Annotated in this window: 52 protein-coding genes and 1 tRNA gene (1 of these 53 running past the window's edge); 33 read left to right on the top strand and 20 right to left on the bottom strand. The window is 63.6% G+C overall.

Annotation, left to right across the window (positions count from 1 at the left end; translation table 11 throughout):
- Positions 1-289, top strand: the 3' portion of a protein-coding gene (ptsN, locus tag BFN67_RS08060; RefSeq protein WP_080919111.1) for a PTS IIA-like nitrogen regulatory protein PtsN. 176 nt of this gene lie to the left of the window's left edge; only the last 289 of its 465 coding nucleotides appear in the window; the start codon falls outside the window, past its left edge; its stop codon occupies positions 287-289.
- A 98-nt stretch (positions 290-387) separates the two neighbouring features.
- Here ptsN and BFN67_RS08055 read toward each other — a convergent pair whose 3' ends face one another.
- Positions 388-657: a BQ00720 family protein gene (locus BFN67_RS08055; protein ID WP_080919110.1), complete on the bottom strand. Its 270-nt coding sequence runs from the start codon at positions 655-657 to the stop codon at positions 388-390.
- Between the two features lie 62 nt (positions 658-719).
- Positions 720-1145 (bottom strand): Hsp20 family protein, encoded by a 426-nt coding sequence (locus BFN67_RS08050; protein WP_080919109.1) that lies wholly within the window; start codon positions 1143-1145, stop codon positions 720-722.
- Positions 1146-1272: 127 nt separating this feature from the next.
- On the opposite strand from BFN67_RS08050, the gene BFN67_RS08045 reads away from it, so the two are divergent.
- Complete coding sequence (locus BFN67_RS08045) at positions 1273-2220, top strand: nucleoside hydrolase (protein WP_080919108.1); 948 nt, start codon at positions 1273-1275, stop codon at positions 2218-2220.
- On the opposite strand, the gene BFN67_RS08040 is transcribed toward BFN67_RS08045, so the two are convergent.
- Positions 2217-3674 carry an amidase gene (locus BFN67_RS08040; protein WP_080919107.1) on the bottom strand — a complete coding sequence of 486 codons (1458 nt, stop codon included), beginning with the start codon at positions 3672-3674 and terminating at the stop codon, positions 2217-2219. The genes BFN67_RS08045 and BFN67_RS08040 overlap by 4 nt on opposite strands.
- 20 nt (positions 3675-3694) lie before the next feature.
- On the bottom strand, positions 3695-4603 hold the full coding sequence (locus BFN67_RS08035) for a ribokinase (protein WP_080919106.1): 909 nt from the start codon (positions 4601-4603) through the stop codon (positions 3695-3697).
- Between the two features lie 654 nt (positions 4604-5257).
- Here BFN67_RS08035 and BFN67_RS08020 point away from each other — a divergent pair.
- Positions 5258-9301 carry an autotransporter domain-containing protein gene (locus BFN67_RS08020; protein WP_192856782.1) on the top strand — a complete coding sequence of 1348 codons (4044 nt, stop codon included), beginning with the start codon at positions 5258-5260 and terminating at the stop codon, positions 9299-9301.
- Positions 9302-9315: 14 nt separating this feature from the next.
- Here BFN67_RS08020 and BFN67_RS08015 read toward each other — a convergent pair whose 3' ends face one another.
- Positions 9316-10233, bottom strand: a complete 918-nt coding sequence (locus BFN67_RS08015) for a methylated-DNA--[protein]-cysteine S-methyltransferase (RefSeq protein ID WP_245295186.1) — start codon at positions 10231-10233, stop codon at positions 9316-9318.
- A gap of 97 nt (positions 10234-10330) precedes the next feature.
- Complete coding sequence (locus tag BFN67_RS08010) at positions 10331-10825, bottom strand: DUF2244 domain-containing protein (RefSeq protein WP_080919103.1); 495 nt, start codon at positions 10823-10825, stop codon at positions 10331-10333.
- A 22-nt stretch (positions 10826-10847) separates the two neighbouring features.
- Here BFN67_RS08010 and nth point away from each other — a divergent pair, with 22 nt between their 5' ends.
- Positions 10848-11615, top strand: a complete 768-nt coding sequence (gene nth, locus BFN67_RS08005; protein ID WP_080919102.1) for an endonuclease III — start codon at positions 10848-10850, stop codon at positions 11613-11615.
- Here nth and BFN67_RS08000 read toward each other — a convergent pair whose 3' ends face one another.
- Positions 11616-12071: a DUF2214 family protein gene (locus BFN67_RS08000; RefSeq protein ID WP_080919167.1), complete on the bottom strand. Its 456-nt coding sequence runs from the start codon at positions 12069-12071 to the stop codon at positions 11616-11618. It abuts the gene before it with no gap.
- Positions 12072-12129: 58 nt separating this feature from the next.
- Positions 12130-12219 (bottom strand) — tRNA-Ser (locus BFN67_RS07995).
- A 229-nt stretch (positions 12220-12448) separates the two neighbouring features.
- Here BFN67_RS07995 and BFN67_RS07990 point away from each other — a divergent pair.
- From BFN67_RS07990 to BFN67_RS07980, 3 genes are all read left to right on the top strand, one after another.
- On the top strand, positions 12449-12772 hold the full coding sequence (locus tag BFN67_RS07990; RefSeq protein WP_080919101.1) for a hypothetical protein: 324 nt from the start codon (positions 12449-12451) through the stop codon (positions 12770-12772).
- A 39-nt stretch (positions 12773-12811) separates the two neighbouring features.
- The gene (gene msrA / locus BFN67_RS07985; protein WP_080919100.1) at positions 12812-13492 is read left to right on the top strand and encodes a peptide-methionine (S)-S-oxide reductase MsrA; all 681 of its coding nucleotides are present in this window, start codon (positions 12812-12814) and stop codon (positions 13490-13492) included.
- 221 nt (positions 13493-13713) lie between these two features.
- Complete coding sequence (locus BFN67_RS07980) at positions 13714-14703, top strand: BMP family lipoprotein (protein ID WP_080919099.1); 990 nt, start codon at positions 13714-13716, stop codon at positions 14701-14703.
- A 54-nt stretch (positions 14704-14757) separates the two neighbouring features.
- Here the strand turns inward: BFN67_RS07980 and BFN67_RS07975 are convergent, their stop codons facing one another.
- Positions 14758-14967, bottom strand: coding sequence for a SlyX family protein (locus tag BFN67_RS07975; RefSeq protein WP_080919098.1), 210 nt, complete (start codon positions 14965-14967; stop codon positions 14758-14760).
- A gap of 165 nt (positions 14968-15132) precedes the next feature.
- Here BFN67_RS07975 and BFN67_RS07970 point away from each other — a divergent pair, with 165 nt between their 5' ends.
- The 6 genes from BFN67_RS07970 (at position 15133) to deoA (ending at position 21424) form a co-directional block, all read left to right on the top strand.
- Positions 15133-16665, top strand: a complete 1533-nt coding sequence (locus tag BFN67_RS07970) for an ABC transporter ATP-binding protein (RefSeq protein WP_080919097.1) — start codon at positions 15133-15135, stop codon at positions 16663-16665.
- A complete protein-coding gene (locus BFN67_RS07965; protein WP_080919096.1) occupies positions 16662-17798 on the top strand; it encodes an ABC transporter permease in 1137 nt (378 codons plus the stop codon). The genes BFN67_RS07970 and BFN67_RS07965 overlap by 4 nt, the downstream gene beginning before the upstream one ends.
- Positions 17798-18769: an ABC transporter permease gene (locus tag BFN67_RS07960; protein WP_080919095.1), complete on the top strand. Its 972-nt coding sequence runs from the start codon at positions 17798-17800 to the stop codon at positions 18767-18769. Before BFN67_RS07965 ends, BFN67_RS07960 begins: the two co-directional genes overlap by 1 nt.
- A gap of 125 nt (positions 18770-18894) precedes the next feature.
- Positions 18895-19287: a cytidine deaminase gene (gene cdd / locus BFN67_RS07955; RefSeq protein ID WP_080919094.1), complete on the top strand. Its 393-nt coding sequence runs from the start codon at positions 18895-18897 to the stop codon at positions 19285-19287.
- Complete coding sequence (locus BFN67_RS07950) at positions 19284-20090, top strand: purine-nucleoside phosphorylase (RefSeq protein WP_080919093.1); 807 nt, start codon at positions 19284-19286, stop codon at positions 20088-20090. Before cdd ends, BFN67_RS07950 begins: the two co-directional genes overlap by 4 nt.
- Before the next feature lie 17 nt (positions 20091-20107).
- Positions 20108-21424, top strand: a complete 1317-nt coding sequence (gene deoA / locus BFN67_RS07945; protein WP_080919092.1) for a thymidine phosphorylase — start codon at positions 20108-20110, stop codon at positions 21422-21424.
- Between the two features lie 70 nt (positions 21425-21494).
- Here deoA and BFN67_RS07940 read toward each other — a convergent pair whose 3' ends face one another.
- A complete protein-coding gene (locus BFN67_RS07940; protein ID WP_080919091.1) occupies positions 21495-22733 on the bottom strand; it encodes an MFS transporter in 1239 nt (412 codons plus the stop codon).
- Between the two features lie 72 nt (positions 22734-22805).
- Here BFN67_RS07940 and BFN67_RS07935 point away from each other — a divergent pair, with 72 nt between their 5' ends.
- Positions 22806-23774, top strand: coding sequence for an AraC family transcriptional regulator (locus tag BFN67_RS07935; protein WP_080919090.1), 969 nt, complete (start codon positions 22806-22808; stop codon positions 23772-23774).
- A 1-nt stretch (position 23775) separates the two neighbouring features.
- Here the strand turns inward: BFN67_RS07935 and upp are convergent, their stop codons facing one another.
- Positions 23776-24405 (bottom strand): uracil phosphoribosyltransferase, encoded by a 630-nt coding sequence (gene upp, locus BFN67_RS07930; RefSeq protein WP_080919089.1) that lies wholly within the window; start codon positions 24403-24405, stop codon positions 23776-23778.
- Between the two features lie 231 nt (positions 24406-24636).
- On the opposite strand from upp, the gene ubiE reads away from it, so the two are divergent.
- The 5 genes from ubiE (at position 24637) to coaBC (ending at position 28992) form a co-directional block, all read left to right on the top strand.
- Positions 24637-25413: a bifunctional demethylmenaquinone methyltransferase/2-methoxy-6-polyprenyl-1,4-benzoquinol methylase UbiE gene (gene ubiE / locus BFN67_RS07925; protein WP_080919088.1), complete on the top strand. Its 777-nt coding sequence runs from the start codon at positions 24637-24639 to the stop codon at positions 25411-25413.
- A gap of 13 nt (positions 25414-25426) precedes the next feature.
- Positions 25427-27001: a 2-polyprenylphenol 6-hydroxylase gene (ubiB, locus tag BFN67_RS07920; protein WP_080919087.1), complete on the top strand. Its 1575-nt coding sequence runs from the start codon at positions 25427-25429 to the stop codon at positions 26999-27001.
- An 84-nt stretch (positions 27002-27085) separates the two neighbouring features.
- Positions 27086-27346: a FitA-like ribbon-helix-helix domain-containing protein gene (locus BFN67_RS07915; RefSeq protein WP_080919086.1), complete on the top strand. Its 261-nt coding sequence runs from the start codon at positions 27086-27088 to the stop codon at positions 27344-27346.
- A complete protein-coding gene (locus BFN67_RS07910; RefSeq protein ID WP_245295185.1) occupies positions 27343-27744 on the top strand; it encodes a type II toxin-antitoxin system VapC family toxin in 402 nt (133 codons plus the stop codon). Before BFN67_RS07915 ends, BFN67_RS07910 begins: the two co-directional genes overlap by 4 nt.
- Before the next feature lie 24 nt (positions 27745-27768).
- Complete coding sequence (gene coaBC, locus BFN67_RS07905; protein ID WP_080919085.1) at positions 27769-28992, top strand: bifunctional phosphopantothenoylcysteine decarboxylase/phosphopantothenate--cysteine ligase CoaBC; 1224 nt, start codon at positions 27769-27771, stop codon at positions 28990-28992.
- Between the two features lie 59 nt (positions 28993-29051).
- On the opposite strand, the gene BFN67_RS07900 is transcribed toward coaBC, so the two are convergent.
- From BFN67_RS07900 to BFN67_RS07880, 5 genes are all read right to left on the bottom strand, one after another.
- Positions 29052-29531 (bottom strand): DUF992 domain-containing protein, encoded by a 480-nt coding sequence (locus tag BFN67_RS07900; RefSeq protein ID WP_080919084.1) that lies wholly within the window; start codon positions 29529-29531, stop codon positions 29052-29054.
- Between the two features lie 158 nt (positions 29532-29689).
- Entirely contained in the window at positions 29690-30535 is an 846-nt protein-coding gene (locus tag BFN67_RS07895; protein ID WP_080919083.1) for a tetratricopeptide repeat protein, read from the bottom strand.
- A gap of 210 nt (positions 30536-30745) precedes the next feature.
- Positions 30746-31003: a 30S ribosomal protein S21 gene (rpsU, locus tag BFN67_RS07890; RefSeq protein WP_080919082.1), complete on the bottom strand. Its 258-nt coding sequence runs from the start codon at positions 31001-31003 to the stop codon at positions 30746-30748.
- 146 nt (positions 31004-31149) lie between these two features.
- Positions 31150-32655, bottom strand: coding sequence for a helicase HerA domain-containing protein (locus BFN67_RS07885; RefSeq protein WP_080919081.1), 1506 nt, complete (start codon positions 32653-32655; stop codon positions 31150-31152).
- A gap of 87 nt (positions 32656-32742) precedes the next feature.
- The gene (locus tag BFN67_RS07880) at positions 32743-33516 is read right to left on the bottom strand and encodes an SDR family oxidoreductase (protein ID WP_080919080.1); all 774 of its coding nucleotides are present in this window, start codon (positions 33514-33516) and stop codon (positions 32743-32745) included.
- A 244-nt stretch (positions 33517-33760) separates the two neighbouring features.
- On the opposite strand from BFN67_RS07880, the gene BFN67_RS07875 reads away from it, so the two are divergent.
- From BFN67_RS07875 to BFN67_RS07855, 5 genes are all read left to right on the top strand, one after another.
- Positions 33761-35014, top strand: a complete 1254-nt coding sequence (locus tag BFN67_RS07875; protein WP_080919165.1) for a sarcosine oxidase subunit beta — start codon at positions 33761-33763, stop codon at positions 35012-35014.
- 10 nt (positions 35015-35024) lie between these two features.
- Positions 35025-35321, top strand: coding sequence for a sarcosine oxidase subunit delta (locus BFN67_RS07870; RefSeq protein ID WP_080919079.1), 297 nt, complete (start codon positions 35025-35027; stop codon positions 35319-35321).
- Positions 35321-38317 (top strand): sarcosine oxidase subunit alpha, encoded by a 2997-nt coding sequence (locus tag BFN67_RS07865; protein WP_080919078.1) that lies wholly within the window; start codon positions 35321-35323, stop codon positions 38315-38317. The genes BFN67_RS07870 and BFN67_RS07865 overlap by 1 nt, the downstream gene beginning before the upstream one ends.
- Positions 38310-38957 (top strand): sarcosine oxidase subunit gamma, encoded by a 648-nt coding sequence (locus BFN67_RS07860; protein ID WP_080919077.1) that lies wholly within the window; start codon positions 38310-38312, stop codon positions 38955-38957. The genes BFN67_RS07865 and BFN67_RS07860 overlap by 8 nt, the downstream gene beginning before the upstream one ends.
- A gap of 65 nt (positions 38958-39022) precedes the next feature.
- On the top strand, positions 39023-39256 hold the full coding sequence (locus BFN67_RS07855) for a hypothetical protein (RefSeq protein ID WP_080919076.1): 234 nt from the start codon (positions 39023-39025) through the stop codon (positions 39254-39256).
- A 120-nt stretch (positions 39257-39376) separates the two neighbouring features.
- On the opposite strand, the gene BFN67_RS07850 is transcribed toward BFN67_RS07855, so the two are convergent.
- The 4 genes from BFN67_RS07850 to BFN67_RS07835 all read right to left on the bottom strand — a co-directional run bounded on the left by BFN67_RS07850 (position 39377) and on the right by BFN67_RS07835 (position 45303).
- Positions 39377-39856 carry a MaoC family dehydratase gene (locus BFN67_RS07850; RefSeq protein ID WP_080919164.1) on the bottom strand — a complete coding sequence of 160 codons (480 nt, stop codon included), beginning with the start codon at positions 39854-39856 and terminating at the stop codon, positions 39377-39379.
- Positions 39857-40019: 163 nt separating this feature from the next.
- Positions 40020-43148, bottom strand: a complete 3129-nt coding sequence (locus tag BFN67_RS07845) for an efflux RND transporter permease subunit (protein ID WP_080919075.1) — start codon at positions 43146-43148, stop codon at positions 40020-40022.
- A gap of 17 nt (positions 43149-43165) precedes the next feature.
- Positions 43166-44317 carry an efflux RND transporter periplasmic adaptor subunit gene (locus BFN67_RS07840; RefSeq protein WP_080919074.1) on the bottom strand — a complete coding sequence of 384 codons (1152 nt, stop codon included), beginning with the start codon at positions 44315-44317 and terminating at the stop codon, positions 43166-43168.
- Between the two features lie 158 nt (positions 44318-44475).
- Positions 44476-45303, bottom strand: coding sequence for a MurR/RpiR family transcriptional regulator (locus BFN67_RS07835; protein ID WP_080919163.1), 828 nt, complete (start codon positions 45301-45303; stop codon positions 44476-44478).
- Between the two features lie 151 nt (positions 45304-45454).
- Between BFN67_RS07835 and BFN67_RS07830 the strand changes: the two genes are divergently transcribed.
- The 9 genes from BFN67_RS07830 (at position 45455) to BFN67_RS07790 (ending at position 56264) form a co-directional block, all read left to right on the top strand.
- A complete protein-coding gene (locus BFN67_RS07830) occupies positions 45455-46243 on the top strand; it encodes an N-formylglutamate amidohydrolase (protein WP_080919073.1) in 789 nt (262 codons plus the stop codon).
- Positions 46244-46304: 61 nt separating this feature from the next.
- Positions 46305-47858: an amino acid permease gene (locus tag BFN67_RS07825; RefSeq protein WP_080919072.1), complete on the top strand. Its 1554-nt coding sequence runs from the start codon at positions 46305-46307 to the stop codon at positions 47856-47858.
- An 88-nt stretch (positions 47859-47946) separates the two neighbouring features.
- Positions 47947-49317, top strand: a complete 1371-nt coding sequence (locus BFN67_RS07820) for a glutamine synthetase family protein (RefSeq protein WP_080919162.1) — start codon at positions 47947-47949, stop codon at positions 49315-49317.
- 186 nt (positions 49318-49503) lie between these two features.
- Positions 49504-50889 (top strand): aldehyde dehydrogenase family protein, encoded by a 1386-nt coding sequence (locus BFN67_RS07815; RefSeq protein ID WP_080919071.1) that lies wholly within the window; start codon positions 49504-49506, stop codon positions 50887-50889.
- Positions 50890-50907: 18 nt separating this feature from the next.
- Positions 50908-52080: an iron-containing alcohol dehydrogenase gene (locus BFN67_RS07810; protein ID WP_080919070.1), complete on the top strand. Its 1173-nt coding sequence runs from the start codon at positions 50908-50910 to the stop codon at positions 52078-52080.
- 242 nt (positions 52081-52322) lie between these two features.
- On the top strand, positions 52323-53456 hold the full coding sequence (locus BFN67_RS07805) for an ABC transporter substrate-binding protein (RefSeq protein WP_080919161.1): 1134 nt from the start codon (positions 52323-52325) through the stop codon (positions 53454-53456).
- Entirely contained in the window at positions 53446-54396 is a 951-nt protein-coding gene (locus tag BFN67_RS07800; RefSeq protein ID WP_139789082.1) for an ABC transporter permease, read from the top strand. Before BFN67_RS07805 ends, BFN67_RS07800 begins: the two co-directional genes overlap by 11 nt.
- Entirely contained in the window at positions 54393-55184 is a 792-nt protein-coding gene (locus tag BFN67_RS07795; RefSeq protein ID WP_080919069.1) for an ABC transporter permease, read from the top strand. The genes BFN67_RS07800 and BFN67_RS07795 overlap by 4 nt, the downstream gene beginning before the upstream one ends.
- A 15-nt stretch (positions 55185-55199) precedes the next feature.
- Positions 55200-56264 (top strand): ABC transporter ATP-binding protein, encoded by a 1065-nt coding sequence (locus BFN67_RS07790; protein ID WP_080919068.1) that lies wholly within the window; start codon positions 55200-55202, stop codon positions 56262-56264.
- Positions 56265-56411 lie beyond the last annotated feature (147 nt).

Raw genomic sequence — 56411 nt, 5'->3', positions numbered from 1 at the left:
CAATGGTATTGCCATTCCGCATGGCAAACTGGTTGGCGTGAACCATATCAGCGGCGTTTTCGCGCGGCTGGAGACGCCGGTCGATTTCGAAGCTCTGGACGACCAACCGGTCGATCTCGTATTTCTGCTTCTGGCGCCGGAAGGGGCTGGCGCCGATCACCTCAAGGCGCTGTCGCGCATTGCACGCGTACTGCGCGACAGCGATACGGTGGCCAAAATCCGGGGTACGCGTGACGCTGCCGCGATCCATGCGCTCTTGTCGGACACACAGGCCTCACACGCTGCCTGACCGCCTGATTTTGGGTTGGAACTTGGAAGGGCCGCCGCGAGCGGCCCTGTTTGTTCGGTTTTGCCGTCGGCCGGAATTCCGGCCGACGCACTCGCCGCTTAATGAATGGCGACGGTTACCAGGTCGTTTTCCATCGCGCCGGCCAAGGCACGGTCGCGGGCATCCGACAGAAGAATCGGCTCACCATTGGCGCCGAACAGCGCCCAAAGCTCCAGTCCGGGGCCAATCTCGGTCAATCCGGGGAAACGGCCACGCAGGTCGTCGCTGGAGACTTTCCTCAGATAGGCAACCGACCCCTCCCCAAGATGAGCGAATTCTCCATTGGACATGGGCGGGGTTTGCAATGATTTCTGTTCAGTACTGGTCATTTCAGCCTCCTTTCGGCGAGGCGCCGCTCGGGCCGTCCTCGCGTGAGAGCCACCGGCAAAGATCAGTCTTTCACCGATATGTTTATTTTCCGTACCAGCCTTTGAGTCTCCGGCCGATCGAGGTCGATCGACAGAAGACCGTTTTGCAGGTCTGCCGCGATAACACGCATGCCGTCAGCCAGAACAAAGCAGCGCTGGAACTGGCGCGAAGCAATGCCGCGATGAAGGAATTCCCGCTCCGTGTCATCGTTCTGGCGGCCGCGCACGACGAGTTGGTTTTCCTCGACCGTTATGTCAAGATCGCTTTCGGCAAAGCCGGCCACGGCCAGTGTTATCCTTAAGCACTCGGCGACGTCATCGGTTCCGGGCAGACGTTCGATATTGTAAGGTGGATAGCCGTCGCCGTTCTTGGCAAGGCGTTCAAGCGTCTTTTCCATTGCGTCGAAGCCCAGAAGCAGCGGGCTGGAAAAGGGCGTCATACGTGACATTCGCGTTGTCCTCTCAAGAGCGACATTTACGGAGAAACCCTATTGGCATTTTTCCGTGTGCCCCTGATATGGTTTGTCGCGCGGCCGAGTTCAAGCCGCCCAAATATCCTGCACACAGGGAATGACAATGACGGCAGCGCGCAAGATCATCATCGATACCGATCCCGGTCAGGACGATGCCGTTGCCATATTGCTGGCGCTGGGCAGCCATGAACTGGATGTGCTCGGCCTGACCGCAGTGGCCGGAAACGTGCCGTTAAGGCTGACGGAGAAGAATGCGCGCAAGATCTGCGAACTGGCGGGGCGGCCGGATATCAAGGTCTTTGCCGGCGCCATCCATCCGCTGATGCGGCCCTTGGTGACCGCCGAGGAGGTGCATGGCGAGAGCGGCCTCAACGGCCCGCGACTGCCGGAACCGACGATGCCGTTGCAGGCTCAACATGCCGTCGATTTCATCGTCGAGACGCTCATGCGCGATGACGGCGTCTCGGTCACGCTGTGCGCGCTCGGTCCGCTCACCAATATCGCGCTGGCGCTGATCCGCGAGCCGCGCATCGCTCCACGTATCAGAGAGATCGTTTTGATGGGTGGCGGGTTCTTCGAGGGTGGTAATGTCACGCCAGCGGCCGAGTTCAACATTCACGTCGATCCGCATGCCGCCGATATCGTTTTCAAGGCCGGCATCCCGATTGTCATGATGCCGCTCGACGTGACTCACAAGGTGCTGACCAGCGCCAGCCGGATCGAAGCTATACGCAAGCTTGACAGCAAGGTCGGCCATGCTGTCGCGGCCATGCTGGAATTCTTCGAGCGTTTCGACGAGGAGAAATACGGCACCGACGGCGGGCCGCTGCACGACCCGTGCGTGATCGCCTATCTGCTGAAACCGGAGTTGTTCGAGGGCCGCAATTGTAATGTCGTCGTGGAAACGACTTCGGAACTCACCATGGGCATGACCGTGGTCGATTGGTGGGGCGTCACCAAGCGGCCGAAGAACGCGCTGGTCATGCGCGATATCGACGCCGAAGGTTTTTTCGCGCTGCTGGTGGAGCGGCTGGCGCGGTTGCCGTCTTAACGCGGCGAGGCGCCGATGGGCCAGGGTAGCACCGCTTCGTAAGCCGCAGCGGCCCTCAGCACAGCCAGATCGCCGCGTGGCGGGCCGATCAATTGCATGCCCATCGGCCGGCCTTTCTCATCGAAGCCCACCGGTACATTGAGCGCCGGGCAGCCGCCCAGCGTGGCCGGTGCGGAGACCTGCATCCAGCGGTGGTAACTGTCCATGGTGCGGCCGGCGACCTCTTGCGGCCAATGGGTTTCGATGCCGAAAGGAAACGCCTGCGCGGTGGGCAAAACCAGAAGGTCGAAGCGCTCGAACAGGGTCAGCAGCAGGCGGTGCCAAGCGGAGCGAACGGTCGCGGCGGCATGGATTCGCGAGGCGGTGAGCGCGGCCGCACCTTCGGCCTCCCACGCGGCTTCCGGCTTCAACAGATCACGCTTTTGCGGGTCGTCGGCATGTTGCTTCAGGGCGCAGCCGCTGGTTGCCTGCCGCAGCGTCACGAAGGCTTGCCACAGAGCTTCGAAATCGAAATCCGGCAGCAGCGACTCGACGGTAAAGCCTGCTTCGGCAAACCGCGCAAGGCCCGCTTCGCAAAGCGAAAGGATGCCGTCTTCAACCGGCAGATGGCCGCCGAGATCGCCGAGCCAGCCGATGCGGCCGCTCCTGGCCGGCTCGTCGAGACCGGCGAGGAAACCGCCTTCGCCGGCATAGGAAAGCGGAGCGGCGGGATGATGGCCGGCCTGCACGTCGAGGAGCAGCGCCATGTCGCGCACCGTGCGGCTCATCGGGCCATCGACGCCCATCTGCGCGTGGAAAATTTCCGGCGCCGGCCCGCCGGGGACCAATCCCTGCGAAGGGCGGAAGCCGAAAATATTGTTATAGGCCGCGGGGTTACGCAGTGAGCCGCCGAAATCGCTGCCATCGGCGATCGGCACCATGTCGAGCGCGAGCGCCACCGCCGCGCCGCCGCTGGAGCCGCCCGCAACCAGCTTTGGATCGAAGGCATTGCAGGTGGCGCCGAAGACCGGATTGTAGGTGTTGGAGCCGAGGCCGAATTCCGGCGTATTGGTCTTGCCGATGATGATGGCGCCCGCTTTTCGGATGCGCTCGACGAAGAATTCTTCCTCTTTCGGCACGAAATCGGCGAAAATCGGTGAGCCGAAGGTCGTGCGCAGCCCGATCGTCAGAGCCAGATCCTTGATGGCGATGGGCAGGCCGCAGAGCGGGCCTGCATTGTTGGATGCCAATGTTGCATCGGCGGCGTCCGCATCGCGCAAAATATCGGCGCGCTCGCGCAGCGAGACGATGGCGTTGACCAGCGGGTTGACCGCCTCGATACGGTCCAAAAAGGCGGAAACGAGCTCTTTCGCGGAGATTTCACGGCGGCGCAGCATGCCGGCCAACTCGACCGCCGGACGCCCGCAAATGTCCCCGGCGGGCGATATGCAATGTTGGGTTTCAGGGCGCTGCATTGTTGCCTCGTATTGCTGATTTAACCGACCATGCCGGCCAATGCCGCATCGACGTCCTTGCCGTGCGGGATCGCCGGTTGCGCGCCGGGTTTCAGGCAGGCCAGCGAGCCGGCAGCGGCGGCGCGCGCCAGCGCCCGGTCCAGCGTTTCACCGGCCGCCAGCGCGGCGGCGAAATAGCCGCAGAACGTGTCGCCGGCGCCGACCGTATCGACCGGCACGATCCTGAGCGCCGGCACCGTCACGAATTTCTCCGGCGTCGCCGCCAGCACGCCTTCCGCCCCGAGCGTGACGACGACGGTGCGGCCGGTTCTGGCGGCATAGGCTTTCATGCGCTGCGGCCGATCCGCGCCTGAAAGCGCCAGGGCTTCGCAATAGAGGTCGAATTCGGTATCATTGGCGACGATGTAATCGGCCCTGGGCAAAAGCCGCGCGGCGTCGGCGATGAAGGGCGCGGTGTTGAGCACGGTGATCGCGCCCACCTTGCCGGCGGCATCGAGCGCCGCCTCGACCGTCTCCAGCCGGATTTCGTGCTGGAGAAGCACGACGTCGCCCTTTTTCAGCACGGCCTGGGAAATATCGCCCGGCAACACCGAATCATTGGCGCCCGGTGCGATCGCGATGATGTTTTCGCCACGCTCGTCGACGAGGATCAGCGCGGTGCCGGTGGTGGCGTGGGTCTCGCGGATGCCGGACAGGTCGATACCGGCGTCCTTCAGGCAGACCAGCGCGTCCGCGGCGAAGCTGTCCTTGCCGACGCTGCCGATCATGCGCACTTTTGCGCCGGCGCGTGCGGCGGCCAGCGCCTGATTGGCGCCCTTGCCGCCGGGGGCGGTAGAAAAGCCGGTGCCGCGCACGGTCTCGCCCGGCGCGGGCAGCCGCCCGACCGTGGTGATCATGTCGAGATTGATCGAGCCGATAACGACGATCAAGATACCCTCCCGATGATTTGCCGGGAGAGGCTAAAGCATCGGACCGAAAAGTGGAAACCGGTTTTCGGATAAATCCGATGCGAGAGGAAAGTCATCGGACCGAAAAGTGGAAACCGGTTTTCGGGCAAATCCATGCGTGCTTCGAGACGGCGGCTATCGCCGCCTCCTCAGCATGAGGGAAGTTGTGCAAACGGTCCTCATGCCGAGGTGTGAGCGACCTGTCCGCCGAAGCTCGCAGGGCGAAGGTGGAAGCGAGCCTCGAAGCACGCACTCCGATCATGGCGAGCATGGCTCCACCACCTCCTCGGCATGAGGGAAGTTGTGCAAACGGTCCTCATGCTGAGGTGTGAGCGACCTGTCCGCCGAAGCCCGCAGGGCGAAGGTGGAAGCGAGCCTCGAAGCACACACCCCGATCAGGGCGCGCATGGCAACCAGTCAGCCGCCGGTGCGTGCAGGGAGCCTGCCGGGCAAGGCCAGCGCCACACCACAAAATTATTGCCGCTGCACTGCTTTTGCGCTTATCTGACATGCGGGAGTTGTGTCGCGGCGCGGGTTTGCGCCCGAAGGCGCAGTGGGGAGGCGGGCCTTTCAGATGCCCTCGGCTGCTTCGGGGCGGCTGTGCGATGCGTTTACGCGCAAGCTGGAGGGGCATCGATGATGACTGCAAGCGAAACGGGGCCGGGCACCGGCGCGGGTTCATCGGGCGTGGGCTGCGCGCAGATGGTGAGTTTGAAGCGCGCGCCACTGCACCTTCATGCGCGCGTCCTGCGTGGGTCTGCATCGCTTTCCGTGCTGGCCTTGTCGCTGGCGCTGGGCGGGCCGCTGCTGGCCAGTACGATTCCCGCCGACGCGGCAGGCTCTATCGCGACCGGCGGCCAAGGAGGGGCTGGATCTGACGGTGCCAGCGATGGCGGCAACGGCGGTGTTGCCGGAGGGGGCGGTGCTGGCGGTGCAGGTGGTTCTGTCGATGTAGGCGGTGCAGGAGGCGCGCCCGGGACGTTGTTAACGCCTTACGGCGGCGACGGAGGCAACGGCGGCGGCGCCCACCGCGTCGGCGATGGTGGCGGCGGTGGTGGCGGTGGCGGTTACAGTCCAACCGTCAGTGGCGATATCACAACATCCAGCCAAGGCGGCGATGGCGGCGACGGCGGCGACGGCGGCATTGCCGCCATTGGCGGCGACATCGGCGACGGCGGTGGCGGCGGCGGCGGCGGCAACGGCGCGAATGTCTCGTCGGGAGCACCCGTGACCGTGTCCGCGACTGTCACGGGCGGTAACGGCGGCGCAGGCGGTGCAAGCGGCTTCGGCGGCGGCGCCACCGGCGGCGGCGGCGGCGGCGGTGGCGGCGGCATCGACGTGCTGACGGGGAACGGCCTCACTGTGAACGCGGCCGTTTCGGGCGGCGCAGGCGGTGCAGGCGGCCTCATCGGCGGCGGCGGCGGCGGTGGTGGCGGAGCAGGCGTCATCCTGGAACTGGGCGGGAGCGCCACGATCAACGCTGCCGTTGCGGGCGGCGATGGCGGCATCGGCGGCGACGGCGGTGGCGGCGTGGTCGCTAAAGCCTCGGCAGATGTCAGCGTCTCGACGGCCGGCAATGTCACCGGGGGTAACGGTAACGGTGCCGGCGCAGCCCTGTCGTTGTTGTTCGGGGGAACGGTGACCAACGCCGGAACCATCACTGGCGGGACTGGTATTGATGCAGGAAGTGCGTTCACTGGCGGCGGCGGCGGCGGTGACGGAGCGGGCGGCGCGTCTGGTCGTGATCCAATCCGGTCTCTGAGGGGCGATGGCGGGGCTGGCATCGTCGGTGCAAATCTGGCCGTCATCAACAGCGGTACGATCACGGGCGGCAACGGAGCCAACGGTCAGGCCAACGCCATCACCTTCACCGGCGGCAGCAACGTGCTCGAACTTCAGGCCGGCTCCATGATCAGCGGCAATGTGGTCGGCACCGGCAGCGACACGTTCCGGCTCGGCGGCGACGTGACCGACCCGACAACGACCTTCGACGCCTCGCAGATCGGGGCGTCGGCGCAGTATCAAGGCTTCTCTACCTTCGAGAAAACCGGAAACAGCACATGGACGCTGACGGGTACCACCACGGCCGTCACGCCATGGACACTGAAACAGGGCACATTGTCGGTGTCCACTGACGCCAATCTTGGTGCGGCTTCGGGTGACCTGACTTTCGATGGAGGGGCGTTGGAGAACACAGCGGCATTCACGTCCTCACGAAACGTCACGCTTAATGCGGGCGGCGGCACCTTCCAGACCGATGCCGATCTGATTTTAGGCGGCGTAATTTCCGGTGGTGGCTCGCTGACCAAGACCGGAATCGGGACACTGACGCTGACTTCAAATAACAGCTATGGCGGCGGCACGACGATTTCGCGAGGCACCCTGGAGGCCTCGGTTACGGGTGCGCTCGGAGCTGGCCCCGTCGCGATCAATGGTACGGCGGCGGGCGGAGCGGAGTTGATCTTCACCAACTCTGCAAACGCGGGAACGCTGCATATCGGTGTCACCGATATAAACAGCGCGCTTAGTTTTTACGATTCCGCGTCGGCTGGTTCGGCCACTATTGAGAGCCACATCGGCCGCGTCAATTTTTACGATTCTGCCTCGGCAGGAGCGGCGACGATAACCGCCGACGGCGGATTGTCTTTCAATGGAGATTCGACTGCTGCCGATGCCAGGATCACCAATACCGGAGCGCTGGATTTCTACAATACAGCGAAGGCGGGCAATGCCGTCATTGCCAATGAAACGGGCGGCGTTACCAGTTTCCATGGCAACAACACGGCGGACGGCGCAACGATCACCAACAACGCAGGCGGCACGGTCGATATCTCGGGCCTCACCTCCGGCGGCATCGGTATCGGATCGTTGTCCGGTGACGGTGGTGTCGTTCTCGGATCGAAGGCTCTGACCCTCGGTGGCCTTGGAACGAACGACACCATCGGCGGCGCGATTTCCGGCACGAACGGCTCGCTGGTCAAGACCGGCCTCGGTACGCTGACGCTGAACGGCGTCAACACCTATACGGGGCTGACGACGGTCAACGCCGGCAAGCTGGTTGTCGGGGGCGTCGGCTATGCGTCGGCCAGCCTTGCCGGCCCTGTTGTGGTCAGCGGCGGCACGCTGGGTGGCATCGGCAGCATCGGCCCGACCACCATCATGGCCGGCGGCATTCACGCACCCGGCAACTCACCGGGAACGCAGACAATCAATGGCCCTTATGCCAATCACGGCACGCTACAGGTCGACGTGACGCCGACCGTCTCCGACAAGCTGGTGGTCAACGGCGCCGTCGATATCAGCGGGGCGACCCTCGAACTGCTCATGTCGCCGACCTCGGCAGCCGACTGGAACATCACCAACGGCCCCTACACCATCATCGCCAATGACGGCGCGGATGCCGTGACGGGTACGTTCTCGCCAGTGACGAAGAACCTGCTGTTCCTTGACGAGAGCCTCGACTACGCGGGCGGAGACGGCAACGACGTGACGCTGGAACTGGTTCGCAACGACGTCGACTTCACCGACGTTGGCAGGACGCCCAACCAGAAAGCCACCGCAGGCGGCATCAATAGCCTGGGCTCCGGCAACCCCTTGTGGAACGCCATCGCCTTGCAGAGCGACGAAGACACGACCCGCGCCGCCTTCGACCAGCTTTCTGGTGAAATTCACGCCTCGGCCAAAACCATGCTGATCGAGGATAGCCATTTCCTGCGCGATGCCGTCAACGACCGTATCCGTTCCGCCTTCGCCGGCGTCGGCGCCTCTGCCATGCCGGTTCTGGCCTATGGCGAGGCGGGTACCGGCAAGGGGGCGACAGCGGCCATCGACCATGCGCTGGCCCCGGCCGATATGGCGCGCCTCGCCGCCTGGGGCTCAGTGTTCGGCTCATGGGGATCGACGGATAGCGACGGCAACGCCGCCGGGCTCGACCGCTCCATCGGCGGCTTCTTTACCGGTATCGACGGCATGGTCGCGGAGAACGTGCGGCTCGGCATCATGACCGGCTACAGCCATTCAAGCTTCGATGTCGACGGCCGCGCCTCGTCGGGATCGAGCGACAACTATCATCTCGGCCTTTATGGCGGCACCGCGTGGAATGCGCTGCGGCTGAGCGGCGGGTTGGCCTATAGCTGGCACGACATTTCGACCAGCCGGTTGGTGGCCTTTCCCGGTTTCAGCGACAGTCTGAAAGGCGACTACAACGCCGGCACCTTCCAGATGTTCGGCGAGGCTGGCTACAAGATCGACACGGCGGCGGCCTCGTTCGAGCCGTTTGCCAATCTGGCTTACGTCAACCTGCACACGGACAGCTTCACCGAGAAGGGCGGGACGGCGGCGCTGACCAGCCCGTCGCAGACCACCGACGCCACCTTCACCACGCTCGGTATCCGCGCCTCGACGGCGTTCGAGCTTGGTGGCATGAAGACGACGGCGCGCGGCATGGTCGGCTGGCGGCACGCCTTCGGCGACACCACGCCGCTGGCCACGCTCGCCTTTGCCGGCGGCGATGCCTTCACTGTGGCCGGCGTGCCGATCGCACGCGATGCCGCCGTGCTGGAAGCCGGGCTCGACTTCGCCATCTCCGACCGCGCCACGCTCGGCATTTCCTATAGCGGGCAGTTCGGCGGCGGCGCCCACGACAATGGCGCAAAGGCCAATCTGAGCGTGAGGTTCTAGGCCGAGGCGGCGGCTTAACGGTCCGCCGCCACTTGCCCTGCTTCCCAGCCCAGAATCGCGCGCTTGCGGGTCAGGCCCCAGTGATAGCCGGTGAGCGCGCCGGATTTGCCGAGCGCGCGGTGGCAGGGCACCACGAAGGAGATCGGGTTGGCGCCGCAGGCCGCGCCCACCGCGCGGCTCGCCTTCGGCGCGCCGATCTCGCCGGCGATCGCCGAATAGGTGCGCGCCTTGCCCATCGGGATGCGCAACAGCGCCTGCCAGACGCGGACCTGGAAATCCGTGCCGATCATCACCACGCGCAAGGGCTGGTCGGCGCGCCAGCGTGCGGGATCGAAGATGCGCGCGGCATAGGGCGCGGTCGCCGCCATGTCCTCGACATAAGCCGCGTTCGGCCAACGCCCGGCCATGTCGGCAAACGCCGCGCGCTCCTCGCCGGCATCGTTGAAGGAAAGACCCGCAAGGCCGCGATCCGTGACCATCACCAGCGCCACGCCGAAGGGCGAGATGTGGTAGCCGTAGCGGATCGTCAGCCCCTCGCCACGGCTCTTGTAGGTGCCTGGCGACATGGCTTCATGGGTGACGAAAAGATCGTGCAGCCGGCCGGGGCCGGACATGCCCAGTTCATAGGAGGCTTCCAGGAGCGGCATGCCGGAATCGAGCAGCCGGCGAGCATGGTCGATCGTCACCGCCTGCAAAAAGGCCTTTGGCGACAGGCCGGCCCAGCGTGTGAACAGCTTTTGCAGGCCGGTCGGCGTTTCGCCCACCGCTTCGGCCAGTTCCTCCAGCGAGGGCTGGTCGCGATAGTCGAGGCTGATCTTTTCGACGGCGCGGCGCACGATTTCATAGTCGTCGCCATCAGGCGTGATGTCGTTTTGAAGGATCGGGGCTACTGGCATCGGCATCGCCGCATTAAGGTTCATCTGCATGGTCATGGCAATGGCTCCCATGGCGGTTGTTTCAGCGCCGAATATCGGCCGTCGCGGCGGCCTTCACCACCCGAAACCTGCCGACTGGAAGGGCATGTAAACGTCAGCGCCCCTTGGCTTTGGCCAGCGCGCGGGAAAAGGCGGTGGCGAAGCTCTCGCGGTCGTCGGGGTTCAGAAAGCCGCCGATGGTCACGGCCTGCCCCTGCGCTTCCACCGCCATGCGGGTGATGCCGATCTCGGTGTGGCGGGCGACCGCGAAGCGCGCCCAGAACGGGTTGAAGCGATGCGCTTCGGTCTTGCCGGAGGGCGCCACTTTGCGAATATCGAGCGCGGTGCGCGACACCGACACCTCCTCGCGGGCGCGGGCGGCGCGGTAATTCATGCGGAAGGCGAGGTAAAGACCGATCACGTCGAGGCCGAAAAAGCCGAACACCGGCCATGCGCCATTGGCCAGGAAGATCGCGCCGGTGACGACCCAGCCGAACATCAGCGCACCCATCAGGATGAAGAATCCGGTGCGCCCGAGCGACCGGTAAGGGGTCAGCAAGGCCCGGAATATCGGCTCGTCTGCGGCATATGAGGCGTTTGTCTCGCTCATGGACAGATATTATAGGAAGGGAATGGACAAGCCCAAGAGCAAAACCGCCGCAGCACCGAAAATTGAAGCCTCCGCTGTCCGGCACTCCAGCCGGGCGGGGCGCTCACGCTACAGCCGGGCCGAGATCCACGAGATCTTTCGCCGCTTCTCCGTGCAGCGGCCGGAGCCGAAGGGCGAACTGGAGCATGTCAACGCGTTTACGCTGCTGGTCGCGGTGGTGCTTTCGGCGCAGGCCACCGATGCCGGCGTCAACAAGGCGACGCGGCCTTTGTTCAGGCTGGTCGACACGCCGCGGAAGATGCTGGAACTCGGCGAAGCGAGGCTGGGCGACTACATCCGCACCATCGGCCTGTGGCGCAACAAGGCGAAAAACGTCATCGCGCTGTCGCGGGCGTTGATTGCCGATCATGGCGGCGAGGTGCCGGCAAGCCGCGACGAACTGGTGAAGCTGCCCGGCGTCGGGCGCAAGACGGCCAATGTCGTGCTCAACATGGCCTTCGGCCAGCATACGATGGCGGTCGATACCCATATATTGCGCATCGGCAACCGCATCGGCCTGGCGCCGGGCAAGACGCCGGAGGCGGTGGAGCGCGAACTCGTGCGTGTCATCCCCGACGAATATATGCGCCACGCCCATCACTGGCTGATCCTGCACGGGCGCTATGTGTGCAAGGCGCGCAAGCCCGATTGCCCAGCCTGTGTGATTGCCGACATCTGCAAGGCTGCGGTGAAGACCACGGATATTCCGGCGCCGCTGGTGCCGATCGCGCCGGCTGAGGCGGCGCAATAGCTACAGCCCGTAGCCGCGCGCCATGGCGGCGGCGAAGATCGGGATCAGCAGGAAGACCAGCGCCTCGGTGCGGATGCGCGCCCGCACTTCGGCAAGTTCGGCCTCAGGCACGCGAAAGCCGGCATCGGTGCCTGCCTGCCTGTTCCAGCCGATGAAGCGCATGGTCGGCATGATCGACAGCAGGCCGACGGCGGCGAAACAGGCCATCTTGGCCCAGAACACCCAATTATAGACGTAGAATTCCCAGCCTTTCAGGCCCCAGACGACGCGGCCGGCGCCGATCAGGATGATGGCAAGGGCGATCAGGCCGTAATGCCGGTCGATGACCGCAAGCCGCTTGACGGTGGCTGGTGAAAGCTCGGCGCGCACCAGCACGAATTCGGCAGCGATAATGCCGGCCAGGACGAAGGCCAGCAGATGGTGAAGGATGGCAAGCACGAGATCGGTGGTTTCCATCTTTCCTCGTTGCTCCTTGAAAAGCATGGGCTTGCGGGCGGGCGGCAATCGGGGCAACTGGCGGAGAGAGCGGGATTCGAACCCGCGATACGGTTCCCCGTATACACACTTTCCAGGCGTGCGCCTTCAACCACTCGGCCACCTCTCCACATTGCGTTTTCAGCGGCCGGTTTCGCCGCCCCGGCTATTTGGCCGGGCGCGGGGCTGATCTAGTCGATCATGAGCCGAATGCCAAGCCGTATCGTCAGCTTTTGTGCGGTGGTCTGGTGCGCGAGCCATCGGCGGCCGCTCAAAATCGCGCCGCCGCGATTGCGCATGTGCGCGCGGCACCATATCTGTAGGGCCTGATCCTAGCGAGAAATGCCGGGCTGGCCGCCATGTTCCGTTTCCTGTTCCGTCTTGCCGCCATGTTTGCGTTGGCCGTTTCGGTCATCATGGCCGTGCTCGACGCGACGCGTTCGGTTGCGGCCTCCGCCCTTGTAATGACGCCGCTGAAGACAAGCTGGTTGGCGGTCTCGCCCGATACGCTGGCGGCGACCGAAAATTTCATGCGCGCCAATGTCTCGCCCTATCTGTGGGACCGGATTGTCGATCCGGTGCTTTATCTGCCGGGCTTCGCCGTCTTTGCCGGGCTGGCCCTTGTTCTTTATGCGATCGGCCACAGACCGAGGCGGCGCATCCGGCATCTGGCGGCGAGTTGACCGGCCCGCCGGTGCCGCCATTGAAGAAGGGAGATTGCGATGTTTTTCCTCAGCGACATGCTGAACAAGAAGCTGCATTTGCCGAAGCCCGAAGAGGCCTTGAAGGGCCGCGCCAAGCCGATTCCCACCGCCTCGAAGCATTATGTCCTGAAGCACCCGCTGAAAGGACCGTATCCGGACGGGCTGGAGACGGCGCTGTTCGCGCTCGGCTGCTTCTGGGGCGCCGAGCGCCTGTTCTGGCAGGTGCCGGGCGTGTGGACCACGGCATCGGGGTTTGCCGGCGGCTTCACGCCGAACCCGACCTATCAGGAAGCCTGCACGGGCTTGACCGGCCATGCCGAGGCGGTGCTTGTGGTGTTCGACCCGAAAGTCGTTTCCTATGATGAACTGCTGAAGCTGTTCTGGGAAAGCCACGACCCGACGCAGGGCATGCGGCAGGGCAACGATGTCGGCACCACCTATCGCTCGGCGATCTTTACGGCGTCGGACGAGCAGCAACGGGCGGCGCTGGCCTCGCGCGACGCTTACCAGACTTCGCTGGAAGGTTCCGGACGCGGCAGAATCACCACCGAGATCGCGCCGGCGCCGGAATTCTATTTCGCCGAGGAAGAGCATCAGCAATATCTGGCCAAGAACCCGAACGGCTATTGTGGCCTCAAGGGCACCGGGGTGGCCTGCGCCATTCCGGCCCGCGCGCCGACGGCCGAGCCGGCAGCCTGAGGCTATTTCGTTCAGAATCCGAAACCTGACGGGAATCTGCGGTGCCGCGCGGCGCCGCAGTTTTTCCAACAGGTCAAAATTCCTGGTGAATTTTGCCGAGGAGCATGCAAGATTGACACCCCAAGCGGGTGGTTGAAACGCCCGCGTGACGCCTGCCGTTGGCTGGAGACAGGGCCGGGGGAAGGCGGAAAAAGAAAATAAACCGACAGGGTGTGGATCACATGAAACGTATCATTCTTGGCCTTTTGGCCGTAACCGCGATGGTGCTTCCGGCTTTCGCGGCCGATATCCAGCCAGCCGTTCTCTACGATCTCGGTGGCAAGTTCGACAAATCGTTCAACGAGGCCGCCTATAACGGGGCGGAAAAATTCAAGAAGGAGACCGGCATCGACTATGTCGATTTCGAGGTTTCCAACGCCTCGCAGCGTGAGCAGGCGCTGCGGCGCTTCGCCGAGGACGGCCGCAACCCGATCGTCATGGCCGGCTTCGCCTGGGTCGATTCGCTGACCAAGGTGGCCAAGGAATATCCGGAGCTGAATTTCGCCATCATCGACGATGCGGTCGATCTGCCGAACGTCCGCTCGCTGGTGTTCAAGGAAGGCGAGGGGTCTTATCTCGTCGGCATATTGGCCGCAATGGCGTCCAAGACGCACAAGGTCGGCTTCATCGGCGGCATGGACATTCCGCTGATCCGCAAGTTCGGCTGCGGCTATGTCGGCGGCGCGAAGGCGGCGGGCGCCACCGAGGTGATCTACAACATGACCGGCGACACGCCGGCGGCCTGGAACGATCCCGCCAAGGGCGGCGAGATCGCCAAGACGCAGATGGATCAGGGCGCCGACGTCATCTATGCCGCGGCAGGCGGCACCGGCGTCGGCGTGCTGCAGGCGGTGGCGGATGCCGGCAAGCTCGGCATCGGCGTCGATTCCAACCAGAACGGCCTGCAACCCGGCCATGTCCTGACCTCGATGGTCAAGCGCGTCGACGTGGCGGTCTATAACACCTTCATGGACAGCAAGAACGACACCTTCAAGGGCGGGCTCGAACATCTCGGCCTCAAGGAAGACGGCGTCGACTATGCCATGGACGACAACAACAAGGATCTTGTCACGCCCGAGATGAAGGCGGCGGCCGACAAGGCCAAGGCCGACATCATCGCCGGCAAGATCGAGGTGCACGACTACAGCACCGACAACAAATGCCCCTATTGATCATTATCGAATAAAGACATCAGCCGCCGGGCACCGTCCGGCGGCTGATCCATTTTACCAATGCGGCGGCTTGGTCACGGGAATATCCGGCGCCGCCTGTTCCTCCAGCGCCAGGAACCGCTCCGTCAGGGCAGCGAGCTTGTGCTGTAGCCGGTCGATCACCTTCCACTGTTCGGCAATCTGCTCCGAAAGGTCGTCGATGGTCTTTTCCTGTTCGGCGGCGCGCATTTCCAGCGTGGTCAGCCTGTCTTCGGAAATGGTCATGGAAGGCCTCGATCATTGCGGGCAGGAGAAGTCCGTCCACTTCAATGTGAAGCGCCGGCTTGGCTTGGAAATTGACAAGTGGCCGCCGTTTTGTCGAGAGTGACACAGAGTCCTCATGCTGGGGCCAAGCATAATGGGCCGAATGGCCGCGAGTGGGAACGGTGTATGCACCAAGCCGCAATCGAGTTGATCGGCATCAACAAGAGCTTTGGCGCGGTGCATGCCAACCGCGACATCAATCTGGAAGTTCGCCGGGGCACGGTCCACGGCATTATCGGCGAGAATGGCGCGGGAAAATCCACGCTGATGTCGATCCTCTATGGCTTCTACCAGGCTGACAGCGGCGAAATCCGAGTCAATGGCGAGCCGACGGCGATCAGAACCTCCAACGATGCGATCGCCGCCGGCATCGGCATGGTGCACCAGCATTTCATGCTGGTGGAGAATTTCAGCGTTCTGGAAAACGTCATCCTCGGCGCGGAAGGCGCGCCGCTGCTCAAGACGAGCATCGCCAAGGCGCGCTCGGAATTGCGCCGGCTGGAGAGCGAATACGGGCTGGAGGTCGATCCCGACGCCATTGTGGAGGAGTTGCCGGTCGGCCTGCAACAGCGGGTGGAAATCCTCAAGGCGCTCTATCGCGGCGCTGAAATCCTCATCCTCGACGAGCCGACCGGAGTGCTGACGCCGGCCGAAGCGGATCACCTGTTCCGGATTCTGGGGCAGTTGAAGGAACAGGGCAAGACTGTGGTGCTGATCACCCACAAGCTGCGCGAGATCATGGCGATTACCGACACGGTGTCCGTCATGCGCCAGGGCACGATGGTCGCCACCCGCAGGACCACCGAAACCACTGTGGAGGAACTCGCCGAACTGATGGTCGGCCGCCGCGTGCTTTTGCGGGTGGTCAAGGACGCAGCCGAAGCCGGCGCGGTGAAGCTTTCGGTAAAGAACCTGTCCGTGAAGGACCAGCGCGGCGTCACCATGGTGGACGACGTGTCCTTCGATCTGCGCGCCGGAGAGATCGTCGGCATTGCCGGCGTCGCCGGCAACGGCCAGTCGGAATTGCTCGAAACCATTGCCGGTAGCCGCCATGCGGCATCCGGCACGGTTATTCTGGACGGCATGCCGGTGGACCTGACGGGCGCCGCCGATCCCGGCGAATTGCGCCGCCGCGGCCTCGCCCATGTGCCGGAGGACCGCCACCATGTCGGGCTGGTTCTGGCATTCGAGGAGAACCAGAACGCGATCCTCGGCTATCACCGGCAGAGGCGCTACCTCAAAGGGCCGCTGCTGAATATCGAGGCGATCCTGGCCGATGCGAAGGACAGGATCGAGAAATACGATATCCGTCCCGCCGACTGCCGGCTCAAGACCGCCAATTTCTCTGGCGGCAACCAGCAGAAGATCGTGCTGGCCCGCGAAATGGAGCAGGACCCCGATGTGCTGATCGTCGGCCAACCGACGCGCGGCGTCGATGTCGGGGCCATCGAATTCATCCACAAGCGGCTGATCGCCATGCGAGATGCCGGCAAGGCGGTGCTGCTGGTTTCGGTCGAACTGGATGAGATCCGCTCGCTGTCCGACCGCATATTGGTGATGTTTGACGGCCGCATCGTCGGCGAACGCGGCAGCGACGCTTCGGAGGGCGAGCTTGGCTTGCTGATGGCGGGTGTCGAGCAACGGGAGGCGGCGGAGTGAGCGCGCCCTATGCCAAGCTTCCGGCATGGGCCGATTACGGGCTGATCCCGCTTGTCAATCTGGTCGTTGCCTTTATCGTTGCCGGTCTGGTGGTGCTTCTGGTCGGCGAGAATCCGTTTCGCGCCGCCGTCATTCTGGTGGAAGGCGCGTTCGGGCGCGGGCAGGGCATCGCCTATACGCTCTATTACGCCACCACCTTCATCTTCACCGGGCTTTCGGTGGCGGTGGCCGTGCATTGCGGCCTGTTCAACATCGGCACGGAGGGCCAAGCCTATATTGGCGGCCTCGGCGTGGCGATCGTGTGTCTTGCCTTCGACAGCCTGCTGCCGTGGTGGCTGACCTTTCCGCTGGCGATTCTCGGCGCGGCGGCGATGGGCGCATTGTGGGCGCTGATCCCGGCCTGGTTGCAGGCCCGGCGCGGTTCGCACATCGTCATCACCACCATCATGTTCAATTTCATCGCCGCCTCGATCATGGTCTATCTGCTGGTCGGTCCGCTGAAGCCCTTGGCCTCGCAGGCGCCGCAGACGCGACTGTTCCTCGACGGCGGCCAGTTGCCCAAGCTGAACTGGCTGATCGAGCTTTTCGGCGGCAAGGTCCGCGCCGCGCCGTTCAACGTTTCCTTCCTACTGGCGCTGTTCATGGCTTGGCTGATGTGGGTGCTGATCTGGCGCACGCGGCTCGGCTACGAGATGCGCACCTACGGCTTTTCGCCGAAGGCGGCGCGTTATGCCGGCATTTCCGAAACCCGCATCATCATCGTCACCATGATGATCTCCGGCGCGCTGGCCGGCATGATGGCGCTCAATCCGACAATGGGCGACCAGCACAATGTCGCCATCGATTTCGTCAACGGCGCGGGGTTTGTCGGCATCGCGGTGGCACTGATGGGGCGCTCGCATCCGCTCGGCATCGTGCTGGCGGCGGTCCTGTTCGGCATGCTCTATCAGGGCGGTGCCGAGCTTTCGTTCGAGATGCCCAATATCTCGCGCGACATGATCGTTATCATCCAGGGACTGGTGATCCTGTTTGCCGGGGCGCTGGAGCATATGTTCCGGCCATCGATCCAGACCCTGTTCGCCACGCTCAGCCCGAAAAGCGCCGGCCTGGCCGTCAACGGGGAGGGCGCGTGATGGATGTCTTCATTGCAGCCGTCCAGACGTTGGATTCCACCGTCCGGCTTTCGGTGCCGTTGCTGCTGGCCTGCCTGGCGGGGCTCTATTCGGAGCGCGCCGGCATCTTCGACATCGGGCTTGAAGGCAAGATGCTGGTCGGCGCTTTCGCCGGGGCGACAGCGGCCGCCGTGTTCCACTCCGCGCTGATCGGCATCGGCATGGCGATCCTCGTCTCGACCGCTTTCGCGATGATCCATGGCTTCGCCTCGATCACGCATCGCGGCAACCAGATCGTTTCGGGCGTGGCGATCAATTTCATCGCCGCCGGCTCCACTGTCATTCTGGGGCAGGCCTGGTTTCATCAGGGCGGCCGCACGCCGGCGCTGAGCGCGGCCGAGCGGTTCCCTTCCATCGTGCTGCCGGGAGCCGCGGCGGTGCGCGACGTTCCGATCCTCGGCCCGATCTACAGCACGTTGATTTCGGGCCATTCGGTGCTGGTCTATCTCGCCTTCCTGACGGTGCCGTTCACATGGTGGGTGCTTTACCGCACCCGCTTCGGCCTACGGCTGAGGGCCGTCGGCGAAAACCCGGCGGCGGTCGATACGGCCGGCATCTCGGTCGCGTGGCTGCGCTATCGCGCGCTGATGTGCACAGGCGTTCTGACCGGCGTTGCCGGCGCTTACCTCTCCATGGTGCAGAATGGCGGCTTCGTGAAGGATATGACGGCGGGCAAGGGCTATATCGCGCTGGCCGCGTTGATCTTCGCCAAATGGAAGCCGGTCAACGCCATGTTCGCCTGCCTGTTGTTTGGCTTCCTCGAAGCCCTGTCGATCCGCCTGCAAGGCACGCCGTTGCCGATCATCGGGCGGGTTTCGGCGCAAGTCATGCAGGCGCTGCCTTATGTGTTGACGGTCGTGCTGCTCGCCGGCTTCATCGGCAAGGCGATCCCGCCCAAGGCCGGTGGCGTGCCCTATGTGAAGGAGCGATAGAATGCGGCAAGCGGAACCGCGGCAGTCGGACCTAAGATTGGTGGCAATCGGCGTTGCTGGGTACGCACGACTTTTTCTTTGCAAATCGATTGCCGACTGCCGATTGCCGAGCGCCGGAATGCACTATGTCGCATGACCTCTTCCTCGCCGCCAGGGCCGCCATGGCCAAAGCCCATGCGCCCTATTCGAAATTCCCGGTCGGCGCCGCGATCCGCACCGAGGATGGCCGCATCTTTTCCGGCGCCAATATCGAGGTCGCGTCCTATCCAGAAGGCTGGTGCGCGGAGACGACGGCGCTCGCTCATTATGTCATGGGCGGCGGCGGCAGGATCGTGGAAATCGCGGTCATTGCCGAGCGCATGGCGCGCTGCACGCCCTGCGGCGGCTGCCGCCAGCGGCTTGCCGAATTTGCCGGACCGGACGCCCAGCTTTATCTCTGCGACGAGACGGGTGTCGTCGAAACCGTGACGATAGGCGCAATGCTGCCCTACGGCTTCAAGGGCGATACGCTGAAATGAAGGCGGCCATCGATCATCTCGTCGAGAAACTTGACGGGCTGGCGCCGACCACCGCGCTGATTCTGGGCTCCGGCCTGGGCGGGCTGGTGGACGAGATCGACGATGCCGTGCATATCCCGCAATCGAAACTGCCGGGCTTTCCGCACAGCGGCGTGTCCGGCCATGCCGGCGATCTGATTGCGGGGCATTTCGCCGGCCAGCCGGTGGTCATGCTGTCCGGCCGGGCGCATTACTACGAAAAGGGCGATGCTGCCGCCATGCGGCCGGCGCTGGAGGTTCTGGCGGGGATCGGCGTGACGCGGCTGATCCTGACCAATGCCGCCGGCTCGCTCGACCCCGCCATGCTGCCCGGATCGGTGATGCTGATTACCGATCATATCAATTTTTCCGGCGGCAATCCGCTGTTCGGCGAGCCGAGCGACCGCCGTTTCGTCGGCATGACCGAAGCCTACGACCCGGCGATGCGCGCGGCGTTCGAGGCGGCGGCTGTGGCAACCGACACGACATTGCACCAGGGCGTCTATATGTGGTTTTCCGGCCCTTCCTTCGAGACGCCGGCCGAGATTCGCATGGCGCGCATGCTGGGGGCCGACGCGGTCGGCATGTCCACCGTGCCGGAAGTCATATTGGCGCGGTTCCTCGGGCTGAGGGTGGCGGCCTGCTCGGTCATCACCAATCTTGCCGCCGGCATGACCGGGACGGAACTTTCGCACGAGGAAACCAAGACCATGGCGCCGCTTGGTGGTGCGCGGCTCAAGGTGATCCTCAAGCATGTTTTCGGCGAAGGCCTGCTGGATGATTGAGAAAGGGTAACGGCACCATGCTCCCGCAGGAGATCATCCGCAGGAAGCGCGACGGGCAGAAACTGGCATCCAGCGAGATTGCGGCTTTCATCGAAGGGTTGGCTGCGGGAACGGTCTCGGAAGGCCAGGCGGCGGCCTTTGCCATGGCGGTGTTCTTCAACGGCATGAGCGGCGAGGAAGCGGTGGCGCTGACGGTCGCCATGCGCGATTCCGGTGATGTGCTCGACTGGTCGGACCTGCCCGGCCCGGTGGCCGACAAGCATTCGACCGGCGGCGTCGGCGACAATGTCTCCCTGATGCTGGCGCCGATCGTTGCCGCCTGTGGCGCTTATGTGCCGATGATTTCCGGCCGTGGGCTTGGCCATACTGGCGGAACGCTGGACAAGATGGACGCCATTCCCGGCTATGTCAGCCAGCCGGACAAGGCGCTGTTTCGCAAGGCTGTGCTTGAGACCGGATGCGCCATCATTGGCCAGACGGGCGATCTGGCGCCCGCCGACAAGCGGCTCTACGCGATCCGCGACGTGACCGCGACTGTGGAATCCGTGCCGCTGATCACCGCTTCCATCCTGTCGAAGAAATTGGCGGCGGGGCTGCAATCGCTGGTGCTGGACGTCAAGCTCGGCAATGGCGCTTTCATGGAGAAGGCGCGCGATGCGACCGCTTTGGCATCCAGCTTGGTCGGGGTCGCGAACGGCGCCGGTCTGAAAACATCGGCATTGATAACAGACATGAACCAGCCGCTCGCTTCCGCTGCCGGCAATGCGGTGGAGGTGCGCAACGCGGTGGATTTTCTCACTGGAAAGTATCGGGACCGCCGCCTGGAAGAGGTGGCTTTGGCGCTGTCCGGCGAGATGCTGCGACAGGCCGGCATTGCCGCCTCGCATCAGGATGCGGCGCGCCGCGTCCGGCAGGTTCTGGATGGCGGTGCTGCGGCGCAAACGTTCGGGCGCATGGTGGCGGCTCTCGGCGGCCCTGCGGATTTCGTTGAAAAGCCGGCCTTCTATCTGCCGAAGGCAGGCGTCGAGTTGGCGGTGAAGGCGCCGCGCGACGGCTATGTGGGCGGCATCGCGGCGCGCGACATCGGCCTTGCCGTGGTGGCGCTCGGCGGCGGGCGCACGCGACCCGATGCGGCCATCGATCATGCGGTGGGCGTTACGCGCCTGCTGCCGGTCGGCGCCGAAGTGCGAACCGGTGAGGCGCTGGCGCTTGTTCATGCGCGCAGCCGCGGCGATGCTGAAACCGCCGCGTCTGCGATTGTTTCCGCCTACGGGCTGACTGACGCACGACCAACCCCGCGCAAGGTGGTGGTCAGGCGTGTCTTGCCGAACTGATTGACGGCTATATCGCCTAAATTCTGGTTTTATCGCATGATCTTATCTGAAAAATCTGCAACTTTCGGGCTCAGGCTTTGGGAGCGCGGGCGAAGCCGCCGATCACACCCGTTGCCAGCAGCGCGATCAGGCCGAAAAAGATGAAGACGCTGGACACGCCGACATTGTCCACCAGCAGGCCGCCGAGAATCGCGCCGGAGGCAATGGCGACCTGAAACGCCGTGACCATCAGCCCGCCTGCGCTTTCGGCTTCCTTCGGCGCGGCTCGCACCATCCAGGTCTGCACGGCCACCGGCATGCTGCCGAAGGCGAAGCCCCAAAGCGTGATGGCTATGGCCGTCACCGTCGAAGAAGTGCCACCGACCAGCAGGGCGATGGCCGCCACTGCCATCAGGAAAGGCGGCAGGTACATGGCCGTCTTGAGGTTGCGTTCCGCGATGAAGCCGCCGGCGAGATTTCCGATGAAACCGCCAATGCCGAAGGCGAGCAGCACCAGCGAAATCGCTTCGACGCCGAAGACCGGCACCTGCTCGAGGAAGGAGCGGACATAGGTGAAGCCGGCGAAATGGCCCGAGACGATCAGCAATATGGCGAGGAGGCCCATTCTGATTGCCGGATTGCGGCTGACATCGACCAGGGCGCCGAAGCTGGCGACAGTAACCGGCGGGAGGCGTGGCAAGGTGAAAAGCTGGATCAGCAGGGCCACGATGCCAACGCCTCCGGCCAGCAGGAAGGCCTCGCGCCAGCCCCAGATGGAGCCGACATAGGCGCCGATCGGTGCGGCCGTGACGGTCGCTGCCGAAACGCCGGCCATGACGATCGACATGGCGCGCGAGAGCATCTCGCTTGGCACAAGCCGCATGGTGAGCGCGCCGACCATCGACCAGAAGCCGCCAAGCCCGATGCCGAGCAGGACGCGGGCGACCAGCAGCATCGGCAAAGAATCGGCGAAGGCGGCAATCAGATTGGACAGGATGAGCAGCAGCGTCAGCCCCAGGATCACATGGCGGCGATCGATCCGCCTGGTGGCTATGGCAAGGGTGGGAGCGGCAATGCCCGCGACGATAGCGGTGGCGGTTATGGCTTGGCCGGCGGCGCCCTCGCTGACGCCAAGGTCCTGCGCCAGCGGGGTCAGCAGGCTGACGGGAAGAAATTCCGTCGTCACCAGCCCGAAAACGCCCATGGTGAGAGAGAAGACGGCGCCCCAGGCTGGCAGCGAACGCGCGCCCGGCTCGATTCGGGTTTCGGTGCCGGCAATGGAGGCAGCGTCCAGAGGCGTTTCAAGGGCGCCCGTCGCTGAATTGGTCATGGTGGTTCTCCGAATGATTGGGTCCGGAAAATGGTTGTGACGGCCTGGAGTTTCCATGTTAGAAACGCCATCATGCTTGACCGTTCGTCCAAACTTCCGATTACCGGCGATCCACTGACCGACATATTGCGCGGCCTGCGCCTGGAGGGCGTGCGCTACGGACGCTGCGAGATGAAGGAGCCGTGGGGCATCGAATTCCCGTCGCAGGAAGCCGCCCATTTCCATTTCATCGGCCGCAAGGATTGCTGGCTGAAGCAGCCAGACGGGGAATGGGTCGAGATGAAGGCCGGTGACGCCGTGTTGTTGCCGAGCGGCGCGGCGCATGTGCTGGCCAGCGACCCGCAGGCGCAAACCTGGCCGATCGCCGGCTATCAGGTGAGCGAGCTTTGCCGCAACGTCTATTGCCTGTCGAGCGAGGGTCGCCGGCCGGGCACGCTTTTGTTCAACGGCGTGATGTATTTCAACCTCGACAATCTGCATCCGCTGCTGGGCATGATGCCTGCCGTCATGCGCACGCATGGGCTGGATGCGCAGGAGCCCGCCGTCGCGCATCTGCTGGACGCCATGGCGCGTGAGGTGACGATGGAGCGGGTAGGCGCCGGCGGCATACTGGCCCGGCTTGCCGATGTGCTTGCCGCCACCATCATCCGCGCATGGGTGGAAGGGGATTGCGGCGATTCCGCCGGCTGGATCGCGGCGGTGCGCGACCGCGACATTGGCCGCGTGCTGGCGGCGATCCATCTTGAGCCGCATCGCGAATGGACGGTGGAAATTCTGGCGCGCATGATGGGCGCCTCGCGTTCAGGCTTTGCTGAACGCTTCACCGGCATTGTCGGCCAGCCGCCGCTGAAATACGTCACCGAAGTGCGCATGCACCAGGCGAGGCAATGGCTTTCCCGCGACCGGCTGAAGATTTCCGTGGTCGCCTCCAGGCTTGGCTATGAATCGGAAGCCGCGTTCAGCAGGGCCTTCAAGCGTGTGATCGGCGCGCCGCCAAGTCATTTCAGGGGCCGCGGGGGGCCGGAGGCGGCCCAGGCCTGAATTATTTCGTGCCGTACATGCGATCTCCGGCATCACCGAGGCCGGGCATGATATAGCCCTTTTCGTTCAACTGGCGGTCGATCGAGGCGGTATAGACGGGCACATCGGGATGCGCGGCGGTGAAACGCTCGATGCCTTCGGGGGCGGCGAGCAGGCACAGGAAGCGGATATTGGTGGCGCCGCGCGCCTTGAGCTTGTCGATGGCCGCGATGGCCGAATTGGCGGTCGCCAGCATCGGATCGACCACGATTACCAGCCGGTCGGCGAGATCGCTCGGCGCCTTGAAGAAATATTCGATCGCTTCCAGCGTATCATGGTCGCGATAGAGGCCGATATGGGCGACGCGTGCCGCCGGCACGAGGTCGAGAAGCCCCTCCAGCAGACCGTTGCCGGCGCGCAGCACCGAAGCGAAGACCAGCTTCTTGCCTTCCAGGACCGGTGCGTCCATCGGCTCGACCGGCGTGTCTATCCTGATCGTGGTGAGTTCGAGGTCACGTGTCACCTCGTAGCACAAAAGCAGCGAAATCTCGCGCAGAAGTCGCCGGAAGCCGGCCGTCGATGTCTCCTTGTTGCGCATGATGGTCAGCTTGTGCTGGACCAGCGGATGGTCAACGACGGTCACGCCCTTCATGGGGTCCTCCGAAATGGTGAGATCAATCGTGAATAGTGAATGGTGAAAGCTTTGGCGAGTCTTTGTCCCGGTGCCGGGTCCGATGCACGGCAGAAGTCCACAAATCACATCATGTCTTCGGGCCAGCCTGACCCTGCGCGGCTGAACACCGCGCTGCGAGACGGTCTTAAACAATGGCGCGCGCATTACCGATCGGCTATGGTCGCGCCGATTTCATGACGGATTGCGACAATGTCAGTTGAGAGAACCACCGCCGGCGGCGGCATGGAAACCTCCTACGGTTTCAGGAAAGTCGGGGCGCAGGACAAGCAGCCCCTGGTCAATGAGGTGTTCCACAAGGTCGCTCGGCGCTACGACGTGATGAACGACCTGATGTCGGCTGGCCTGCACCGGGTCTGGAAAGACGCGATGGTGGCATGGCTCAATCCGCCGAAGCGGCCGGGTTGGCAGGTGCTCGACGTTGCCGGCGGCACCGGCGACATCGCCTTTCGCATCGTCGAGACGAGCGGCGGCCAGGCGCATGCCACGGTGCTCGACATCAACGGCTCGATGCTTTCGGTCGGGCGCGAGCGCGCGGAAAAGAAGAAACTGGACAGCAATGTTGATTTCATCGAGGCCAATGCCGAGGAACTGCCGTTCGAGGACGGGCGCTTCGATGCCTATACGATCGCCTTCGGCATTCGCAACGTGCCACGCATCGACGCCGCGCTTGCCGAGGCGTTCCGTGTGCTGAAGCCGGGCGGGCGCTTCCTTTGCCTTGAATTTTCGGATGTCGACATGCCGCTGCTCGACAAGCTTTATGAAGCGTGGTCGTTCAAGGCTATCCCGCCCATAGGCAGGCTGGTGACGGGCGATGGCGAACCCTATTCCTATCTGGTCGAATCGATTCGCAAGTTCCCCGATCAGCGTAATTTCGCGGCGATGATCGGGCGTGCCGGTTTCGAGCGCGTCACCTTCCGCAACTACAGCGGCGGCATAGCGGCGCTGCATTCGGGCTGGAAGCTTTGAGGTCGGCTGGCGAATGAGTACGCCGGGTGCCGCTTTCCGGCTCGTCAGGGCCGGCTGGGTGTTGGTGCGCGAAGGCGTCGTGGCGGCTCTGCCGGGCGACCAGCTTTCGGGCCTGCCGAAATTCGGCTGGCGCGTCGCGCGGCTTCTGACGCGCCGCCGCGCGCTTCGCCAGCAGCGCAGCGACCGTTTGGCGCGCGCCGTCGCACGGCTTGGCCCGTCCTATGTGAAGCTCGGCCAGTTCCTCGCAACCCGTCCTGACGTGGTGGGCAACGACATCGCCGTCGATCTCGCGCTGCTTCAGGACAAGATGCAGACCTTCCCGAAAGCGGCGGCGACGGCGGCGGTGGAGGCTTCGCTCGGCCGCGCGGTGGGCGATCTCTTTTCTTCCTTTGGCGATGCCGTGGCGGCCGCGTCCATCGCGCAGGTCCACTCCGCCGAAGTCGAGGGTGAAGCCGGCCGAAAACGCGTTGCGGTGAAGGTTATCCGGCCCGGCGTTCGCCGCCGCTTCCTGCACGATCTCGAAAGCTTCTTTCTCGCTGCCCGCCTTCAGGAGTATTATATGCCGTCGTCGCGGCGGCTGAGGCCGGTCGAGGTGACCGAAACGCTGGCCCAGACCACCAAGATCGAAATGGATCTGCGTCTGGAGGGGGCGGCTCTTTCCGAACTGGGCGAGAACACCAGGGACGATCCGGGTTTCCGCGTGCCGGCTGTCGATTGGGAGCGCACCGGCCGCGATGTGCTGACGATGGAGTGGGTCGACGGCGTCAAGATGAACGATCTGACCGCGATGCGGGCGGCCGGCCACGACCTCAAGGCGATTGCGGCCAATCTCATCCAGTCGTTTTTGCGCCATACGCTGCGCGACGGTTTCTTCCACGCCGACATGCATCCGGGCAATCTGTTCGTGGAGGCGAACGGCACCATCGTGGCGGTCGATCTCGGCATTGTCGGCCGGCTGGGGCACAAGGAGCGCCGCTTCCTTGCCGAAATCCTCTATGGCTTCATCGTGCGCGACTATAACCGCGTTGCAGAGGTGCATTTCGAGGCTGGCTATGTGCCGGCAAAACACGATGTCGCGGCCTTCGCACAGGCGATCCGCGCCATCGGCGAACCGATCCACGGCCAGCCGGCCGAAACCATCTCCATGGCCAAGCTGCTGACGCTTCTGTTCGAGGTGACAGAACTGTTCGACATGCAGACGCGGCCGGAGCTCATATTGCTGCAAAAGACCATGGTGGTGGTCGAGGGCGTGGCGCGCACGCTCGATCCCGCCTTCAACATGTGGAAGACGGCTGAACCGGTGGTGGGCGACTGGATTCGCTCCAATCTCGGGCCGAGCGGCATGTTGAAAGATGCGCGCGAGGGGGTGGGCGCGCTGCTCAAGCTCACCCGTCAATTCCCAGACATGGCCGCCCGCACTGAGCGGCTGTCGCGCGAACTGGACGCGATGGCCGAAAATGGGCTGCGCTTCGACGAGGCGACGGCGCACGCCATCGGCAAGGCCGAGGCGCGGCATTCGCGCTCGGGGCGGCTGGCGCTGTGGGTGATCGCCCTGACGCTGATCTGGATCGGCTGGATGCACTTGTGAGGAAATTTTCTCGCTGCGCGTGACAGCAATGCTTTCGTTGAAAGCATTGCTGTCATTCTCTATATATGGCCGCAGGAGGTTGCCATGAGTGTCGTAACGGTCAGGAATCTCGACATGTCCGTCAAGCGAGCGCTCCGCGAGCGCGCGGCTGGGCGCGGCGTGTCGATGGAACAGGAAATAAGAGACGTCCTTACGCGGGACGTCAACAACGATCACCGCCAGAGGCCGAAAGCCTCCTTGGACGAGATCATGAGACTTTCGCGCAAACCTGACCAGCCGCTTGATCTCAAACAGGCTCAGGACGAGGTTTGGGGCTACCTTTATGAAGGCGACAGGCCGAGGTGATCGTCGTCGATACCTCCGCTATATTTGCATTCCTTGCCGCCGAACCCGAGGCCGAGATGTTGGCCCGCCGGATGCAGGCCGATCCGGTTTTCGTATCTGCACCGACCTGGGTCGAGTCGGGTATCGTCGTCGGTAACAGGCTCGGTCTCGACGGAACAAGGCGGCTGCATGCGCTTGCAGCCGGGTTGCAATTCGAGATTGTTGCCTTCGATCGGCAACTTGCCGAGGTGGCCGTATCGGCTCATGCGCGCTTCGGCCGAGGCACTGGACATCGGGCGAACCTCAATCTGGGCGACTGCTTTTCCTATGCGCTGGCCAGAACGCGGAACCTGCCGCTGCTTTTCAAGGGCGACGATTTCATCCATACCGACATTGTGCCGGCGCTCGGGCCGGTTTGACCTCGGAGCGGAGCGACCGTGGATATGACCCTCTCCGGCAAGCATGTCCTGCTTGTCATCGGCGGCGGCATTGCCGCCTACAAGGCGCTCGACCTGATACGCCGCTTGCGCGAGCGCGGGGCTGCGGTGCGTTGCGTCATGACGGAGGCGGCTCAGCAATTCATCACGCCGCTTTCGGTCGGGGCGCTCAGCGCAGACCATGTCTTCACCGATCTGTTCGACCGGCAGGCCGAGCACGATGTCGGCCATATCCGGCTTTCGCGCGAGGCCGATCTGATCGTGGTCGCGCCGGCCACGGCCGACCTGATGGCGAAACTGGCCAATGGGCTCGCCAACGACCTCGCTTCGGCGGTGCTTCTGGCAACGAACAAGCCGGTGCTGATGGCGCCGGCGATGAATCCCAGAATGTGGACGCATCCGGCCACCCGCCGCAATCGCGTGACGCTTGAAGCGGACGGCGTCAGGTTCGCCGGTCCCGGCAAAGGCGAGATGGCGGAAAGCGGCGAGGCCGGCGACGGCCGCATGGTCGAACCGCTGGAGATCGTGGCGGCGGTCGAGACGCTGCTCGATGCCGGGGCGAAGCCGCTCGCCGGCAAAAAGGTCATCGTCACGTCCGGCCCGACGCATGAGCCGATCGACCCAGTCCGCTATCTCGCCAACCGGTCGTCGGGCAAGCAGGGGCACGCGATCGCTACGGCACTTGCCCGGCTCGGCGCAGACGTCCGGCTGGTTTCCGGCCCGGTTGCCATCCCCGATCCGGCGGGCGTCGACACAATCCATGTCGAGCGGGCGCAGGATATGCGCGAGGCGGTCGAACAGTTTTTGCCCGCCGATGCTGCCGTCTTTGTCGCGGCGGTGGCTGATTGGCGTATGGCAGATTCGGCTGGCGAAAAGATCAAGAAGATTGCCGGTAAAGGTCCGCCACTGCTGCAAATGGTCGAAAACCCCGACATTCTCGCCACGGTCGGCCATCATGAAAAACGCCCGCGTCTGGTGATCGGTTTTGCCGCCGAAACTCAGAATCTCGTGGCCAACGCAGAAGCGAAGCTGAAGAAAAAGGGAGCGGACATCATTGTCGCCAACGATGTTTCGCATGATAGCGGCATCGGCGCGGGCGGCGTTATGGGCGGGGAGCGCAACCGGGTGCGCATCGTTTCCCACAAAGGTATCGAGGAATGGCCTGAAATGAGCAAGGATGAGGTGGCGGCCCGCCTTGCAAGTCTCATCGCCGAACGGCTGGGAGGATAACCGCCGGATGGCGTTGAAGCAGTCCGGCGAAGCACGTAGCTCCGCCGGACCGGATGATTTTATTTCAGCGCGTGCGTGAGTTCGAGCGAGGTGACGGCCACGGCGAGGTTCAGGCCGGCCTGGCCCTGAATGCTCACCGGCTGCAGGGAGTAGGAGCGGTCGAAGCCACCCAGCAGCACATTGGCGCCGCCGCCGTAGCCGACCGAGGCTTCGGCGTTCACGCCATAATATTTGCCGGCGAGATTACCGGCTTCGTAGTCGTTGCCGGCGGCAAGCACGGCCCAGACCAGTTCGCCATGGGCCGTCTGGCCGAGATCGATGCCGAGCTTGGAGATCATCCCGGTATAGTGTTCCGTCGGACCGCTATGGGTCGGCTGGAACCGGCAGGTCACCCGCTTGTCGGAGCCGATCACATAAGCGGAACCACCATCGATCCAGCAATCCAGCATACCCACTTTAAGAGTGCCGGCATTGGCGGCTGGCGCAGCCAGGGCAAGCGCGCCGAGCATGGCGGTAGCGCAAATGATGTTCCTGATCATGGGAAGATCCTTTCTGAAAATTTCATTCCAATAATGGCGCGACCGTATAACGGCGCAGCAGCACAACCGTTCCGTGAAAGCATGGCGCCTTCGTGGCGCAAACAGGCGCGAGAGCTGTCCGTTCACACAATGTTGCACGCCCTGACGGCGTGCGACGGTCAGCTTGTGCGGGTGCGGGCCAGACCGTCCTTGGCCGGCTGGTATTTGGGATTGAGGTGCAGGGCCTCGGCATAGGATTTGGCCGCGCGGGCCTTGTCGCCGCGCCGCTCATAGACCAATGCCTGATTGGCCCATGCCTCGGCGCTCTTTTTATCCAGCCGGATCGCCGTGTTGAAATCGGCGAAGGCGTTGTCCTCCTGATTGAGCGCGAGGTAGGACAAACCCCGTCCATTGTAAGGCTCGGCAGCGTCGGGGGCCAGCGAAATGGCGGTCGAGAAGTCCTCGATGGCCAGCTTGTGCTGCCCCTGACTCTGATAGATCAGGCCGCGATTGTGATAGGCGCGCGGGTCGGTGGTGTCGAGCTGGATTGCCTTCTGGAAATCGTTGAAGGCGTCCATGGTGCGGCCCGCCTTGCGGTAGAGATTGCCGCGGCCGATATAGGCGGCGTCATAGTTCGGATTGATCTGGATGGCGCGGTTGTAGTCGGCGAGCGCCGCCTGCTGGTCGCCAAGGCCGCGCTGGATCAGCGCGCGATTGGAATAGGCCTGGTAGTAGTTCGGGTTGAGCTGGATCGCGGTGTTGAAATCCTTGAGCGCGTCGCGATATTTTCCGGCGCGGCCATAAGCGGAGCCACGCACATTGTAGGATTCGGGATTGCGGGGATCGCTATTGATGACCGAGGTCAGCGAACTGATGTTCTCGCTGGACCCTTGTGCGGGGTCGATATTGGCAAAGCCGGCGGTGGGCGAGGTTTGGCAGCCGGTGAGCGCCAGACCTGAAATCAGAGTTGCTGCCAGTGCAAGATTGCGCCAGTTGGTTCCGCTCTCTCCGGTCAAAGCATCCATCCCAGCCTTATCCTCACCTGCATTCCCGGTTCATACATGTCCCGGCTCGAAGCCAATGCCCGATTGCCGAGTCCATGCCTTTGGCGAGCCGGCCCGCTGCGCCGGTCTACCCCTTCATAGCCCGATCATAACGCAGAGAAAATAAAAAGGTGGCGGCGATTCCGCATCGCGCCACCCATATCCTTCAAAAAGGACGAAAACCTGGCGTTATCAGCGCGGCGCGCGGGCGGCGCCCGCTGCCATCGCGGGGCGAGGCGGCATCGGCAGCAAGCCCTCACGCTGCGCACGCTTGCGCGCCAGCTTGCGGGCGCGGCGAACCGCCTCGGCCTTCTCGCGAGCCCGCTTTTCCGATGGCTTCTCGTAATGCCCGCGCATCTTCATTTCGCGGAAGATGCCTTCACGCTGCATCTTCTTCTTGAGCGCGCGAAGCGCCTGGTCAACATTGTTGTCGCGGACGAGTACCTGCACGGGCGTTCCTGTCTTTCAGGTTGTTACCATTGAGCGGCGGGCATATGTGCTTTAGGCATACCCAACTGCCCCGCGACGGCCTCCGCCGCGAATTGGAGGGGCTGATAGCAGAACCGCCTGTCCTTGTCCATACAAGACTTGTCGTATTACTCGGCGACATCTTGCGCCGGTGATGCCGCATCTGGCGCATCCGGATCGCCGGGCGCCGTCTCGCAGCCGAGATCGGGGAAGGCCAGGACACGGTGGCCATGAAAGTCGATGCGCACGACCAGCAGGCCGCGCTCCTCGAAGAAGGCCAGCAGGCGGCGCGCGCGACGTGGCGAATGGCTGCCATAGGCGCGTGCCAGCACGGCATCCGAGGGGCAGGGCTCGCCGGCCACGGCCGCGCGTGCGACCAGCAGGAACACGCCCTGCAAATCCTCGGCCACATCCTCGGAGAGCTTGAGCGCCGCCTGCCATGTGTCGCCATGGGAGGCATCGCCCTCGACGCCGGCTCGCGCCACCGCCAGCTTGCGGCGGAAGGCCGGCAGGGCCGGCGGCTCGCCCGGCACGCGGCGAATGCGGCAGCGCACCAGAAAATCCTGATAAAGCACCGCATCGGTGCGAAAGGCGGCGTCCGGGTCGTCCAGTATTTCGCGCATGACGGTGTCGATGCCGGCTTCGCGCTCCGCTTCGTCGATAATGTCGAAAACCGGTTGAGCGGGCTTTTCGGGTGCGGGCGCCGGCCGAGAAAGCTGAGCAATCAGTTCGGCGGTCGGCATCGGTGGTGGCGGCGTGCGGCGTGCCGGCGCGCGCGGCTCCTCCGGTCCGGGGGTAAAGATCAGGTCGCGCGCGTCTTCGGGCGTTTCGGGCAGCGGCGTCAGCTTCGGGCTGAGCGAACGCGCCGAGGTTTCGACATTTCCGATGGTGACGGGCAAAGGGCGGCGCGACAGCGCGGGACCAAGTGCTACGAAACGGCCACGCGCGAGGTCGCGGAACATTTCCGCCTGCCTGCGGTCCATGCCGAGCAGATCGGCGGCGCGCGCCATGTCGATATCGAGGAAGGTGCGGCCCATCAGAAAGTTGGAGGCTTCCGCCGCCACGTTCTTGGCAAGCTTGGCGAGGCGCTGCGTGGCGATGACACCGGCAAGGCCGCGCTTGCGGCCGCGGCACATCAGATTGGTCATGGCGCCGAGCGAGAGCTTGCGGGCTTCGTCGGAGACCTCGCCGGCGGCAGCGGGCGCGAAAAGCTGCGCTTCGTCCACCACCACCAGCACCGGATACCAGAAATCGCGCTCGGCATCGAACATGCCGCCGAGAAAGGCGGCGGCGGCGCGCATCTGCTGCTCGACGTCCAGCCCTTCGAGATTGAGCACGACCGAGACGCGATGCTGGCGGATACGGCCGGCAATGCGCGTCAGTTCCGCTTCGGTTCGCTGCGCATCGACGACGACATGGCCGAATCGATCGGCCAGCGTGACGAAATCGCCTTCCGGGTCGACGACGCATTGCTGCACCCATGGCGCGCTCTGCTCCAGAAGACGGCGCAGCAGATGCGACTTGCCGGAGCCCGAATTGCCCTGCACGAGCAAACGGGTCGCCAGCAGTTCTTCCAGATCGAGCATGGCCGGCTTGCCTGGGGCCGCCGCGCCCATCTCAATATCCACCTTCATCGCATCACCTCGCTGTCCTCCTAGCACCGGTTCGGCGCGAATCGAACAGACCGGGGAAATTACCCACAGATGCGATCTATCCTGGGCTCAGGTGCGATTGATGGAAACGCCGCCGTCGGCAAACAGCGCCGTACCTGTGGTGAAGCTCGACGCATCCGATGCCAGAAAAAGCGCCGAATGGGCAATTTCTTCGGGCTGTGCCACACGCTTCAGGGCGTGAAGGCCTTCGACGAAGATGCGGGATTCGGGCGTCTTGAAGGTCGCGGCCGGGGTGTCGGTGCCGCCCGGCAGCAATGCGTTGACGCGCACGCCCTTCGGGCCGAATTCGGCCGCCAGTGCCCGCATCAGGCCGATCTGTCCGGCCTTGCTGGCTGCGTAGGATGCCATTCCCGGCATGCCGACAGTGTGGCCGACGAAGCTCGAGGTGAAGATCAGCGAGCCGCCGCCGCGCTTCAGCATGGCGGGGATCTGATATTTCGACGCCAGGAAAGCGCTGGTCAGGTTGGTGTCGATGACGTCGCGCCATTCGTCCTGTGTCAACTCACTGATTGGCCCCATTACGCCAACCGTGCCGGCATTGTTGAAGGCGATGTCCAATCCACCGAATCGCTCTTGCGCAATGTCGACCAGCGCTTTTGCATAGGCCTCATCCTTTACGTCACCGGCGAGCGCGACGGCTTGACCTCCATCGTTGACAATTTCAGCCACCAGTTCATCGAGTTCCGCCTGCCTTCTTGCCGCAACAACGACTTTGGCGCCCTGCGCGGCGAACAGCGTGGCGGTGGCGCGACCGATACCGGAACTGGCGCCGGTGACGATGGCGGCCTTGTTGGCGAGTGTGGGGTTGGCGAGTGTAGACATGACGATTCCTTTTTGAGGGGCGGCGGTCTTGCCGGCAGGGATCGCAAGTGGCAATTTGGCTGTCTCGTCACCACCCGATACGTGCGAAGCACGGCGACGTGCACCCGCGATGCCTGCGCAAAGCGGCAATGGCCGTCGCAAACAGTGCAAGACTGGCAGGCGCGTTTCGCTAGTGATACACATCGCGCGGCCGGCGGGACGAAGGGCGGCCGTCACAAGCGAGATTCTGGCGAGGCAGGACAACGTGAAGAAATATTCGGTATTCGCCATCGCCCGCGAGGCCATGCGCGGCCACAAGGGCTGGGAGGCGCAATGGCGTTCGCCCGAGCCGAAGAAAGAGTACGACGTCATCATCGTCGGCGCCGGCGGGCATGGGCTGGGCACGGCCTATTATCTGGCCAAGGAACACGGCATCACCAACATTGCCGTTCTGGAAAAGGGCTGGCTCGGCGGCGGCAATACAGGCCGCAACACCACCATCATCCGCTCCAATTATCTCTATGACGAATCGGCCGGCATCTACGACCACGCGTTGAAACTGTGGGACGGACTCAGCCAGGACCTCAACTACAACGTCATGTATTCGCCGCGTGGCGTGATGATGCTGGCGCACAACATCCATGACGTGCAGGTGTTCAAGCGCCATATCCATGCCAACCGGCTGAACGGCGTGGATAATGAATGGCTGACGCCGGAGCAGGCCAAGGCCTATTGCCCGCCGCTCAACATCGCCGCCCATGCGCGCTATCCTGTAATGGGCGCCGCCTTGCAGCGGCGCGGCGGCACGGCGCGGCACGACGCGGTTGCCTGGGGTTATGCGCGGGCGGCCTCGGCGCGCGGCGTGGACATCATCCAGAATTGCGAGGTTACCGGCATCAAGCGCGCGGCCAACGGCGCCGTCACCGGCGTGGAAACATCGAAGGGGTTCATCGGCGCCAAGAAGGTCGGCGTGGTCGCCTCCGGCCATTCCTCCGTGCTGATGAACATGGCCGGCGTGCGCATGCCGCTGGAAAGCTATCCCTTGCAGGCGCTTGTCTCGGAGCCGGTCAAGCCGGTGGTGCCATGCGTGGTCATGTCGAACACGGTGCACGCCTATATCTCGCAGTCGGACAAGGGCGAACTGGTGATCGGGGCGGGCACCGACCAGTATATTTCCTATTCGCAGACCGGCGGGCTGCACATTCTGGAACATACGCTCGATGCGATCTGCGAGATGTTCCCGATTTTCACGCGCATGAAGATGCTGCGTTCATGGGGCGGCATTGTCGATGTCACGCCGGACCGCTCGCCGATCCTGGCCAAGACGCCGGTGAAGGGCCTTTACGTCAATTGCGGCTGGGGCACCGGCGGCTTCAAGGCGACACCCGGCTCGGCCGATGTCTTTGCCCATACCATCGCGCGCGACGAGCCGCACAAGATCAACGCGCCGTTCACGCTGGAGCGATTCCGCACCGGCCGGCTGATCGACGAGGCGGCGGCCGCCGCCGTCGCGCACTGAGGAAAAGCCGATGCTTTTGATCCGCTGTCCCTATTGCGAGGAAGAGCGCCCGGAACTCGAATTCCGCAATGCCGGCGAGGCGCATGTCGCGCGCCCGGCCGACATCGCCGCGATCAGCGACGAGGATTTCGAGGCCTTCTTCTTCATCCGCTCGAACCCCAAGGGCATCATCTATGAGCGCTGGCGCCACATTCACGGCTGCGCGCGCTTCTTTAACGCGGTGCGCGACACGGTGAGCGACAAGTTCGTCATGACCTACAAGGCCGGTGAGCCGAAGCCGAAGAAGCTGCCGGGAGTTGCAAAGTAATGGCCGATTCCTTCCGCATTTCCGGCGCCGGCCGTTTCAGCCATGCCAAGACCGCGCGCTTCACCTTCGACGACAAGCCCTATTCCGGCATCGAGGGCGACACGCTGGCCTCGGCACTGCTCGCCAATGGCGTGCATCTGGTCGGCCGGTCGTTCAAATATCACCGCCCGCGCGGCATCCTGTCCGCCGGCGCGGAGGAGCCGAACGCGCTGGTCGGCATCCATCGCGATGCGGCGCGCAAGACGCCGAATGTGCGCGCCACGGTGCAGGAGCTTTATGACGGGCTGACGGCGGTTTCGCAAAATCGCTGGCCGTCGCTTTCCTTCGATGTGGGCGCGGTCAACGACGTTGCCTCGCCGTTCTTTTCCGCCGGTTTCTATTACAAGACCTTCATGTGGCCGAAGGCGGCGTGGAAATCGCTCTATGAGCCGAAGATTCGTGAGGCGGCAGGGCTTGGCGTTTCACCCGACCAGCCCGATCCGGATCACTATTCCGCCCGCTTCGCCCATTGCGAGGTGCTGGTGCTGGGCGGCGGCGCCGCCGGGCTTGCGGCAGCACTTGCGGCGGCCGAAAGCGGCGTGCGGGTGATCCTCGTCGATGAGCAGGCGGAACTCGGCGGGGCGCTGCGCTTTGAAAGTGCCGCCCGGATCGAAGGACAGGATGGCTGGACCTGGGCGCAGGGGATCGCGGCGCGGCTGAAGGCGATGCCGAATGTGCGCGTGCTGACCCGCACGACCGCGTTCGGATATTACGCGCAGAATTTCGTCGGGCTGACGGAGCGTGTCACCGACCATCTTTCCAGCCCCGGCATGGATCAGCCGCGTGAGCGGCTGTGGCAGGTTCGCGCCAGGCGCGTCGTTCTCGCCACCGGCGCCATCGAGCGGCATATGGTGTTTGCCGACAATGACCGGCCTGGCATCATGCTGGCGTCGGCGGCGCGCACCTATCTCAACCATTACGGCGTCGCGGTCGGCAGGAATGTCGGCGTCTATACCGCCAACGACTCCGCCTATGCGGCGGCGCTCGACCTCAAGAAAGCCGGCGTCAATGTCGCGGCGATCGTCGACCTGCGCGACAACCCCTCCGGCGACCTGATCGACCAGACGCGCGCGGCCGGCATCGAGATCCATGGCGGCCGCGCGGTGGTGAGCGTCGGCGGCAAGCTGCGCATTTCCTCCATGACCGTGCAGCCGCGCACCGGCGGCAAGAACCAGCGCACGATTCCCGTCGATGCGCTGTTGATGTCGGCCGGCTGGACGCCTTCGGTGCATCTGTTTTCGCAGTCGCGTGGCAAGGTCGCCTTCAACGAGCAGGTCAAGCGCTTCCTGCCCGGCACCTATGCGCAGGATTGCATTTCCATCGGCGGCTGCAACGGCACCGACGAGCTTTCGACCTGCATGGACGAAGCCTATGCGGCCGGCCTGAAGGCGGCGAAGGACGCGGGCGGCAAGACGGCGAAGGCGGCCAAGCCCAAGGTCGAGGCCGACGAGGTCTGGTCGCGCGGCATGCTGGGCGCGGCGCCGGGCGCCGAGGCGGGCACCACCGTCAAGGCGTTTGTCGATTTCCAGAACGACGTCACCGCCAAGGACATCCGTCAGGCCGTGCATGAGGGCATGCGTTCGATCGAGCACGTCAAACGTTTCACCACCAACGGCATGGCGACCGACCAGGGCAAGACGTCCAACATGCACGGGCTGGCCATCGCGGCGGACGAGCTTTCCAGGGCGATCCCCGAAGTCGGGCTGACCACGTTCCGCGCGCCCTATACGCCGGTGACTTTCGGTTCGATCGTCGGCCACGCGCGCGGCAGTTTGTTCGATCCGACGCGCCGCACCGCCATGCACGACTGGGCGGAAAGGAACGGTGCTGCCTTCGAGGATGTCGGCCAGTGGAAGCGCGCCTGGTATTTCCCGCGTGCCGGAGAGGACATGCACGCCGCCGTCAACCGCGAATGCGTGACAGTGCGCAAGACAGCCGGCCTGTTCGACGCCTCGACGCTCGGCAAGATCGAGGTTGTCGGGCCGGACGCCGCCGCCTTCATGGAATTGCTCTATACCAATCCATGGCAGAAGCTCGATCCCGGCCGCTGCCGCTACGGGCTGATGCTGCGCGAGGACGGCTTCATCTATGACGACGGCGTGGTTGGCCGGCTGGCGGCAGACCGCTTCCATGTGACGACCACCACCGGCGGTGCCGCACGCGTCATGAACCATATGGAGGATTATCTCCAGACGGAGTTCCCGCATCTCAAGGTATGGCTGACCTCGACCTCCGAGCAATGGGCGGTGATTGCCGTTCAGGGCCCGAAGAGCCGCGACATCATTGCGCCGCTGGTCGAGGGCATCGACATTTCCGATGCGGCCATGCCGCATATGTCGGTGCGCGAAGGCAAAATCTGCGGCGTGCCGACCCGGCTGTTCCGCATGTCGTTTTCCGGCGAGCGTGGTTTCGAGGTCAATGTGCCGGCCGATTACGGCGAGACTGTCTGGGAGGCGCTTTGGGCCGAGGGGCAGAAGCATGGCGCCTGTGCCTATGGCACCGAGGCCATGCACATTCTGCGCGCCGAGAAGGGCTACATCATCGTCGGCCAGGACACCGACGGCACGGTGACGGTCAACGATGCCGGCATCGACTGGGCGATCGGCAGGAAGAAGACCGATTTCGTCGGCATTCGCGGCATGAAGCGGCCCGATCTCGTGGCTCCGGGGCGCAAGCAACTCGTCGGGCTCAAGACCAAGGATCCGAAAGTCGTTCTGGAGGAGGGCGCGCAGATCGTCGCCGATCCCAACCAGCCGGTGCCGATGACGATGATCGGTCATGTCACGTCGAGCTATTGGTCGGAAAATTGTGGTCGTTCCATCGCGCTGGCGCTGGTTGCCGGGGGACGCGACCGCATGGGCGAGACGCTCCATGTGCCGATGCCCGACCGCACCATCGAGGTGGAAGTGACCGGCACCGTGTTCTTCGACGAGAAGGGGGAGCACCTCAATGGTTAAGGGTAGTCAGGGGGTTAAGAGCGTTCAAGGAGCTAAAAACGTTCAGAGAACCAAACGCGTTCAGGCGGCGAAAAAAGAGGCGCAAACTGGCGATGCGGTCACCGTCGAGCGACGCGAGGCGTTGGCCGGCCGCGTCTTTTCTGCCGCCGGGGTGACGGTTACGCCGTTGCCGCCAGCCGAGCGCGTTTCGCTGCGCGCGCCGGAAGACTCGGTCGCGGCGCTGTCCAGGGCGCTTGGAGTGACCTTGCCGGCAAAGCCGAAAACCTCCGCCGCCAAGGCGGGCCGCCTGGCGTTCTGGCTTGGGCCGGATGAATGGATGGTGATCGACGAAGGCGGCAAGGATCCGTTGGCGGATTGCGCCAGGGTCAAGGCGCTGCATTCCGCGGTCGGCATTTCGCACCGCAACGTCGCGATCGCCGTCACCGGGCCGGCCTGCGAGGCAACCGTGAGCGCGGGCTGCCCGCAGGATCTGTCGCTCGCGGTGTTCCCGGTCGGCGCTGTGTCGCGCACAGTGCTTGGCAAGGCCGAGATCGTGCTTTACCGTGCGGCAGAAGACAGCTTCCGTATCGAGTGCTGGCGGTCCTTCTCGGATTATGTCTTTACGTTTCTCAGCGAGGCCGCGCGCGACGCCGCGGCTTGAACGGAGCCGACGGAACCTTCTTCTTTCTGTGTCGTTCCAAGCTGGCAGATACCAGGAGATGCGTCATGTCCGGTTCGCCGAAATCCCCGCAGGGCAAAGGGCACGAAAAATCCGGGGCCGTGCGCTCGTTGGAGCGATCGCGCCGCGCCGCGCTGGATGAGGAGGAGCTGGAAGAAGGGCTGGACGACACCTTCCCTGCCAGCGACCCGGTGTCGATCACCGGATCGAGCATTCCCGGCGCACCGTATCAGCCGGGTCATCCCAAGAACGTTCCCGGCAAGAAAAAGCGCCAGTCGTAGGTTTGCGGGCTTCGGCGAAAGGCCGCTCGCACCTCGGCATGAAAGAAGTTCGCGCCCGCCCACAGGGTGAGCCTCGAAGGGCGCACCCAATGCAGGGATCGGAATTGGGAACCGTCGGTATTACGCGTTCCGCGTTTCGGGATCGACGAAGGTGAGGGTGAGCCAGCGCGCGCTCAGCACCGGCTTGCGCACGCCTTCGGCTTCGATGGTCACGTCATGCGTCGCCTGCACCCAGCCGGACGGGCGCGCCTTGACCTCGCTCAGCATGAAACGGGCGCGGATGCGCGAACCGGTCTTGACCGGCGCCAGGAACCGGATTTGCTCGAAGCCGTGATTGACGCCCATCTTGCCGCCTTCCAGCGGCGGCAATGTCTCGAAGGTCATGGCAGAGAGCAATGACAGCAGCAGGAAGCCATGCGCGATCGTGCCGCCAAAGGGCGTTTCTCTCGCTGCCCGCTCCGGATCGCAGTGGATGAACTGGTGATCGTCGGTGGCATCGGCGAACTGGTCCACCATGGTCTGCGTGACCACGCGCCAGGGCGACACGCCAACCTCCTTGCCGACATTGGCCAGAAGAGTATCCAGACTGATCGGTTCCACCCGGTGGTCTCCACGCTGTCGGCCATCGTCGCCGGATCGCTTTTCCGCCGGTTGCAGGCCGGCACGGTCCGCACACATAGAGCCTTGTGCCGGCAATGTCACCGGGTGAAGCGCGTGTGCCGGAAGCTGGCGGCGCTGGTCGTTTTCGCGTCGAGCCGGCCGGCTACTCCGCCGGCTCGACATTGACATAGGCGGCTTCTTCCAACTCGCGTCTGAGACGTGCCTCCTCATGCGCTTTCGGCGTGATGAAACGGCCGAGCAGGAGATAGGCAACCGGGGTGAGGAAAAGGGTCGAGACGGTCGCAAGGCCGAGCCCACCGACGATGACCCAGCCGAGCGCAATGCGGGCCTCGGCGCCGGCGCCGCTGGCCAGTACCAGCGGCAAGCCGCCGAGTACGGTGCAGATCATGGTCATCATCACCGGACGCAGGCGGATATTGGCCGCTTCCTCGATGGCTTCTCGAACAGCCATTCCGCGATCGCGCAACTGATTGGCGAATTCGACGATGAGAATGCCGTTCTTGGCCATGACGCCGACCAGAAGAACGAGCCCGATCTGGCTGTAGGCGTTGAGGCTGGTTCCGGTGAGGATCAGCGCGATGATGGCGCAGGCAAGTCCCAGCGGCACGGTGGCCATGATGATGATGGCGGAGACGAAGCTTTCGAATTGCGCCGCCAGCACCAGCAGGATGATGACAAGCGCGAAGCCGAAAATGGTGATCATGCCGCTGTTGGTTTCGCCGAGCGTCGCTGCCTCGGCCAGCGGCAGCAGTCGAACGCCAGGGGTGAGAACGGGGGCCGCGAGCTCTTCGGTGTGTTCGAGCGCGTCGCCAAGCGCGAAATCGCTGCGCAGATTGGTGGTGATTGCCACCGATGGCTGCTGCTGCTCGCGTGTCAGCGAGGGCGGCACTGCCTTTTCCTTGAGCGTGGCGATGGTGGACATCGGCACGAAACGCTCGTCGGCGGTCTTGAGGAACAGGTTCTCCAGATCGGTCGGGTCGTTGATCGGGTTGGTGGTGGAGACCAGCTTCACGTCATAGCTGCGGTCGGCGATATAGACGTCGCCGACCTTGTTGCCGTCGAGCATGGCCTGCATGGTATCGGCCAGGCCGGTGATGTCGATGCCAAGGTCGGAGGCGCGGGTACGGTCGATCTCGACGGCAAGCTGCGGCTGCGTCGGGTCCACCGAAAGGCGCGGATTCTGGAAGCGCGGATCCTTCTGCATCTCGTCGATGATGGTATTGGCGGCCTTGCTCAAGGCTTGCCGGTCATTGCCGACGAGGGCGAATTGCAGGCCGTTGCCCGCGCCCCTGATGCCGAGGCTGTTCGGCTGAACGGGGTAGATGCGGATGGCCGGGATCTGTCTGCCGAGGTCGCTGATCTCGGCCATGATCTGCTGCTGGCTGCGCGTGCGCTCCTCCCACGGCGCCAGCGTCATAACCATGAAGCCGGCATTATAGGCACCGCGCGAACCGGCGAACTCGAACGTGCTCTGGATTTCGCCGGAATCGCGCATCGGCTGGATCAGTTTCTCGATCTTGCGCATCTGCTCGGCGGTGTATTCGAGGCTGACGCCCTGCGGCGCGTTGATGCGCAGGAGAACGACGGAGCGGTCCTCGGTCGGCGTCAACTCCTGGCGAATGGTACCGAACAGGGAAAATGCAACGCCGGCGAACAATGCCGCGGCCAAAATCACCAGCCACGGCGCGCCAAGGCAGGCGTGCAGGCAGCGGCGATAGAGGCCGGAAAGGGCCGAGCCGATCTTACCGCCAATGCCGCTTTGGCCTTCATGATGAAGGGCGGCGTTGGAGAGCATGCGCGAGGCGAGCATGGGGCACAGGGTCAGCGCGACGACGCTGGACAAGAACACGGCAATCGCCAGAACGAAGCCGAATTCGCGAAACAGGCCGCCAGCCTGGCCGGGCAGGAAGGAGATCGGCACGAACACCGCGACCAGCGTGGCGGTGGTGGCGATGACGGCGAAGAACACTTCCTGCGTGCCGAGCACGGCGGCGGCGCGGGGGCCTAGACCCTCGTTACGCCGGCGCACGATGTTTTCCAGCACCACGATGGCGTCATCGACGACCAGGCCGGTGGCCAGCACCAGCGCCAAAAGCGTGAGGATGTTGATCGAGAAACCGGCGAGATAGATGGCGGCGATGGTGCCGATCAGGGCGACCGGCATGGAAAAGCCGGGGATCAGCGTGGCACGCCAGTCGAGCAGGAAGATGTAGATGATGATCAGCACGATCGAGACCGAAAGAACCAGTGCGATCTCGACCTCGTGCACGGCGCCGTTGACGAACACCGCGTCGTCGCTGGTGACCTTGATGTGCATGCCTTTCGGCAGGTTCTGCTGGAGCTTGGCGACGGTTGCACGGACGCCTTCGGAGATGTCGAGCGTGTTGGATTCGGCCTGGCGGATGATGCCGATGCCGATGCCGTTCTTGCCGTCGGAACGCAATGTGGTCTGGCCGATGTCGGGGCCGAGCGTGACATTGGCGACGTCACGGATATGGGTGTTGCCGCCGATGACGATGTCTTCGAACTGTTCCGGCGTCGTCACGTCGGCGGTGGTGCGCACGACAAGGCTCTGGTCGGTGGTGGTGATCGATCCGGACGGCGAATCGAAGGCGATGGAGGAGAGTGCGCCACGCAGATCCGCCACCGTATAGCCGAGGCTGGCGAGTTTCGCCTGATCGACATCGATGCGGAAGATCTTGTCGCGGTCACCATAGACCTGCACGTCTGCCACACCCGGCACCGCGGCCAGCGTGTCCTCGACCTGATCCTGCACGATCACCGTCATGTCCTGGATCGACATATTGTCGGCGGTGATGGCGAGCCGCATCACCGCGTCGGCGTTGGCGTCTGCCTTGACGATGCGTGCCGGATCGGCTTCGTCCGGCATCTGGTCGGCGATGCGCCCGACCGCGTCGCGCACGTCGGAAGCGGCGACGTTGAGGTCGACGCCGTCGTTGAATTCGATGGTGACGCGGCTGCGTCCGAACGACGAGGTGGAGGAAATCTGCTTGACGCCGGAGACGCGGGCGACGGCATCCTCGATGGTCTTGGTCAGTTCGCGGTCGACGGTTTCGGCCGCCGCGCCCTCGAAATCGGTGGTGACGGAGATCACCGCGCGATCGACGTCGGGCAATTCGCGCACCTCGACGCCATAGAATGCGGCGAGACCGGCAACCGCGATCAGCGTGTTGAGGACGAAAGCCAGCACGGGCCTGCGGATGAACAGGGCGGTGAAGCTGTTTTCGTTGCTCTTCGGTGTCTCGCTCATCGGGCGGCGGCGTCCGCTCAGGCGCCGTTCACGGCCGGGGCCGTGTTGCCGGCAATGCGGACCGCGCTGCCCTCACGAATGCTTTGCACCCCCTCGGTCACGACCGTATCGCCTTCGTCGATCGGTCCATCGACGAGAACGCTGTCGCTGTTGCGCTGAATGACGCGCACTGCGACCTTTTTCGCCTTGCCGTCCTTGACGGCCCAGATGAACGCGCCGTCCGTGCCCCATTGCAGTGCCAGCGGGCTGATCGAGGGATAGGTGTCGCCGGGAAAGGCCATGGTGACGTTGAAGGCCATGCCGGCGCGCAGCGAATCAGCGGGATTGTCGATGGTCGCCTGGACCCAGAGCGTGCGGCTCTTGTCGTCGATGCGGTTATCGATGGCCGAGACCGTGCCCTGATAGAGATGCTTCGGATTGGCAAGCAGCGTTGCGGTGATGGCGTCGCCGATCTTGACTGAGGCCGCGAAGCGTTCGGGCACCCAGAAATCGACCAGTATGCTGGAACGGTCGTCCACCGTGGCGATCGAGGTCTGGCTGGTGACGTAGTTGCCGGCCTCGATGGGCAGGATGCCGACGATGCCGGAAATCGGCGTGGTGACGGAACGGCGATCAAGCGCCACCTCCGCTTCATGCACGGAAAGCTCGGCGGTGCGCAGGGAAAGTTCGGCGTCGGTCAATTGCACCTGCGAGGCCGTATTGGACGAACGCAGCGCCTTCATGCGTTCCACCTTGGCGAGCGCGTCGTCGCGAGTTGCCTTGGCGCGTTCGAGCGCGATCTGTTCGGTTTCCGAATCGAGCCTGGCGATGACCTCGCCGGCTTTGACATGCGCGCCCGACTGCACGAGGAAGGCGACGAGCCGCCCGGAACCATAGGGATTGACGGCCACGGTCGCCTTGGCGCGGCCTGTGCCGATCGCCTGCAATTTGTCGTTGATCGTGGCGCTCGCCACCCTGGCGGCCACCACCAGCGTCTGCGGGGTCTCGATGCCGGCGCTTCCACTGCTTCTGGCGATGGATCCGGTTTCGGCCTTCGGGATGGCCGCATGCGCCCAATCAATGCCCCAACGGTCGAGAATCTCCGGTGCGCCGGGGAAGAAGCGCACCCAGGCAGCCGCCGCGACCACGAGGACGACGAGACAAACGGCAATCTGTTTCCAGGCGGCCATAGGCCCTCCGGTTGGCAATCAAAGAGCGCGCCGGCCGGTTCGTGAATTTCCGGCGGCCGCAACATCATAGCGCAAAACGCGATATGCAGCGTCGACTATTGCGGCTATATGGCAATTCTCCCGCCGCGGCGCACATTAATTATGCGTAAGGTTGGATGTTAGCGTAAGCCTTCGATCTCACGGATGCGCTGCGCGCCCGTGGCTTCCAGTCTTCCGGTCACTGCGCCGATCACGGTTTCGACCACGGCGAACAGTGCGGCGGACGAATCCCAGGCGGAGGGGACCGCCGTGCGCCCGGCAATGACGTGGCGGGCGACGCGGGCGATCGGCGACAACCATTGGTCGGTGAACAGCACGATCTGCACGCCGCGCTGATGCGCCTTCTCGGCGAAACGCACAAGGCTGTCCTGATAGCGGCGGATGTCGAAGATGACCAACACGTCGCGCTTGCCCATGTCGATCAGCCGGTCGCGCCAGATGCTTTCCTGCCCGGCAAGGTGGAAGACATTGGGCCGCAGGATGGCCAGATGAGCCGCGAGATAGCGGGCCAGCGGATCGGTGAAGCGCCCGCCGACCAGATACATATGGCCGCGGCGCTCGGCGAGCCGCGCGGCGACCTCATCGATCTGGCGCTGCGGCAGATGGCGGAAGGTCTGGCGCATATTGTCCAGCATGGCCTCGACCAGCGGCGAGGCCGCATCGCCCGAAGGAACCGAAGGCCCCAGTGCGCGCGAGGCCGGCGACTGCACCTGCGCTGCCAGTTCTTCCTGCAAGGCCGACTGGAATTCGGGATAGTTCTGGAAACCGAGGCGGGCGACGAAGCGCAGGATCGTGGGCGAGGAGACGCCGGCGGCGGCCGAAAATTCGGCGACCGTCCTCAGCCCGATCAGCGGATAGTGGGAAACCAGCGTATGCGCGGCGCGCCGTTCTCCGGCCGGCATCACGTCGATGCGGTCGGCGATCAGTTCGGCGATGCTGGAAATCATCTTCCCCACCTTTCGCGCCATTTGGGATGGCATTTTGGAAAACCGGTTTGACAAAATCGGAGAAAGTGTATGAAATCATTCATAAGGATGCAATGATGCATAATCCGTAACGTACGATACGCATCATCGGCATATCCCTGGGAGCGACGGGATGGGAACGGCTCGGCAGGCCAGTCTTGCTTCACCGGACCCCGTGAGGGTCACGAACCCTGGCGGATCAAGCCCGTTCGTCTTCACCTGCGACCATGCTTCAAATTATTTGCCCGACGAACTCGGCACGCTCGGGCTGCGTGGTGTGGCGCTTTCGAGCCACATCGCATGGGACCCCGGCGCTTTGCCGGTGGCGCGCCAGTTGGCGGCCGCGCTCGACGCGACATTGGTGGAAAGCTGCATCTCGCGACTCGCCATCGACTGCAATCGGCCGCTCGACGCGCCCGATCTGGTGCCGCCGGTCAGCGAGACGACGGGTATCCCCGGCAACGAGAATCTTTCGGCTGCCGCGCGCGAGGCGCGAATTGCGTTGTCGTGGCAGCCCTTTCACGCCGCGCTCGACACTGTCGTTCAGGAGCGTCTTGCGCGTGACGTCGAAACCTTGATGGTTTCGATCCATTCCTTCACGCCGGTCTACAAGGGCGGGCACCGACCCTGGCATATCGGCATTATCCATGACGACGACACGAGGCTTGCCGCCCCGTTGATTGCCGCGCTCAGGCGGCTGGAGGCGGTGGTCGTCGGCGTCAATGAACCTTATTCGCCCGCCGACCGCGTCTATTTCACGCTGGAGCGGCATGCGCGTTCGCGCGGCCTTGCCTGCGCGATGATCGAGATCCGCAACGACGAGATCGCCGACAAGGCCGCCCAGGGAATGTGGGCCGAACGGCTTGCGGATATCTTTCGGACACTGTCGCCGGCACGGCTTGCAAAGCCACCGCCACGATGAAGCGCCCTGGAGGAGGGCCGGACTGAAAGATCAATTCATTGACGACAAGGAGGATAGATTCATGGCGGCGCGCGACTATACCGATCAAGACAAGAGCGAGGACGTCAAGGTCCTGCATTCGATGGGCTATGCCCAGGAACTCGAACGGCGGCTCAGCCGATTCTCGAACTTTGCCGTTTCCTTCTCGATCATCTGCATCCTGTCCGGCGGCATCAATTCGCTGGCGCAGGCGACGTCGGGGGCGGGCGGCATCGGCGTCGGCGTCGGCTGGCTGGTCGGCTGCTTCGTGTCGCTGGTGTTTGCCGTTGCCATGTCGCAGATTTCCTCCGCCTACCCCACGGCGGGCGGGCTTTATCACTGGGGCTCGATCCTCGGCAATCGCGGCACCGGTTGGGTGACGGCCTGGCTCAACCTGCTCGGGCTGATCACCGTCCTGGGCGCCATCAATGTCGGCACCTGGACATTTTTCATGGGCGCGTTCGGCCCGACACTGGGCATCGAGGGCACACTGACCGACCAGATGATCTTCCTGATCATCATCACCGGCGGCCAGGCGCTCATCAATCATCTCGGCATCAAGCTGACCGCCAGGCTGACCGATTTCTCCGGCTATCTGATCTTCTTCGGCGCCATCCTGATCGCGGTGGTGTGTCTGGCATCGGCGGAAAGCTGGGATGTCTCGCGCCTGTTCACCTTCCACAACTATTCCGGCGAAGCCGGCGGCAATGTGTGGCCCTCGGTGTCGAATGCCTGGGTGTTCGCACTCGGCCTGTTGCTGCCGATCTACACGATCACCGGCTATGACGCCTCGGCGCATACTTCTGAAGAAACGATCAAGGCGGCAAGCTCGGTGCCGCGCGCAATGGTCATGTCGGTGGTCTGGTCGGCTCTGTTCGGCTATCTCTTCCTGGCCTCCTTCGTGCTGATGATCCCGAACATGGACGAAGCCGCCAAGCAGGGCTGGAACGTGTTCTTCTGGGCCTTCGACCAGCGCGTCAATCCGGTGGTCAAGGAGATCGTCTATCTGGTGGTGTTCGTCGCGCAGCTTCTGTGCGGCCTGGCAACCGTCACATCGGCCTCGCGCATGATCTTCGCCTTCGCCCGCGACGGCGGCCTGCCGGCTTCGAAGGCGTTGTCCAAGGTCAGCCCGACCTATCGCACGCCCGTCGCCGCCATCTGGACAGGCGCCACGCTTGCGGTGCTGTTCGTGTGGGGGTCGTCGGTGGTCTCGGTTGCCGGCACTTCGGCTTACACCATCGTGGTGTCGTGCACGGTGATCTTCCTGTTCATCTCCTTCACCTTCCCGATCACGCTTGGCCTGCTCGCCTGGGGCACGCCGAAATGGGACAAGATGGGGCCATGGAACATGGGGCGCGGCGTGTTCACGATCTTCGCCGTGCTTTCGATCCTGTCGATGATCCTGATCTTCGTCATCGGCGTCCAGCCGCCGAACGACTGGGCGCTCTACATCACCGTCGGCTTCTTTATCCTGACGGCTATCGTCTGGTTCGCCTTCGAGCGGAACCGCTTCCAAGGTCCGCCGATCGGCGAGATCGTAGCGGCGCGGCAGGCGGCGATCAAGGCGGCCGAGCAGGCGGTCGGCGAAAGCCACTAGGTTCATCCATGGCCGCGGCCGGCCCCATGCCGGCCGCGGCCTCTCTGTTTTCAAGCATTTTCACTTATTCATGCAGGAGCGTCCGCAAATGGCCGGCAATCTCTCGTTCGATCAATTGAAGAAGGCGGTCTCGGCTGACGAGATCGATACCGTGCTGGCCTGCGCGGTGGACATGCAGGGGCGCCTGATCGGCAAGCGGTTTCTGGCGCGGTTTTTCGTCGATTCCGCGCATGACGAAACCCATGGCTGCAATTACCTGCTTGCCAACGACATCGATATGGAACCGGTGCCCGGCTACAAGGCGGCAAGCTGGGACAAGGGCTATGGCGATTTCGTCATGAAGCCGGACCTGTCCACGCTGCGACCCATTCCATGGCTGGAAAAGACCGCGCTCTGCCTGGTCGATGTGCTCGACCATCATGATCACGCCGACCTGCCACATTCGCCACGGGCCATCCTGAAGAAGCAGGTGGCCCGGCTGAAGGAGCGCGGCTATCTCGCCTATTTCGCCTCCGAACTGGAATTCTATCTTTTCTCCGAGACCTATGAGACGGCGCGCGCCAAGCATTGGCAGGGTCTGGATACCGCCTCGCCCTATATTGGCGATTACCTTATCGGCATCACCACCAAGGAAGAAGACGTGATGCGGCGCATCCGCAACGATATGGAAGCCGCAGGCGTGCCGATCGAGAACTCCAAGGGCGAATGGGGGCCGGGCCAGGAAGAGATCAATGTGCGTTATGCCGAGGCGCTGGAGATGGCCGACCGGCACGTCATCCTGAAAAATGGCTGCAAGGAGATCGCGGCTGCCGAAGGCAAGTCAATTTCCTTCATGGCCAAGTACAATTACGACCTTGCCGGCAATTCCAGCCATATCCACAATTCGTTGTGGAGCGCCGATGGCAAGACGCCGCTGTTCTACGACAAGGACGCGGAATGGACACTGTCCGCGCTCGGCCGGCAATGGGCGGCCGGACAGCTCAAATATGCCAAGGACTTCACCTGGTTCCTGGCGCCCTATATCAACTCCTACAAGCGTTTCCAGGCCGGCACCTTCGCGCCGACCAAGATCATGTGGAGCGAGGATAACCGCACCGCCGGCTTCCGGCTTTGCGGCGAGGGCACCAAGGGGATTCGCATGGAGTGCCGCATCGGCGGCGCCGATTTGAACCCGTATCTTGCCTTCGCGGCGCTGATCGCGGCGGGCCTGGCCGGCATCGACGAGAAGCTGGAATTGCAGAAGCCGTTCGTCGGCGACGCCTACCAATCGGCCCGACTGCCGGAAATCCCCAAGACGCTGCGCGATGCCACCGAGACGATGGCGAAATCGAAAATGCTGAAGGCGGCCCTCGGCGAGGATGTCGTCGCGCACTATGTCCACAATGCGCACTGGGAGCAGTTCGAATATGACCGCCGCATCACCGATTGGGAACTGCACAGAGGGTTCGAAAGGTATTGATTCGAGGAATGTTGTGCGTGCTTCGAGACGGCGGCTTCACCGCCTCCTCGGCATGAGGACCGTTGTATATCGAGCTACGAAAAGCGATGCCGAGCAACTCACCTTCCTCATCCTGAGGTGCGACCTGAGCTTGTCGAAGGAGCGAGCCTCGAAGGAGGCACTAGCTATGGAACTTCGGAGAAAAAATTGGAAACGGTAAAACTCAAATCCCCTATCGACGGCTCGATCTATGCCGAGCGGCCGATTGCCGATGACAGGGCGATCAATGCCGCCGTCGAGCGCGCGCGGGCCGCTCAGGTGCAGTGGGCGCAGACCTCGATCGCCGAACGCGGCAAAACCATGCTGGCCATGCTGGAGGCGCTTGTCACCATGAACGACGAGATCGTGCCGGAGATCGCTTGGCAGATGGGCCGGCCGGTGCGCTATGGCGGCGAGTCCGGTGGGGTGAGGGAACGCACGCAATATATGGTCGAGATTGCCGAGAAGGCGTTGGCGCCGGTGCCGGCCTCCATTCCGAAAGACGGCTTCCGCCGCTATGTGAAGAAGGAGCCGCTCGGTGTCGTCATGGTGATCGCGCCGTGGAACTATCCGTATCTGACGGCGGTCAACACCATCGTGCCGGCGCTGATGGCGGGGTCGACGGTCATTCTCAAGCATGCGGCACAGACGCTGCTCGTCGGCGAGCGTTTCGCGCAGGCTTTCGAGAAGGCCGGGCTGCCGAAGGGCGTGTTCCAGAACATCGTGCTCGACCATGCAAGGACCGAAAAGCTGCTCGGCTCCGGCAAGATCGATCATGTCAACTTCACCGGTTCGGTGGCGGGCGGACGCGCCATCGAAAAGGCGGCGGCCGGCACCTTCATGACGCTGGGGTTGGAACTTGGCGGCAAGGATCCGGCCTATGTGCTGTCGGACGCCAAGCTCGACCATGCCATTTCCAATCTGGTCGACGGTGCTTTTTTCAATTCCGGCCAATGCTGCTGCGGTATCGAGCGCGTCTATGTGCATGAGAAGGTCTATGACGATTTCGTTTCCGGCTTCATTGCCGAGACGAAGAATTATGTCGTCGGCAACCCGCTGGAGCAGGCGACGACGATGGGGCCTATGGCGCAGGCACGCTTTGCCGACCTGATCCGCGAGCAGAAGGCCGAAGCGCTGCGCAAGGGAGCCAGCGCCCACATAAACATGAGGGTGGAAGGCGATAAGGCCGGTTCACCCTACCTGGCGCCCGAAGTGCTGACCAATGTTGACCATCAGATGTCGGTCATGCGCGAGGAAAGTTTCGGGCCGATCGTCGGCATCATGAAGGTGTGCAATGACGAGGAAGCCATTGCGTTGATGAACGATTCTCCTTACGGGCTGACCGCTTCGATCTGGACCACCGACACCGATCATGCGGTGGCCATCGGCGACCGCGTGGAGACCGGTACCGTCTTCATGAACCGCTGCGATTATCTCGATCCGGCTCTGGTGTGGACCGGCGTGAAGGACACCGGCAAGGGCGCGGGCCTGAGCCAGATCGGCTACGACAATCTGACCCGGCCGAAAAGCTACCACCTGCGCGAAACCATCTGACTTTTCGAAAGCAAGAAAATGACCGACCTCGTCTCCAAATGGAATTACCCGACCACTGTCCGCTTCGGCGCCGGCCGCATCAAGGAACTGCCGGACGTGCTGGAGGCGGTGGGTATCAAGAATCCGCTTTTCGTCACCGATCCGGGGCTGGCGAAGCTGCCCGTCGTGGCTTCGACGCTGAAGATCCTCGACGATGCCGGCGTGCCGCATGGCGTCTTTTCCGACGTCAAGCCGAACCCGGTGGAGTCCAATCTTACCGCGGGCATCGAGGTATTCAAGAAGGGCGGGCATGACGGCGTCATCGCTTTCGGCGGCGGCTCGGCGCTGGACCTTGGCAAGCTGATCGCCTTCCAGGCCGGCCAGACACGCCCGGTCTGGGATTTCGAGGATGTCGGCGACTGGTGGACGCGCGCCGACGCCGGCGCCATCGTTCCCATCATCGCTGTGCCGACGACGGCCGGCACCGGCTCGGAAGTCGGCCGCGCCGGCGTCATCACGCATGAGGCGAGCCACACCAAGAAGGTCATCTTCCACCCGAAGATGCTGCCGGAGATCGTTATCGCCGACCCGGAACTGACGGTCGGTATGCCGCCCTTCATCACTGCCGGCACCGGCATGGATGCGTTGGCGCATTGTCTGGAGGCCTATTGCGCACCGGGCTATCATCCGATGGCCGACGGCATCGCGGTGGAAGGCATCCGTCTGGTGTTCGAGAACCTTCCCAAGGCTTATCGCGACGGCAACGATCTGGTCGCCCGCGCGCATATGATGAGCGCCGCTGCCATGGGCGCGACCGCCTTCCAGAAGGGGCTCGGCGCCATTCATTCGCTGTCGCACCCGATCGGCGCGCTCTACGACACGCATCACGGCATGACCAATGCGGTGTTCATGCCCTATGTGCTCGCCTTCAACCGTGAGGCGATCGAGGCGCGGATCGTGCGGCTTGCCGCTTATTGCGGCATTGCCGGGGGCTTTGAAGGCTTCGTCAGGGCGGTCGACAAGCTGCGCGCGGATCTGAACGTGCCGCACACGCTGCCCGGTCTCATCAAGGGGCTGGAGATGGATGCGGCTCGCAAGGGCCTGATCGCCGATATGGCGATCGTCGATCCGACCGCCAGCGGCAACCCGATCAAGCTGACGAGGGCAGCGGCGCTCTCGCTCCTGGAGAGCGCCATGTCGGGAGCGGCGTAGAGAATCGCGCGATAAGTTTCACATCGTTGCGATTATCATAAGAATAGATAGGGAACGAAACTGACAGCACTGGACACGAAAATAATTTAGCCGGAGAATGATCGCCTGCCCGCGTGCGGGTGGGCGATAAAAGACGATACTTTCGAGCATACTGGGTGCGGGCGGCCCGGCTTCATCGGACTGTCATGAAACGTGGATACCGCATCGCAGGCGCCACGGCGTCAGTCAAACGGGAGAACACAATGTCTGGATTTACACGGTCTGAATTCGGGGGCTTCAAACTTGCGGGCAAGATCCTGTCGCTAACAGCCGCCGCCCTGATGGCAAGCTCGGCCTTCGCTTCGGCCGAATCCATGGACGATCTGATTGCCGCCGCCAAGAAGGAGGGCCAACTCACCACCATCGCGTTGCCGCACGACTGGTGCGGCTATGGCGACCTGATCGAGGGGTTCAAGAAGAAATACGGCATCCAGGTCAACGAACTCAATCCGATGGCCGGCTCGGGCGACGAGATCGAGGCCATCAAGGCCAACAAGGACAACAAGGGGCCGCAGGCGCCGGACGTGATCGATGTGGGCCTGTCCTTCGGCCCATCGGCCAAGGCGGAAGGGCTTCTGATGCCTTACAAGGTGTCGACATGGGACGAGATTCCCGACAGCGCCAAGGACGCCGACGGCCACTGGTATGGCGATTATTACGGTGTGCTCGCCTTCGGCACCAACAAGAGCGTGATCGACAAGGCGCCGACCGACTGGTCCGACCTGACGAGCGACACCTACAAGAATGCCGTTGCGCTGGCCGGTGATCCGCGCACGGCCAACAATGCGGTCATGGCTGTCTATGCCGCCGGTATCGCCGCCGGCGCCACGGGTGGCAAGGATGCCGCTGAAAAGGGGCTGGAATTCTTCAAGAAGCTCAATGACGAGGGCAATTTCGTGCCCGTCGATGCCGAGGCAGCACCTGTCGCACAGGGCACCACGCCGGTGGCGCTCAACTGGGATTACAACCTCCTGTCGATGCGCGATTCGATGAAGGGCAATCCTGAAATCGAGGTCACGGTGCCGAAGAGCGGCGTCGTGGCCGGCGTCTATATCCAGGCGATCAGCGCCTATGCGCCGCACCCCAACGCCGCCAAGCTGTGGATGGAATATCTCTATTCCGACGAGGGGCAGATCGGCTGGCTGAAAGGCTACTGCCACCCGATCCGCTTCAACGCCATGAGCAAGGCGGGCAAGATCCCGCAGGAGGTTCTGGACAAGCTGCCGGCGGCCGAAAACTACGCCAATGCCGTTTTCCCGTCGCTCGAAGACCAGACCGCCGCCAAGACGATCATAGCGGAAAAGTGGGATTCGATGGTCGGCGCCAATGTCAAATGACAAGGACGTCGCCGGCCTGCCCGGCGATGCACCTGCCCGGACTTCGTTCCGGGCAGGCTCGGGTTGGCGGCGCGGTGCCGCCAACGTCCTTTCAGCGGTAACGTCCGCCAGCGCGCTCGGCGTGGCGCCATTCCTGCTTTTCGCGCTCGTGTTCCTGATCCTGCCGACGCTGCGGCTGGTCAGCGATGCGTTCTTCGACGTGCAGGGCAATTTCACGCTTCAGAATTTCGTGCTTCTGGCGCAGCCCAATATCGTCGGCGCCTATGTCGTTTCAATCCAGATTTCTGCGGCATCCGCCGCCATCGGCGCGTTTCTGGGCCTGCTGATCGCGCTTTCGGTCGGCCGGGGAGGCCTGCCCGGCTGGGTGCGCTCCACCGCGATGACGTTTTCGGGCGTCGCCTCGAATTTCGCCGGCATTCCGCTGGCCTTCGCCTTTCTGGCGTCGCTTGGCCGGCTCGGCCTGCTCACCCTCATCCTGCGCGACGTGTTCGGCTTCGACATCTATCGTGCCGGCTTCAACCTGCTCAGCTTCTGGGGGCTGACGCTGACCTATCTCTATTTCCAGACCCCGCTGATGGTGCTCATCATCATGCCCGCCATCGACGGCTTGCGCAACGAATGGCGCGAGGCGGCCGAGACGCTCGGGGCGAGCAACTGGCAGTTCTGGCGCTATATCGGCCTGCCGATCCTGTGGCCGAACATTCTCGGCACTCTGGCGCTGCTTTTCGCCAATTCCTTCGGTGCGATCGCCACGGCCTATGCGCTGACGGGCTCCTATCTCAACATCGTGCCGGTCCTGCTCTATGCGCAGATTCGCGGCGACGTCCTGCATAACGCCAATCTGGGCGCGGCTCTGGCACTCGGCATGATCGCCATTACCGGCCTTGCCAACATTATCTACCTGATCGTGCGCGCCCGCGCGGAAAAGTGGTTGAAATGAAGCGCTCACGCTTTCTTCCCTGGCTCGGCTTCCTGCTCGGCGCGGCTTATTTCCTGCTGCCGCTGATCGCGACGGTCGAGTTTTCGATGCGCATCAAGCGCGAGGCCTACAGCTTCGGCGCCTATGCCAATGTGCTGGCCGATCCCGCCTTCCGGCAAACCTTCACCTATTCGGCGACGGTCGCGCTGTTCACCATCGTCATTGGCACGGTGCTCGTCGTGCCGGCCGCCTATTTCGTGCGGCTCAAGCTGCCGGCGCTGCGGCCGTTCCTGGAATTCATAACGCTGCTGCCGCTGGTCATCCCGCCGATCATCCTGGTGTTCGGCTATATCCGCATGTTCAATTCCTCCTCCTTGCTGCCGCTGACCAGCACGGCCCAAGGCACGAACGTGCTGCTGACATTCGGCTATGTCACCCTGTCGCTGCCCTATATGTACCGGGCCGTGGATACGGGCTTGCGCGCCATCGATGTGCAGACGCTGACCGAGGCCGCGACGATCCTCGGTGCCGGCACGCCCACTATCCTGATGCGGGTGATCTTCCCGAATATCCTGATCGCGGTGCTGTCGGGGGCCTTCCTGTCCTTCGCCATCGTCATCGGCGAGTTCGTCATGGCGAGCCTGCTCAACCGGCCGGCCTTTGGCCCCTACATGCAGATCATCGGCACCAACAAGGCCTATGAGCCCGCCGCGCTGGCGATCATTGCCTTCATCATCACATGGGGATCGATGGGCATGATCCAGTTGCTGGCCCGCTTCGCGCCGAAGACCACCGTGCACGCCGACTGATCCTGGAAGGAGCGAATGGAAAAGACATTTCTCCAGCTTGAAGGTCTGGGCAAGGCGTTCGGCAAGAACACCGTGGTCGACGACGTCAACCTGTCCATCGGGCAGGGCGAGTTCGTTTCCTTCCTCGGGCCGTCGGGCTGCGGCAAGACCACGGTGCTGAGGATGATCGCCGGCTTCGAGACCCCGACCACCGGGCGGATCGTCGTCAATGGCAGGGACGTCACCAGCCTGCGGCCCAACCAGCGCAAGATCGGCATGGTGTTCCAAGCCTATGCGCTGTTCCCCAATATGAGCGTGGCGGCCAATATCGGCTTCGGGCTCAGGGTTGGCGGCGTTGCCAAGGACGAGGCGCGTGAGCGGATCGGGGAGATGCTGACGCTTATCGGGCTTTCGGGCTTCGAAAAGCGTTATCCGTATCAGCTTTCGGGTGGCCAGCAGCAGCGCGTGGCACTGGCACGGGCATTGGCCGCGCGCCCGGCGATGCTTTTGCTCGATGAACCGCTGTCGGCTCTCGATGCAAAGATCCGGCTGTCGCTGCGCGAGGAAATCCGCGCCATTCAAAAGAAACTCGATATCACCACCATCTTCGTCACCCACGATCAGGAGGAGGCGCTGTCCATGTCGGATCGCGTGGTGGTGATGCGTGACGGCCATGCCGAGCAGATCGGTACGCCGTTCGAGATCTATAATCGCCCCGCGACGCGTTTCGTCGCCAATTTCGTCGGCACGCTCAATGTTCTGGAAGGAACGGTCAGCGACGCCGCAACCGGCAAGGTCCGGTTGGGGGCTGGCGAGGTGGTGCTCAAGGACGGACTCGACGGTGCGCGCAATGGCGATGCGCTGGCGCTGGCGCTGCGGCCGGAGGCAATCGCGCTCGGCCCGCGCGTCGGCAATGACGGGCGGCTGACGGGCGAGATCATGGACGTCCACTTCCTCGGCTCGGTTATCCGCGTGCGTGTCGGTCTCGGCAAGGAAGTGGTGTCGCTCGACACGTTCAACAATTCCACGACACCGCCGCCGAAGGTCGGCGACAAGGCCGAGATCAGTTTTTCATGCGCTGATCTGCTGGTGTTGAACTGAGCGAGCGGTTTTGCTTCATGCCTGTGATGGCCGGAGGTGCGTGCTTCGAGACGCCGGCGTGGCCGGCTCCTCAGCATGAGGAAGGTTTGTGTGACGATGCCTCAAAGCAATGACACGGGCGCTACATCAGCCCTCATGGTGAGGTGC

It is taken from the genome of Manganibacter manganicus, assembly GCF_002075885.1.
GTDB classification, from domain to species: Bacteria; Pseudomonadota; Alphaproteobacteria; order Rhizobiales; family Rhizobiaceae; genus Mesorhizobium; species Mesorhizobium manganicum.
This window is presented reverse-complemented; position numbering and strand designations above follow the sequence as displayed.

Bases quoted from the DNA above. Each gene is read 5' to 3' on its own strand.
- upp (WP_080919089.1), bottom strand. From the start codon at position 24,405: ATGAAGGGCGTGACCGTCGTTGACCATCCGCTGGTCCAGCACAAGCTG.
- BFN67_RS07790 (WP_080919068.1), top strand. From the start codon at position 55,200: ATGGAAAAGACATTTCTCCAGCTTGAAGGTCTGGGCAAGGCGTTCGGC.
- BFN67_RS07950 (WP_080919093.1), top strand. From the start codon at position 19,284: ATGAAGGCGGCCATCGATCATCTCGTCGAGAAACTTGACGGGCTGGCG.
- deoA (WP_080919092.1), top strand. From the start codon at position 20,108: ATGCTCCCGCAGGAGATCATCCGCAGGAAGCGCGACGGGCAGAAACTG.
- BFN67_RS07820 (WP_080919162.1), top strand. From the start codon at position 47,947: ATGGCCGGCAATCTCTCGTTCGATCAATTGAAGAAGGCGGTCTCGGCT.
- BFN67_RS08050 (WP_080919109.1), bottom strand. From the start codon at position 1,145: ATGTCACGTATGACGCCCTTTTCCAGCCCGCTGCTTCTGGGCTTCGAC.
- BFN67_RS07855 (WP_080919076.1), top strand. From the start codon at position 39,023: ATGTCCGGTTCGCCGAAATCCCCGCAGGGCAAAGGGCACGAAAAATCC.
- ubiE (WP_080919088.1), top strand. From the start codon at position 24,637: ATGTCAGTTGAGAGAACCACCGCCGGCGGCGGCATGGAAACCTCCTAC.
- BFN67_RS07940 (WP_080919091.1), bottom strand. From the start codon at position 22,733: ATGACCAATTCAGCGACGGGCGCCCTTGAAACGCCTCTGGACGCTGCC.
- BFN67_RS07795 (WP_080919069.1), top strand. From the start codon at position 54,393: ATGAAGCGCTCACGCTTTCTTCCCTGGCTCGGCTTCCTGCTCGGCGCG.
- BFN67_RS07900 (WP_080919084.1), bottom strand. From the start codon at position 29,531: ATGATCAGGAACATCATTTGCGCTACCGCCATGCTCGGCGCGCTTGCC.
- BFN67_RS07835 (WP_080919163.1), bottom strand. From the start codon at position 45,303: ATGATTTCCAGCATCGCCGAACTGATCGCCGACCGCATCGACGTGATG.
- BFN67_RS07825 (WP_080919072.1), top strand. From the start codon at position 46,305: ATGGCGGCGCGCGACTATACCGATCAAGACAAGAGCGAGGACGTCAAG.
- BFN67_RS07830 (WP_080919073.1), top strand. From the start codon at position 45,455: ATGGGAACGGCTCGGCAGGCCAGTCTTGCTTCACCGGACCCCGTGAGG.
- BFN67_RS07810 (WP_080919070.1), top strand. From the start codon at position 50,908: ATGACCGACCTCGTCTCCAAATGGAATTACCCGACCACTGTCCGCTTC.
- BFN67_RS08055 (WP_080919110.1), bottom strand. From the start codon at position 657: ATGACCAGTACTGAACAGAAATCATTGCAAACCCCGCCCATGTCCAAT.
- BFN67_RS08040 (WP_080919107.1), bottom strand. From the start codon at position 3,674: ATGCAGCGCCCTGAAACCCAACATTGCATATCGCCCGCCGGGGACATT.
- BFN67_RS08010 (WP_080919103.1), bottom strand. From the start codon at position 10,825: ATGAGCGAGACAAACGCCTCATATGCCGCAGACGAGCCGATATTCCGG.
- BFN67_RS07845 (WP_080919075.1), bottom strand. From the start codon at position 43,148: ATGAGCGAGACACCGAAGAGCAACGAAAACAGCTTCACCGCCCTGTTC.
- BFN67_RS07960 (WP_080919095.1), top strand. From the start codon at position 17,798: ATGGATGTCTTCATTGCAGCCGTCCAGACGTTGGATTCCACCGTCCGG.
- BFN67_RS07895 (WP_080919083.1), bottom strand. From the start codon at position 30,535: ATGGATGCTTTGACCGGAGAGAGCGGAACCAACTGGCGCAATCTTGCA.
- BFN67_RS07865 (WP_080919078.1), top strand. From the start codon at position 35,321: ATGGCCGATTCCTTCCGCATTTCCGGCGCCGGCCGTTTCAGCCATGCC.
- BFN67_RS08000 (WP_080919167.1), bottom strand. From the start codon at position 12,071: ATGGAAACCACCGATCTCGTGCTTGCCATCCTTCACCATCTGCTGGCC.
- BFN67_RS07975 (WP_080919098.1), bottom strand. From the start codon at position 14,967: ATGACCATTTCCGAAGACAGGCTGACCACGCTGGAAATGCGCGCCGCC.
- BFN67_RS07885 (WP_080919081.1), bottom strand. From the start codon at position 32,655: ATGAAGGTGGATATTGAGATGGGCGCGGCGGCCCCAGGCAAGCCGGCC.
- BFN67_RS08020 (WP_192856782.1), top strand. From the start codon at position 5,258: ATGATGACTGCAAGCGAAACGGGGCCGGGCACCGGCGCGGGTTCATCG.
- BFN67_RS07915 (WP_080919086.1), top strand. From the start codon at position 27,086: ATGAGTGTCGTAACGGTCAGGAATCTCGACATGTCCGTCAAGCGAGCG.
- BFN67_RS07870 (WP_080919079.1), top strand. From the start codon at position 35,025: ATGCTTTTGATCCGCTGTCCCTATTGCGAGGAAGAGCGCCCGGAACTC.
- BFN67_RS07980 (WP_080919099.1), top strand. From the start codon at position 13,714: ATGAAACGTATCATTCTTGGCCTTTTGGCCGTAACCGCGATGGTGCTT.
- BFN67_RS07970 (WP_080919097.1), top strand. From the start codon at position 15,133: ATGCACCAAGCCGCAATCGAGTTGATCGGCATCAACAAGAGCTTTGGC.
- BFN67_RS07880 (WP_080919080.1), bottom strand. From the start codon at position 33,516: ATGTCTACACTCGCCAACCCCACACTCGCCAACAAGGCCGCCATCGTC.
- cdd (WP_080919094.1), top strand. From the start codon at position 18,895: ATGTCGCATGACCTCTTCCTCGCCGCCAGGGCCGCCATGGCCAAAGCC.
- coaBC (WP_080919085.1), top strand. From the start codon at position 27,769: ATGACCCTCTCCGGCAAGCATGTCCTGCTTGTCATCGGCGGCGGCATT.
- nth (WP_080919102.1), top strand. From the start codon at position 10,848: ATGGACAAGCCCAAGAGCAAAACCGCCGCAGCACCGAAAATTGAAGCC.
- msrA (WP_080919100.1), top strand. From the start codon at position 12,812: ATGTTTTTCCTCAGCGACATGCTGAACAAGAAGCTGCATTTGCCGAAG.
- BFN67_RS07860 (WP_080919077.1), top strand. From the start codon at position 38,310: ATGGTTAAGGGTAGTCAGGGGGTTAAGAGCGTTCAAGGAGCTAAAAAC.
- BFN67_RS07800 (WP_139789082.1), top strand. From the start codon at position 53,446: ATGTCAAATGACAAGGACGTCGCCGGCCTGCCCGGCGATGCACCTGCC.
- BFN67_RS07840 (WP_080919074.1), bottom strand. From the start codon at position 44,317: ATGGCCGCCTGGAAACAGATTGCCGTTTGTCTCGTCGTCCTCGTGGTC.
- BFN67_RS07805 (WP_080919161.1), top strand. From the start codon at position 52,323: ATGTCTGGATTTACACGGTCTGAATTCGGGGGCTTCAAACTTGCGGGC.
- BFN67_RS07935 (WP_080919090.1), top strand. From the start codon at position 22,806: ATGCTTGACCGTTCGTCCAAACTTCCGATTACCGGCGATCCACTGACC.
- BFN67_RS08015 (WP_245295186.1), bottom strand. From the start codon at position 10,233: ATGACCATGCAGATGAACCTTAATGCGGCGATGCCGATGCCAGTAGCC.
- BFN67_RS07990 (WP_080919101.1), top strand. From the start codon at position 12,449: ATGTTCCGTTTCCTGTTCCGTCTTGCCGCCATGTTTGCGTTGGCCGTT.
- ubiB (WP_080919087.1), top strand. From the start codon at position 25,427: ATGAGTACGCCGGGTGCCGCTTTCCGGCTCGTCAGGGCCGGCTGGGTG.
- BFN67_RS08045 (WP_080919108.1), top strand. From the start codon at position 1,273: ATGACGGCAGCGCGCAAGATCATCATCGATACCGATCCCGGTCAGGAC.